57 protein-coding genes (2 of these 57 running past the window's edge) are annotated in these 56,726 nt (G+C 75.2%); 36 read left to right on the plus strand and 21 right to left on the minus strand.

Annotated features, from left to right (window positions below; all coding sequences use genetic code 11):
• Positions 1-6 carry the 5' end (the start) of an inositol monophosphatase family protein gene (locus ACWIX3_RS20940; protein ID WP_448609275.1) on the minus strand. The gene continues 813 nt to the left of window position 1, outside the view, so 6 of the gene's 819 nt are visible here — the first part of the coding sequence; it begins with the start codon at positions 4-6; its stop codon lies off the left edge, out of view.
• 58 nt (positions 7-64) lie between these two features.
• Here ACWIX3_RS20940 and ppgK point away from each other — a divergent pair, with 58 nt between their 5' ends.
• The 6 genes from ppgK to ACWIX3_RS20970 all read left to right on the plus strand — a co-directional run bounded on the left by ppgK (position 65) and on the right by ACWIX3_RS20970 (position 7,556).
• Entirely contained in the window at positions 65-808 is a 744-nt protein-coding gene (gene ppgK / locus ACWIX3_RS20945) for a polyphosphate--glucose phosphotransferase (RefSeq protein WP_448609276.1), read from the plus strand.
• A gap of 305 nt (positions 809-1,113) precedes the next feature.
• The gene (locus ACWIX3_RS20950; protein ID WP_448609277.1) at positions 1,114-2,388 is read left to right on the plus strand and encodes an RNA polymerase sigma factor; all 1,275 of its coding nucleotides are present in this window, start codon (positions 1,114-1,116) and stop codon (positions 2,386-2,388) included.
• A gap of 195 nt (positions 2,389-2,583) precedes the next feature.
• Positions 2,584-3,312, plus strand: coding sequence for a hypothetical protein (locus ACWIX3_RS20955; protein WP_448609278.1), 729 nt, complete (start codon positions 2,584-2,586; stop codon positions 3,310-3,312).
• A gap of 409 nt (positions 3,313-3,721) precedes the next feature.
• Positions 3,722-3,946: a DUF7455 domain-containing protein gene (locus ACWIX3_RS20960; protein ID WP_012949566.1), complete on the plus strand. Its 225-nt coding sequence runs from the start codon at positions 3,722-3,724 to the stop codon at positions 3,944-3,946.
• Between the two features lie 143 nt (positions 3,947-4,089).
• Positions 4,090-6,390, plus strand: a complete 2,301-nt coding sequence (locus ACWIX3_RS20965) for a VanW family protein (protein ID WP_448609279.1) — start codon at positions 4,090-4,092, stop codon at positions 6,388-6,390.
• A gap of 107 nt (positions 6,391-6,497) precedes the next feature.
• Entirely contained in the window at positions 6,498-7,556 is a 1,059-nt protein-coding gene (locus ACWIX3_RS20970; RefSeq protein ID WP_448609280.1) for a YihY/virulence factor BrkB family protein, read from the plus strand.
• Between the two features lie 48 nt (positions 7,557-7,604).
• Here ACWIX3_RS20970 and ACWIX3_RS20975 read toward each other — a convergent pair whose 3' ends face one another.
• The gene (locus ACWIX3_RS20975) at positions 7,605-7,832 is read right to left on the minus strand and encodes a DUF3039 domain-containing protein (RefSeq protein ID WP_448609281.1); all 228 of its coding nucleotides are present in this window, start codon (positions 7,830-7,832) and stop codon (positions 7,605-7,607) included.
• A gap of 78 nt (positions 7,833-7,910) precedes the next feature.
• Between ACWIX3_RS20975 and ACWIX3_RS20980 the strand changes: the two genes are divergently transcribed.
• Together ACWIX3_RS20980 and ACWIX3_RS20985 are read left to right on the plus strand one after the other, a co-directional pair.
• Positions 7,911-8,861 (plus strand): pseudouridine-5'-phosphate glycosidase, encoded by a 951-nt coding sequence (locus ACWIX3_RS20980; RefSeq protein WP_448609282.1) that lies wholly within the window; start codon positions 7,911-7,913, stop codon positions 8,859-8,861.
• Positions 8,862-8,863: 2 nt separating this feature from the next.
• Positions 8,864-9,733 (plus strand): carbohydrate kinase family protein, encoded by an 870-nt coding sequence (locus tag ACWIX3_RS20985; RefSeq protein WP_448609283.1) that lies wholly within the window; start codon positions 8,864-8,866, stop codon positions 9,731-9,733.
• Positions 9,734-9,772: 39 nt separating this feature from the next.
• On the opposite strand, the gene ACWIX3_RS20990 is transcribed toward ACWIX3_RS20985, so the two are convergent.
• Positions 9,773-10,114: a DUF3099 domain-containing protein gene (locus tag ACWIX3_RS20990; protein WP_448609284.1), complete on the minus strand. Its 342-nt coding sequence runs from the start codon at positions 10,112-10,114 to the stop codon at positions 9,773-9,775.
• Between the two features lie 158 nt (positions 10,115-10,272).
• Positions 10,273-10,857 (minus strand): HhH-GPD-type base excision DNA repair protein, encoded by a 585-nt coding sequence (locus ACWIX3_RS20995; protein ID WP_448609285.1) that lies wholly within the window; start codon positions 10,855-10,857, stop codon positions 10,273-10,275.
• 460 nt (positions 10,858-11,317) lie between these two features.
• Between ACWIX3_RS20995 and ACWIX3_RS21000 the strand changes: the two genes are divergently transcribed.
• Positions 11,318-11,962: a dihydrofolate reductase family protein gene (locus tag ACWIX3_RS21000; protein WP_448609286.1), complete on the plus strand. Its 645-nt coding sequence runs from the start codon at positions 11,318-11,320 to the stop codon at positions 11,960-11,962.
• Positions 11,963-12,255: 293 nt separating this feature from the next.
• Here ACWIX3_RS21000 and ACWIX3_RS21005 read toward each other — a convergent pair whose 3' ends face one another.
• Entirely contained in the window at positions 12,256-13,149 is an 894-nt protein-coding gene (locus ACWIX3_RS21005) for a helix-turn-helix transcriptional regulator (protein WP_448609287.1), read from the minus strand.
• 131 nt (positions 13,150-13,280) lie between these two features.
• On the opposite strand from ACWIX3_RS21005, the gene ACWIX3_RS21010 reads away from it, so the two are divergent.
• The 7 genes from ACWIX3_RS21010 to sigB all read left to right on the plus strand — a co-directional run bounded on the left by ACWIX3_RS21010 (position 13,281) and on the right by sigB (position 18,916).
• A complete protein-coding gene (locus tag ACWIX3_RS21010; protein ID WP_448609288.1) occupies positions 13,281-14,303 on the plus strand; it encodes a zinc-dependent alcohol dehydrogenase family protein in 1,023 nt (340 codons plus the stop codon).
• Positions 14,304-14,314: 11 nt separating this feature from the next.
• Positions 14,315-14,725, plus strand: a complete 411-nt coding sequence (locus ACWIX3_RS21015) for a (R)-mandelonitrile lyase (protein WP_448609289.1) — start codon at positions 14,315-14,317, stop codon at positions 14,723-14,725.
• A 43-nt stretch (positions 14,726-14,768) separates the two neighbouring features.
• On the plus strand, positions 14,769-15,809 hold the full coding sequence (locus ACWIX3_RS21020) for an NAD(P)-dependent alcohol dehydrogenase (RefSeq protein WP_448609290.1): 1,041 nt from the start codon (positions 14,769-14,771) through the stop codon (positions 15,807-15,809).
• A 148-nt stretch (positions 15,810-15,957) separates the two neighbouring features.
• A complete protein-coding gene (locus ACWIX3_RS21025) occupies positions 15,958-16,734 on the plus strand; it encodes an SDR family oxidoreductase (protein ID WP_448609291.1) in 777 nt (258 codons plus the stop codon).
• Positions 16,735-16,893: 159 nt separating this feature from the next.
• A complete protein-coding gene (locus tag ACWIX3_RS21030; protein WP_448609292.1) occupies positions 16,894-17,052 on the plus strand; it encodes a hypothetical protein in 159 nt (52 codons plus the stop codon).
• A 195-nt stretch (positions 17,053-17,247) separates the two neighbouring features.
• Positions 17,248-17,679 (plus strand): D-aminoacyl-tRNA deacylase, encoded by a 432-nt coding sequence (gene dtd, locus ACWIX3_RS21035; RefSeq protein WP_448609293.1) that lies wholly within the window; start codon positions 17,248-17,250, stop codon positions 17,677-17,679.
• 253 nt (positions 17,680-17,932) lie between these two features.
• Positions 17,933-18,916 (plus strand): RNA polymerase sigma factor SigB, encoded by a 984-nt coding sequence (gene sigB / locus ACWIX3_RS21040; protein ID WP_446767914.1) that lies wholly within the window; start codon positions 17,933-17,935, stop codon positions 18,914-18,916.
• Positions 18,917-19,296: 380 nt separating this feature from the next.
• Here the strand turns inward: sigB and ACWIX3_RS21045 are convergent, their stop codons facing one another.
• Both ACWIX3_RS21045 and ACWIX3_RS21050 read right to left on the minus strand, forming a co-directional pair.
• Complete coding sequence (locus tag ACWIX3_RS21045) at positions 19,297-22,017, minus strand: bifunctional acetate--CoA ligase family protein/GNAT family N-acetyltransferase (protein ID WP_448609294.1); 2,721 nt, start codon at positions 22,015-22,017, stop codon at positions 19,297-19,299.
• Positions 22,010-23,191 carry an acetoin utilization protein AcuC gene (locus ACWIX3_RS21050; RefSeq protein ID WP_448609295.1) on the minus strand — a complete coding sequence of 394 codons (1,182 nt, stop codon included), beginning with the start codon at positions 23,189-23,191 and terminating at the stop codon, positions 22,010-22,012. Before ACWIX3_RS21050 ends, ACWIX3_RS21045 begins: the two co-directional genes overlap by 8 nt.
• 141 nt (positions 23,192-23,332) lie before the next feature.
• Here ACWIX3_RS21050 and ACWIX3_RS21055 point away from each other — a divergent pair, with 141 nt between their 5' ends.
• Both ACWIX3_RS21055 and ACWIX3_RS21060 read left to right on the plus strand, forming a co-directional pair.
• Positions 23,333-24,040: a metal-dependent transcriptional regulator gene (locus tag ACWIX3_RS21055; protein ID WP_448609296.1), complete on the plus strand. Its 708-nt coding sequence runs from the start codon at positions 23,333-23,335 to the stop codon at positions 24,038-24,040.
• Positions 24,041-24,162: 122 nt separating this feature from the next.
• Positions 24,163-26,238, plus strand: a complete 2,076-nt coding sequence (locus ACWIX3_RS21060) for a S9 family peptidase (protein ID WP_448609297.1) — start codon at positions 24,163-24,165, stop codon at positions 26,236-26,238.
• Positions 26,239-26,322: 84 nt separating this feature from the next.
• Here ACWIX3_RS21060 and ACWIX3_RS21065 read toward each other — a convergent pair whose 3' ends face one another.
• The 3 genes from ACWIX3_RS21065 to ACWIX3_RS21075 form a co-directional block, all read right to left on the minus strand.
• Complete coding sequence (locus tag ACWIX3_RS21065) at positions 26,323-27,396, minus strand: DUF4192 domain-containing protein (RefSeq protein WP_448609298.1); 1,074 nt, start codon at positions 27,394-27,396, stop codon at positions 26,323-26,325.
• A gap of 172 nt (positions 27,397-27,568) precedes the next feature.
• Positions 27,569-28,321: a hypothetical protein gene (locus ACWIX3_RS21070; protein ID WP_448609299.1), complete on the minus strand. Its 753-nt coding sequence runs from the start codon at positions 28,319-28,321 to the stop codon at positions 27,569-27,571.
• Between the two features lie 200 nt (positions 28,322-28,521).
• Positions 28,522-28,815, minus strand: coding sequence for a Dabb family protein (locus tag ACWIX3_RS21075; RefSeq protein ID WP_012949601.1), 294 nt, complete (start codon positions 28,813-28,815; stop codon positions 28,522-28,524).
• An 88-nt stretch (positions 28,816-28,903) separates the two neighbouring features.
• Here ACWIX3_RS21075 and ACWIX3_RS21080 point away from each other — a divergent pair, with 88 nt between their 5' ends.
• From ACWIX3_RS21080 to ACWIX3_RS21100, 5 genes are all read left to right on the plus strand, one after another.
• Positions 28,904-30,154, plus strand: a complete 1,251-nt coding sequence (locus ACWIX3_RS21080; RefSeq protein WP_448609300.1) for a glycosyltransferase family 4 protein — start codon at positions 28,904-28,906, stop codon at positions 30,152-30,154.
• A gap of 88 nt (positions 30,155-30,242) precedes the next feature.
• Positions 30,243-30,995, plus strand: coding sequence for a class I SAM-dependent methyltransferase (locus ACWIX3_RS21085; RefSeq protein ID WP_448609301.1), 753 nt, complete (start codon positions 30,243-30,245; stop codon positions 30,993-30,995).
• Positions 30,996-31,017: 22 nt separating this feature from the next.
• Complete coding sequence (locus ACWIX3_RS21090) at positions 31,018-32,082, plus strand: prenyltransferase (RefSeq protein ID WP_448609302.1); 1,065 nt, start codon at positions 31,018-31,020, stop codon at positions 32,080-32,082.
• Positions 32,083-32,150: 68 nt separating this feature from the next.
• Positions 32,151-32,981: a glycosyltransferase family 2 protein gene (locus ACWIX3_RS21095; RefSeq protein ID WP_448609303.1), complete on the plus strand. Its 831-nt coding sequence runs from the start codon at positions 32,151-32,153 to the stop codon at positions 32,979-32,981.
• On the plus strand, positions 32,978-33,949 hold the full coding sequence (locus tag ACWIX3_RS21100; protein WP_448609304.1) for a glycosyltransferase family 2 protein: 972 nt from the start codon (positions 32,978-32,980) through the stop codon (positions 33,947-33,949). Before ACWIX3_RS21095 ends, ACWIX3_RS21100 begins: the two co-directional genes overlap by 4 nt.
• Before the next feature lie 60 nt (positions 33,950-34,009).
• Here ACWIX3_RS21100 and ACWIX3_RS21105 read toward each other — a convergent pair whose 3' ends face one another.
• The 4 genes from ACWIX3_RS21105 to ACWIX3_RS21120 all read right to left on the minus strand — a co-directional run bounded on the left by ACWIX3_RS21105 (position 34,010) and on the right by ACWIX3_RS21120 (position 36,739).
• Positions 34,010-34,336 (minus strand): TraR/DksA family transcriptional regulator, encoded by a 327-nt coding sequence (locus ACWIX3_RS21105; RefSeq protein ID WP_448609305.1) that lies wholly within the window; start codon positions 34,334-34,336, stop codon positions 34,010-34,012.
• Positions 34,333-34,962 (minus strand): class I SAM-dependent methyltransferase, encoded by a 630-nt coding sequence (locus ACWIX3_RS21110; RefSeq protein WP_448609306.1) that lies wholly within the window; start codon positions 34,960-34,962, stop codon positions 34,333-34,335. Before ACWIX3_RS21110 ends, ACWIX3_RS21105 begins: the two co-directional genes overlap by 4 nt.
• Before the next feature lie 14 nt (positions 34,963-34,976).
• Positions 34,977-36,167 (minus strand): YibE/F family protein, encoded by a 1,191-nt coding sequence (locus tag ACWIX3_RS21115; protein WP_448609307.1) that lies wholly within the window; start codon positions 36,165-36,167, stop codon positions 34,977-34,979.
• A 146-nt stretch (positions 36,168-36,313) separates the two neighbouring features.
• On the minus strand, positions 36,314-36,739 hold the full coding sequence (locus tag ACWIX3_RS21120; protein WP_448609308.1) for an STAS domain-containing protein: 426 nt from the start codon (positions 36,737-36,739) through the stop codon (positions 36,314-36,316).
• Between the two features lie 255 nt (positions 36,740-36,994).
• Between ACWIX3_RS21120 and ACWIX3_RS21125 the strand changes: the two genes are divergently transcribed.
• The 7 genes from ACWIX3_RS21125 to ACWIX3_RS21155 all read left to right on the plus strand — a co-directional run bounded on the left by ACWIX3_RS21125 (position 36,995) and on the right by ACWIX3_RS21155 (position 42,289).
• A complete protein-coding gene (locus tag ACWIX3_RS21125) occupies positions 36,995-37,492 on the plus strand; it encodes an Hsp20/alpha crystallin family protein (protein WP_448609309.1) in 498 nt (165 codons plus the stop codon).
• Between the two features lie 73 nt (positions 37,493-37,565).
• Positions 37,566-37,934, plus strand: a complete 369-nt coding sequence (locus ACWIX3_RS21130; RefSeq protein ID WP_448609310.1) for a helix-turn-helix domain-containing protein — start codon at positions 37,566-37,568, stop codon at positions 37,932-37,934.
• Between the two features lie 79 nt (positions 37,935-38,013).
• Positions 38,014-38,319 (plus strand): metal-sensitive transcriptional regulator, encoded by a 306-nt coding sequence (locus tag ACWIX3_RS21135; RefSeq protein ID WP_448609311.1) that lies wholly within the window; start codon positions 38,014-38,016, stop codon positions 38,317-38,319.
• A gap of 26 nt (positions 38,320-38,345) precedes the next feature.
• Positions 38,346-38,555, plus strand: coding sequence for a heavy-metal-associated domain-containing protein (locus ACWIX3_RS21140; protein WP_448609312.1), 210 nt, complete (start codon positions 38,346-38,348; stop codon positions 38,553-38,555).
• A 25-nt stretch (positions 38,556-38,580) separates the two neighbouring features.
• Positions 38,581-39,462 carry a hypothetical protein gene (locus ACWIX3_RS21145; RefSeq protein ID WP_448609313.1) on the plus strand — a complete coding sequence of 294 codons (882 nt, stop codon included), beginning with the start codon at positions 38,581-38,583 and terminating at the stop codon, positions 39,460-39,462.
• Between the two features lie 27 nt (positions 39,463-39,489).
• Complete coding sequence (locus tag ACWIX3_RS21150; protein ID WP_448609314.1) at positions 39,490-41,802, plus strand: heavy metal translocating P-type ATPase; 2,313 nt, start codon at positions 39,490-39,492, stop codon at positions 41,800-41,802.
• A gap of 100 nt (positions 41,803-41,902) precedes the next feature.
• A complete protein-coding gene (locus ACWIX3_RS21155) occupies positions 41,903-42,289 on the plus strand; it encodes a hypothetical protein (RefSeq protein ID WP_448609315.1) in 387 nt (128 codons plus the stop codon).
• A gap of 31 nt (positions 42,290-42,320) precedes the next feature.
• On the opposite strand, the gene ACWIX3_RS21160 is transcribed toward ACWIX3_RS21155, so the two are convergent.
• From ACWIX3_RS21160 to ACWIX3_RS21170, 3 genes are all read right to left on the minus strand, one after another.
• Positions 42,321-43,427, minus strand: a complete 1,107-nt coding sequence (locus tag ACWIX3_RS21160) for an epoxide hydrolase family protein (protein ID WP_448609316.1) — start codon at positions 43,425-43,427, stop codon at positions 42,321-42,323.
• A 209-nt stretch (positions 43,428-43,636) separates the two neighbouring features.
• Entirely contained in the window at positions 43,637-44,566 is a 930-nt protein-coding gene (locus ACWIX3_RS21165) for a M56 family metallopeptidase (RefSeq protein ID WP_448609317.1), read from the minus strand.
• 2 nt (positions 44,567-44,568) lie between these two features.
• A complete protein-coding gene (locus ACWIX3_RS21170; protein ID WP_448609318.1) occupies positions 44,569-44,934 on the minus strand; it encodes a BlaI/MecI/CopY family transcriptional regulator in 366 nt (121 codons plus the stop codon).
• Positions 44,935-45,048: 114 nt separating this feature from the next.
• Here ACWIX3_RS21170 and ACWIX3_RS21175 point away from each other — a divergent pair, with 114 nt between their 5' ends.
• The 3 genes from ACWIX3_RS21175 to cydC are packed head-to-tail and all read left to right on the plus strand — an operon-like array spanning position 45,049 to position 51,061.
• Entirely contained in the window at positions 45,049-46,605 is a 1,557-nt protein-coding gene (locus tag ACWIX3_RS21175; RefSeq protein ID WP_448609319.1) for a cytochrome ubiquinol oxidase subunit I, read from the plus strand.
• Between the two features lie 8 nt (positions 46,606-46,613).
• Positions 46,614-47,630 (plus strand): cytochrome d ubiquinol oxidase subunit II, encoded by a 1,017-nt coding sequence (gene cydB / locus ACWIX3_RS21180; protein ID WP_448609320.1) that lies wholly within the window; start codon positions 46,614-46,616, stop codon positions 47,628-47,630.
• Positions 47,627-51,061, plus strand: a complete 3,435-nt coding sequence (cydC, locus tag ACWIX3_RS21185) for a thiol reductant ABC exporter subunit CydC (protein ID WP_448609321.1) — start codon at positions 47,627-47,629, stop codon at positions 51,059-51,061. Before cydB ends, cydC begins: the two co-directional genes overlap by 4 nt.
• A gap of 62 nt (positions 51,062-51,123) precedes the next feature.
• Here the strand turns inward: cydC and ACWIX3_RS21190 are convergent, their stop codons facing one another.
• A complete protein-coding gene (locus ACWIX3_RS21190; RefSeq protein ID WP_448609322.1) occupies positions 51,124-51,438 on the minus strand; it encodes a hypothetical protein in 315 nt (104 codons plus the stop codon).
• A 146-nt stretch (positions 51,439-51,584) separates the two neighbouring features.
• Here ACWIX3_RS21190 and ACWIX3_RS21195 point away from each other — a divergent pair, with 146 nt between their 5' ends.
• Complete coding sequence (locus ACWIX3_RS21195; RefSeq protein ID WP_448609323.1) at positions 51,585-52,145, plus strand: dihydrofolate reductase family protein; 561 nt, start codon at positions 51,585-51,587, stop codon at positions 52,143-52,145.
• Between the two features lie 38 nt (positions 52,146-52,183).
• Here the strand turns inward: ACWIX3_RS21195 and rraA are convergent, their stop codons facing one another.
• Positions 52,184-52,675, minus strand: coding sequence for a ribonuclease E activity regulator RraA (gene rraA / locus ACWIX3_RS21200; RefSeq protein ID WP_448609324.1), 492 nt, complete (start codon positions 52,673-52,675; stop codon positions 52,184-52,186).
• 81 nt (positions 52,676-52,756) lie between these two features.
• Between rraA and ACWIX3_RS21205 the strand changes: the two genes are divergently transcribed.
• Positions 52,757-53,440 (plus strand): GntR family transcriptional regulator, encoded by a 684-nt coding sequence (locus ACWIX3_RS21205; protein WP_448609325.1) that lies wholly within the window; start codon positions 52,757-52,759, stop codon positions 53,438-53,440.
• A complete protein-coding gene (locus tag ACWIX3_RS21210; protein WP_448609326.1) occupies positions 53,437-54,615 on the plus strand; it encodes an MFS transporter in 1,179 nt (392 codons plus the stop codon). The genes ACWIX3_RS21205 and ACWIX3_RS21210 overlap by 4 nt, the downstream gene beginning before the upstream one ends.
• A gap of 3 nt (positions 54,616-54,618) precedes the next feature.
• Here the strand turns inward: ACWIX3_RS21210 and ACWIX3_RS21215 are convergent, their stop codons facing one another.
• Together ACWIX3_RS21215 and ACWIX3_RS21220 are read right to left on the minus strand one after the other, a co-directional pair.
• Entirely contained in the window at positions 54,619-55,698 is a 1,080-nt protein-coding gene (locus ACWIX3_RS21215; RefSeq protein WP_448609327.1) for an isocitrate/isopropylmalate dehydrogenase family protein, read from the minus strand.
• A gap of 5 nt (positions 55,699-55,703) precedes the next feature.
• Positions 55,704-56,726, minus strand: the 3' portion of a protein-coding gene (locus ACWIX3_RS21220; protein WP_448609328.1) for an NAD-dependent succinate-semialdehyde dehydrogenase. The gene runs 390 nt beyond the window's last position; the window shows 1,023 of its 1,413 coding nt (coding positions 391-1,413); the start codon falls outside the window, past its right edge — the gene reads right to left on this strand; its stop codon occupies positions 55,704-55,706.

Below are 56,726 nucleotides of genomic sequence, written 5' to 3' on the forward strand. Positions count from 1 at the left end.
GGCCATGCGTCGATCCTGCACGAGCCGGTCTGGCGCCCGCCGCCACGATCACTACCCTGACCGCGTGCTCGGGTTCGGCGTGGACATCGGTGGCAGCGGCATCAAGGGGTGCCTGGTCGATCTCGAGAAGGGTGAGCTCGCGGGCGAGCGGCTGCGCATCGAGACCCCGAAGCCCTCACTGCCCGACCCCGTGTACGACGTCGTGGGCCGGATCGTCGAGTCCTTCGGCTGGCAGGGCCGCATCGGCGTCACCTTCCCCGGGGTGCTGAAGAGGGGGGTGGTGCACACCGCGGCCAACGTCGACAAGAGCTGGCTGGGCACGCACCTGGCCGAGGGGCTGGCCTCCCGGATCCCCGGGACCGTGCAGACGCTCAACGACGCCGACGCCGCAGGGTTCGCCGAGATGCGTTACGGCGCCGGCCGCGACAAGCGGGGTGTCGTCCTGATGCTGACGTTCGGCACGGGCATCGGCAGCGCCCTGTTCACCGACGGCGTCCTGGTGCCCAACACCGAGTTCGGGCACATCCAGGTCGACGGGGAGGACGGCGAGCGGCGTGCCTCGGCATCGGCCCGTGAGCGCGAGGACCTCAGCTATCCGGAGTGGGCCAAGCGGGTGGACCGCTATCTCGACGTCCTGGAGGCCGCCGTCTGGCCGGACCTGATCATCGTCGGCGGCGGGGTGAGCAAGAAGGCGCACAAGTGGGTCCCGCTGCTGTCGACCCGCACTCCCGTCGTCCCTGCGGAGCTGCTCAACGACGCGGGCATCGTCGGCGCGGCCCTGGCCGCCGAGGAACGCATTGGGCAGTGACGACCGCGGGCGGCGCCGCCGTCCACCGCCGGGTCACCACGGAGGGTGATAACGCCCATGCGCCCTGGTGTCCTCCCCCAGGTGGGAGGGCACCTGCCTCGGCGAAACGGTGGACCCACCGCAACGCGTCGTTACAATGGAAGAGCCCCGCCCCCGTCGCTCCCAGCGGAGAGGCATCCCCCGCCTGCGCACCGGTCAAACCCGGGCGCCCGTCGGACCCCTCCCGCTCCGGACGCCGGCCGAGGCCGCTGCCCGGGGACCAGACGGCCCCTCGGGGAACGCACCCAGCACGGGAAGGAACCTGAGTGCCCGCCGACCAGCCAGCACCGGCCAAGGCCCCCGCTCGCAAGCGGACGGCCAAGAGCGCGGCGAAGCCCACCGCCGCCACGGGCGCCCGCAAGCCCACGATCGCTCCGTCGCCGGGTGGCGGCGAGGGGGCCGTGCTCACCGCCGTGGCCTCCGACGGCGCCACGGTCGCCGTGGTCGACGCCGGCGGCGAGGGCCTGAAGATCGACGAGACCGTCGTCGCGACCCCTGACGGCGTCGCCGAGACCGACGGCCCCGGTCCCGAGGAGGCCGCCGAGGGCGGCGACTTCGAGTGGGACGACGAGGAGGAGTCCGAGGCCCTCCGTCAGGCCCGCAAGGACGCCGAGCTCACCGCCTCGGCCGACTCCGTCCGCGCCTACCTCAAGCAGATCGGCAAGGTCGCGCTGCTCAACGCCGAGGAGGAGGTCGACCTCGCCAAGCGCATCGAGGCCGGCCTCTACGGCGCCGAGCGGCTGCGCCAGGCCGAGGAGGAGGGCCAGAAGCTCTCCCCGCAGATGCGCCGCGACCTCAACTGGATCGTCCGCGACGGCGAGCGCGCCAAGAACCACCTGCTGGAGGCCAACCTCCGCCTCGTGGTCTCCCTCGCCAAGCGCTACACCGGCCGCGGCATGGCGTTCCTGGACCTGATCCAGGAGGGCAACCTGGGCCTGATCCGCGCTGTCGAGAAGTTCGACTACACCAAGGGCTACAAGTTCTCGACCTACGCGACGTGGTGGATCCGCCAGGCGATCACCCGCGCCATGGCCGACCAGGCCCGCACCATCCGCATCCCGGTGCACATGGTGGAGGTCATCAACAAGCTCGGCCGCATCCAGCGCGAGCTGCTCCAGGACCTCGGGCGCGAGCCCACCCCCGAGGAGCTGGCCAAGGAGATGGACATCACCCCGGACAAGGTGCTGGAGATCCAGCAGTACGCCCGGGAGCCCATCAGCCTCGACCAGACCATCGGCGACGAGGGCGACAGCCAGCTCGGGGACTTCATCGAGGACTCCGAGGCGGTCGTCGCCGTCGACGCGGTGAGTTTCACCCTCATGCAGGACCAGCTGACCAGCGTCCTGCAGACGCTCTCCGAGCGGGAGGCCGGCGTCGTCCGGCTGCGGTTCGGCCTGACCGACGGCCAGCCGCGCACCCTCGACGAGATCGGCCAGGTCTACGGGGTGACCCGTGAGCGGATCCGGCAGATCGAGAGCAAGACCATGTCGAAGCTGCGCCACCCGAGCCGCTCCCAGGTGCTGCGCGACTACCTCGACTGACGGAGGGCCCCTCTGCGCCCAGGCCCGCTCGGCGGGACCCGGGAGCGCACCACGACGGCTCCGACCCGGCAGGGTCGGGGCCGTCGTCGCGTTCCGGGACGACGCCGGCCCGCTCCGTCGGGTCCCCCAGGTCCCACCGGCGTGTCGGCCGGCACCGGTGACCGGAGGAGGACGGGCTCGGAGATGCTCCCGTCCATGATCACGGGGACCACCACCGACCGGTCGGCCGCGGGCGCCGGCGACGGCGCCCGCAGCGGCTCCTGGCAGTCCGCCGTCCTGGTCTACGGGCCGGTGGTCCTCCTCCTCGCCGCGATCACCTGGGTCGTCCGGGACGGGGTGGTCCTCCGCATCGGGGGAGAGGACGTGCTGCTGCGGCTGGCCGACCTGGTCCAGGAGCCGGGCGCGGCCGGTGGGTTGCCGCCCTGGGCCGGGGTGCTGTCCACCCTCGGCGGTGTCCTCATGTGCTCCGCGGGGGCGGTCGCGGTGGTGGCCGGCGCTGCTGCCGGGACGGGGAGCCGGATCGCCGGCTTCCTGGTCGAGGTCGGGCTGCTCACCGCCGTCCTCGGCCTCGACGACCTGCTGCAGCTGCACGAGGCGGTCGTCCCCGGGCTCACCGGCCTGCCCGAGGAGGCGGTGTTCGGGGTGTACGGAGTGGCGGCCACGGTCGTCGTGGCCCGCCACCAGCGGGTCCTCGGTGGCCTGGCGACGGTCCTGCCGGTCGTGGCCGTCGGGCTGCTCGCCGTCTCCGTGGGCCTCGACGTGCTGGACCCGCCGCTGCGCTGGCGGGCGTGGACCGAGGACTCGGTGAAGCTACTGGGCATCGCCGGCTGGTCGACGTCGCTGATCACCTGGGCGCTCGTCGCCGGCCGGGGACGGCACCCGGCCGCGGTCCCGAGGAGCGGGGCCCGGAGGGTCCCCCGATGAGCGACGGATGGGGCTCAGCAGCGGACGGGGACGGCACCCGGCCGCGGTGCGGGCCGGAGGACCGCAGTGTTGCGGCGAGGTCACGATCTCACCCGGATGAGCCCCCTGGCCGGTGTACGCCGTCACGCCCCGGGTAGACGGCGTAGCGTGGAGGCCGTCAAGACAGCAGCGGACCCACCAGCCGGACGACGACCGGCGCACGCGAACGACGAGAACAGCACGACACGACATACCGGCACCACCCAGTGACGTCCCTGCTGACCCCGACCACCTGCACCACTGGCACCGGCCTCACCGTTCCTCGGCGAGTCCAGCGCCGGATCGGGAGGAACGGGAACAGAGGGGGACATCCTGGCGCTGTGCAGGAGGCCGATCCGCAGCCGCGGGTCCGTGCGGTAGAGAGCGAGTGATGACCCAGATGACCCAGACGCTGACGACGACCCCGCCCGCCGACGACCTCGTCGTTCCCTTCCACTGTGACCGCTGTGGCGCACTGGCCAAGGTGCGGGTGGTCCTCGCCAGCGGTAGCGACCTCGTCTTCTGCGGGCACCACGCCCGTGAGTACGAGGGCAAGCTCCGCGACATCGCCGTCGACATCATCGAGACTGACGGCGAACAGCGCCTCAGCCACTGACGGAGGCGCTATCGTCGCTGACAGCGATGAAGCCCTCACCCGACGCCGCCGCCGGCGTCCCGTCCCCACCTGACGGGGACAGGGCGCCGGCGGCTCCGTCGTTCCCGGGATCTCCCGGTCGACGACTACCCGGAGATCCCGCGATGCCCCCGCAGACCCCCGTGCAGCACGCCCAGCAGTCCCCCACCGGGCAGACCCCGGCGCAGCCGGTCCCCGCCGAGTCGGACCACACCGCCCCCATCGCCCCCGAGGGCCTGTCCGACGAGACCCGCCCGGTGCCGCGCGACCGCGGGCCGATCGGCCCCGAGGTGCCCGGTCCCCCGCCCACCGCCGGCACCCCGGCGGTCGAGGCGGAGGACACAGCGGAGGACACAGCGGGGGGCACAGCGGAAGGCGCAGCGGAAGGCGCAGCGGAGGACGCAGCGGAGGACGCAGCGCCGGCCGTCGAGGACCGCGAGACCCAGGACATCCGCTTCGCCCCCGGCGAGGCCCCCGCCCAGCTGCCGCCGCCCGCCGCCGGGGCCGACGCGCACACCGGCGTCCTGCCGCCGGTGGCGGACGGTCCGGAGGGCACCCCCGGCGACGACTCCGACGGCGACGACTCCGACGGCGACGACTCCGACGGACCGGACGACGGCGCGGGCGACGGCACGGGCGACGGCACGGGCGACGGCACGCAACAGCCCCGCCGTCCCTGGTGGCGCCGCCCGGCCGTCGTGACGCCCGTCGCGGCGGCCGGCGTCCTGGCCGCTGCCTACGGGATCGACCTGCTGGCCTCCAGCGGCGACGTCCCCCGCAACACCGTCGTGGCCGGCGTCGACCTCGGCGGCCTCTCCCCCGCCGCCGCCACCGAGCGCCTCCGGACCGAGCTCGCGCCCCGCGTGGTCGCCGACCACGTGGTGCTGGCCGACGACGTGGAGGGCACCCTCTCCCCCGCCACCGCCGGCATCACCCTCGACGTCGAGAGCACCGTCGAGCGGGCCGGCGAGCAGCCGCTCAACCCGTGGACCCGCCTGGTGAGCCTCGTGGACGAGCGGGAGGTCGCCCCCGTCATCACCGGTGAGGACACCGCGCTGGCCGCGCAGATCGACGTCATCGCGGAGCAGGTCGATCGCGCCCCGGTCGACGCGACCATCGCCATCGAGGGGACGACGCCCCGCGTCGCCGCGCCCGTGCCCGGGCGCACCCTCGACCGCGAGGAGGCCGCGGAGGCCGTCACGGCCGCGCTGGCCTCGGGCGGCGACCCGAGCACCCCGATCGAGCTGCCCGTCGACGTGACCGAGGTGTCCGTGGACGCCGCCACGGCGCAGCGCGTGCTCGACGAGACCGTCACCCCGGGCCTGGCCGCGCCCGTGACGGTGACCAGCCAGGACGGCGCCACCTCCGTCGAGGTGCCCGAGACCGCGATCGCCGCCTCGCTGACCTTCACGCCGCAGGAGGATGGCGAGCTGGGGGTCGCGATCGACCCGGCGGCCCTGCAGGAGGCGATGGGCGATGACCTCGGCGAGTTCGGCACGCCCGCCGAGGACGCCCGCTTCGAGCTGTCCGGGGGCAGTGTCCAGATCGTCCCCTCGGTCGACGGCACCGGCGTCGACCCGGCCGCCCTGGCCACGCAGCTGGTGCAGGTGCTGCCGCAGCCCGCGCCGCGCACCGTGACCGCGGAGCTGGGCCCGGTGGCGCCGGAGTTCAGCACCGCCGACGCCGAGGCGCTGGGCATCCGCGAGGAGATCAGCACCTTCACCACGAACTTCACCAGCGCGGCCAGCGGCACCAACATCCGGGTGGCCGCTGCCGAGATCGACGGTGCCCTCGTCCGGCCCGGCGAGACCTTCAGCCTCAACGGCCACACCGGCCCGCGCACCGCCGCGCAGGGCTACGTCGAGGCCGGCGTCATCCAGAACGGCGAGTTCGCGACGGCCATCGGCGGCGGCGTCAGCCAGGTCGCCACGACGATGTTCAACGCGGTCTTCTTCGCCGGCCTCGAGGACGTCCACCACAAGCCGCACAGCTTCTACATCAGCCGCTACCCCGCCGGCCGGGAGGCGACGGTCTACTACGACTCGATCGACCTGAAGTGGCGCAACGACGGCGACACCGGGGTCTACGTCGACACCCAGTGGACGCCCAACTCCCTCACGGTCACCTTCTACGGGACCAAGCGGTACGAGATCGAGTCGGTCAGCAGCAACCGCTACAACTTCCGCGATCCGGTCGTGCAGGAGAAGCCGGACGACGGCGACTGCAGCCCGCAGAAGGGCTCGACCGGCTTCGACATCACCGTCACCCGGGTGTTCAAGGACCCGAGCACCGATGCGGAGCTCAAGCGCGAGGACTTCCGCACCCGCTACGCCGCGGAGCCGGCGGTCCGCTGCCTGCCGGTGCCCGAACCCGCCGACCGGCCGTCGCCGGACGACGACGCCCCGGCTCCGGCCCCGGGCGACTGACCGGCTCGTTCCCCGCACCCGGCCCCGTCGCCCGTCCGGGGGACGGGTCGGGCGCTGCTCCGCCTGGCCAGGGGGTCGGGGCGCCGACCGGCGTGCACACTGGGGCGGTGCGCACCGTCCTGCCCGGGGGTCGACCGGCCGGCGCCGGACACCCCGAGGACGGTGCCGACGACGACGAGCGGCCCGCAGGCGCCACCGCCGTCCCCGGGAGGACGCCGCGCGGACGGCTGGATCACTGGCCCGCGGCGCTCCGGGTCCCGCTGCAGGTGCTCGGGCGCACGATCGCCAAGGCCTGGCAGGACCGCATCCTCGGGTTGTCCGCCGAGGCGGCGTTCTGGCAGATCCTCTCGGTGCCGCCGCTGCTGATCGGTCTGCTCGGCACGCTCGGGTACCTGGGCACCTTCATCGGCGAGGCCACGGTGGCCCAGGTGGAGGCGGAACTGGTCCGCGCGTCGACCGAAGTGCTGACGCCGGACGTCGTCGACAACCTGGTGCAGCCGACGCTGGACGACATCCTGCGCTCGGGGCGGCTGGACCTGGTGAGCGTCGGCTTCCTGCTGTCGCTGTGGGCCGGCTCGTCGGCGACGGCGACGTTCATGAACACCGTCGTGATCGCCTACGACCAGCGGGACGTGCGCGGGCCGATCCGCACCCGGCTGAAGGCGCTGTGGCTGTTCGTCGTCGGCCTGCTGCTGGCGGTGCTCACGCTGCCGCTGCTGGTGCTGGGCCGGGGAGTGCTGGTCTCGCTCCTGCCGGCGGACTGGCAGGGCACCGCGACGGTGCTGGTCAACGCCGTGTACTGGCCGGTGGTGCTGATCGGCCTGCTCCTGGCGCTGACGAGCTTCTACCACGTGGTGCTGCCGCGGCGGCTGCCCTGGCACCGGCACCTGCCGGGGACCGTGCTGGCCGTGGCCTTCTTCGTCGTCGCGGCGCTGGCCACCCGCGCGTACGTGGCCGACATCCTCACCACCACGCTGCCCTACGGGGCGCTGGCGACCCCGATCGCCGTGCTGCTGTTCTGCTTCTTCTTCGGGATGTCGGTGCTGCTGGGCGCCGAGCTCAACGCGACCGTCCAGGCCCGCTGGCCCGCGCCGCTGCGCCGGCACCAGCGCCGCAGCCAGGCCCGCCGGGCCGCCAAGCTGGAGCGCGCCAGGGAACTGCGATGACGTCATCGGCCTCCCGGCCGACACGAAGGTGGGGAGGCCGGGGGCCTCCTACTTGCGCAGCTGCTCGTAAATCTCCTTGCACGCGGGGCACACCGGGCTGCCCGGCTTCGGGCTCTTGGTCACCGGGAAGACCTCGCCGCACAGGGCCTCGACCAGCGTGCCCATGACCGCGCTCTCGGCGATCTTGTTCTTCCGCACGTAGTGGAAGACCTCGTCGGCGTTGCCGGTGTCGCCCTCGCGGACGTCGGGCTTCTCGAGGATGTCGGTGCTGCTCACGCGGTGCTCCCTGGGGTCGGGGACGGTCGCGGGAGCCGCCATCCGGGCGCGGCTCCCCCCGCCCACCATGATGGCAGGGTGCAGCCCGCCTCCCCCGGTACGCCCGCCGTCCCGATCTCTCCGGCACCCGTTCTCTCCCGAGAGGTCGCCGAGGCGCTCGCCGCCGGCCGGCCGGTCGTGGCGCTGGAGAGCACCCTGCTCGCCCACGGGCTGCCCCGGCCGGACAACCGCGCCGCGGCCGACGAGGTGGAGGCGGCCGTGCGCGCCGGCGGGGCGGTCCCGGCCACCGTCGCGGTCCTCGACGGCGCGCCGCACGTCGGCCTGACCGCCGACCAGCTCGACCGGGTCTGCGCCGACCCCGACCTGGCCAAGCTCGCCGTCCGGGACCTGCCCGTGGCGCTGGCGCTGGGACGCAGCGGGGCGACGACGGTCTCGAGCACCGCGCTGCTCGCCGCCGCCGTGGGGATCGGCGTCTTCGCCACCGGCGGCCTCGGCGGGGTGCACCGGGAGGCGGCCGACACCTTCGACGAGTCCGCGGACCTCACCACGCTGTCCCGGACGCCGGTGCTGGTCGTCTGCGCGGGGGTGAAGTCGATCCTCGACGTCCCGGCGACGCTCGAGCGGCTGGAGTCGCTGTCGGTGACCGTCGTCGGCTACCGGACGACGACCTTCCCCGGCTTCTACGTCGCCGACTCCGGCGCGACGGTGGACTGGGCGGTGTCCTCGCCCGAGGAGGCCGCCGCGGTCCTCTGCGCCCGGCGGAGCCTGGCCGCGGGCGGCGTCGTGGTCGCCAACCCGCTGCCGGACGACGAGCAGCTCGACCCCGCCCTGCACGACCGCGTGATCGCCGACGCGCTGGCCGCAGCGGCGCAGGGAGGGGTGCGCGGCAAGGCGGTGACGCCGTTCGTGCTCGACCACCTGCACCGGGCCAGCGATGGCGCCACGCTCGCGGTCAACGTGCGGCTGGTGCTGCGCAACGCGGAGCTCGCCGGCCGGATCGCGGCCGCCCTGCCCGCTCTCCCCTGCTGACCGTGCCGGACGTCGTGGTCGTCGGGGACCTCGCCACCGACGTCGTCGTGCTTCTGGACGGCGGCCCCGCGCCCGGCTCGGACCGGCCCGCGTCGATCCGCAGCCACGGCGGGGGTGCCGGGGCGAACGTCGCGGTGCACCTGGCCCGGCTGGGTACGCCGGTCACCTTCGCCGGCTGCGTGGGGGACGACGCCGCGGGCACCGGCCTGGTCGCGGAGCTGGCCGCCGCGGGGGTGACGCCGGCCGTGCACGTCGTCCCGGGTGCGGCCACCGGGACGATCGTCAGCCTGGTCGAGCCCGGCGGGCAGCGCAGCATGCTGGCCGACCGCGGCGCCAACCTCGCGCTCACGCCCGACGACGTCCCGCCGCCGGGCCGGCACCTGCACCTGTCCGGCTACACCCTCTTCGCCCCCGGCCCGCGCGCGGCAGGACTGGCGGCGCTGGCTGCCGCCGGCGCGGCAGGGGGCACGGTGTCGGTGGACCCCGCCTCGACCGGGCCGTTGGCCGCCTACGGGGTCGAGCGCTGGCTGGCCGACACCGCGGCCGCCACGCTCGTGCTGCCCAACGCGGACGAGGCACGGCTGCTCACCGGCTGCGCCGACCCGGCCGGGGCGGCGCGGGCGCTGGCGGCCCGCCACCCGGTCGCCGTCGTGACGCTGGGCCCCGACGGCGCGCTGTGGGCCTCCGGCGAGCGGCTGGTGCACCGCCCGGCGCACCCGGCGACGGTGGTCGACACGACAGGCGCCGGCGACGCGTTCACCGCCGGGCTGCTGTCGGTGTGGCTGGCCGCCCCGGACGGCGACCCGGGGACGGCACTGGAGGCCGGCCTGGCACGGGCCGCGGCCGTGGTCGCCCGGCCCGGTGCCCGCTGAGGTCCCCCAGCAAGGGCCGGTGAGGGCAGGGGTCCTCCTTCAGTGCTCGATCACCCGGCCGGGACGCGCGGGGTTCTCCAGGATGCGGTCGGGCCGCGGCGGGGCGTAGCGGTTCACGTCGAGCTTCTTCTTCGGCGGACGGTCGTTGGCCATCATGACCGCGATCCACGGGAGCACGGTGCCGAGCGCGGCGAAGATGATCGCCAGCCACAGCGTCTGGTAGAAGACCGCCGCCAGCACCAGGCTGACCGCACGGACCGCCATGGTGATCACGTAGCGCCGTTTCCGGGCGGCGTGCTGCTCGGCCAGGCTCGGTGCTGCCTCGGTGATGAGCACCGGCTCCGGCCGGCGGGGTCGAGCGGGCTGCTGGCTCGAGGCCACGGGCTTCCTCCTCTCCGCCGCCCCCCGGGACGACGGATCCCCCTCTGTGGGCTGCGGCGCCCGGCGTCCCGACGGCGTCCGGGTCCCCGCGCAGCCCGGGGTCTGCCGCCCATCGTGCCACCGGATCGCGGGCCATGCAGGCACCCCGGCGTTGCATCTCAGGAGGTCACGGCCGCCTTCGCCGCCCGCTTGGCCTCCTGCTTGAACGCCCGCACCTCGGCCAGCGACCCGGGCCCGGTGATGTCCGCGACCGACCGCCGGGAACCCTCCTGGCCGTAGTCGCCGGCGGCCTCGCGCCAGCCCGGCGGGGTGACGCCGTACTGCTTGCCGAGGAGCGCGACGAAGATCTTGGCCTTCTGCGGCCCGAAGCCCGGCAGCTGCCCGATGCGCTTGAGCAGGGTGGTCCCGTCGAGGACGTCGGCCCACAGCCGCTCGGCCCGGCCGTCGTAGCGCTCGACCAGCAGCCGGCACACCGCCTGGGTGCGGGCGGCCATCGAGCCCGGATAGCGGTGCACCGCCGGCGGCCCCTGGAACCACGCGGTCACCTGCTCGGCGTCCGCGTCGGCGAGGTCGGCCGCCGAGAGGGTGTCGACGCCCATGCGGTCGGCCAGCAGCCGGGGCCCCGAGAAGGCGCGCTCCATGGGGAACTGCTGGTCCAGCAGCATCCCAAGCAGCAGTGCCAGCGGGTCGCGGCTCAGCAGCTCGTCGGCGGCGGTGTCCTGGGTCAGGCGCAGGGTCGGCACGCTCGCGATCCTGCCGCACCCGCCGGGAGGATGACGTCTGGCCGCTGTGGCGGCTACCGCCAGCCCTGATGGAGCCGCTCGGCTGTGAGAGGTCCGATGCACCGGTGCTGAGCAGTCGGCTCGACCGCGCGGGGGCAGGGTGGGTCCGACCGGGCTGCCGCGGAACGACTCCGGCCCCGCCGACACGGTGGCTGCGATGGCCGCGGACCGGGGCGCACCGCCCGGCCGCGGACGACGGCCACCTCTGCCACGCGGTCCGGCCGAGGTGCAGGCCGGACGGCTGGGCAGTTCCAGCGGCCGACACGGCGTCTTTCCCGCCGCGCAGGCCGCATCCTGAGCTCTCAGCTCGGGCATCGCCGGCCGCAGCCCGGTACCCCCTGCGTACCGCATTCCCGCGCGGCGATGAGTTCCCCCCTTACCGGCGGTCCACCTGTCATCGACCGCGCGAGGAGGAAGCCACGTGGACCAGCTGCTCAGAGTCCAGAACTTCACCGTCTCGAGCGACGGATTCGGAGCGGGTGAGCACCAGAGCCTGGAGAGACCGTTCGGCCACGCCGACCCCGGGGACCTGTTCGCCTGGGCCGGCGCCACGGCGAGCTGGCCCAACCGCACCGATCCCGGCGGCAGCCGCGGGCTCGACGACTACTTCACCCGGGACTTCGCCCGCAACATCGGCGCCGAGATCATGGGCCGCAACAAGTTCGGTCCCCAGCGTGGCCCCTGGGAGGACCACGAGTGGCAGGGCTGGTGGGGTGCCGAGCCGCCGTTCCACACCCCTGTGTTCGTGATGACCCACCATCCGCGCCCGTCGTTCACGCTCTCCGACACCACGTTCCACTTCGTCGGCGCCGACCCGGCCACGGTCCTCGACCAGGCGCGGGAGGCGGCCCAGGGCCGGGACGTCCGACTCGGCGGCGGGGCCACCGTCATCCGGCAGTTCCTCGACGCCGACCTCGTCGACACCATGCACGTAGCGGTCTCACCGGTGGAGCTCGGCTCCGGCGTACGGCTCTGGACCTCACCCGACGAGCTGCTCGACCGCTTCCACCTCGACGTCGTGCCCAGCCCGAGCGGCGTGACGCACCACCTGTTCTGGCGCAAGTGACACAAGAGCCCACGACGGGACGCCGGATGCGGTGGGTGCGGGCGTAGTCGCTCCTGCGTTCAGCTGCTTCGTTGACGCATGCGCTGGTCCAGCAGCATCCCCGGAAGCAGGGCCAGCGGCCCGCGGCCGAGCAGGTCGTCGGCCGCGGGGTCCTGGGTGAGTCGGAGCTCCGGCACCCGGGCAGTGCGCCGCACGATCGCTCAGCGACGACCGCCTCCCGGCGCTGACGGGATGGAGCGGGCAGATCACCGGTCTGGCGCACGATGTGCCCGGTTCCGTCGGCTGGGCGGTACTCAGATGACCCGATCGGCTGCTGGGCCGAGAGGTGGCTGCTCGGCGCTCCCGGTGGCTGCCCAGCTGGCCAGGAGCTTGAGGGCGTCCTCGGACGGGGTCCCGGGCTCGGCGGTGTAGACGGTCATGGAGAGCTTCCCCTGGTCGGCGGTGGCCAGGTCGAAGGTGTGGTAGACGAGCTCCAGCAGACCGACCGCGGGGTGGCGGAACTGCTTGGCCCCGGCGTGGTGGATGCGCACGTTGTGTGCCGCCCAGCGCGTGCGGAACTCCTCGCTCACCGTCGACAGCTCTCCGACGAGCTCGCGCAGGTCCTTGTCGTGCGGGTCGCGGCCGGCCTCGGCGCGCAGCAGTGCGACGGTGACGTTGGCCGCGCCGTCCCAGTCGGTGTGGTAGTCCCGCGCCCGCGGGTCGAGGAACTGGAACCGGGCGATGTTCGCCGGCCGGCGCGGGGTGTCGAACACCGGCGAGTACAGGGCGCGGGCGAGGGTGTTGGCGGCGATGATGTCCATCCGGCCGTTGACCACGAACGCCGCCGAGTCGCTCATCGAGTCGAGCATCCACTGCACCCGCAGGGGCACCTGGACCTTCCCGCGCCGCTGCACGGCTCGGCTGGGCCGGGCGGCGCGGGCGAGGTCGAACAGGTAACGCCGCTCGGCCTCGTCGAGCTGCAGCGCCCGGGCCACGGCCTCCAGGACGTCCTCGGAGACGCCGGCGATGTGGCCCTTCTCCAGCCGGGTGTACCAGTCGGTGCTCACCCCGGCCAGGACGGCGACCTCTTCCCGGCGCAGGCCGGTCACCCGCCGCCGACCGCCACCGGGCAGCAACCCGGCCTGCTCGGGGGTGATCCGGGCCCGCCGGGTGGTGAGGAAGTCGCGGATGTCGGAACGGTTGTCCACCGGATCGACGGTACGGCGATGCGCCGGTGCAGAGAGGTCGTGGTTCTACCCCCCACAAACCCGACCCCCCGCGCGCGCCGCGGGCAGGGTTCCCTGGAGTGGTCAGCCCAGCCACCCAGAAGGGACACCCCATGCGAGGAGTCGTTCTCCACGCCCCCGGCGACGTCCGGGTCGAGGACCGCCCGGCGCCGAGGATCGAGAAGCCGACCGACGCGGTCATCCGGCTGGCCGCCGCCTGCGTGTGCGGCTCGGACCTGTGGCCCTACCGGGGCATCGAGCAGGTCGACGGGCCCGCGCCCATGGGGCACGAGTACGTCGGGATCGTCGAAGAGGTGGGCAGCGAGGTCCGCACGATCCGGCCCGGCCAGTTCGTCGTCGGCTCGTTCTTCGCCTCCGACAACACCTGCGAGATCTGCCTGGCCGGCTACCAGTCCCGCTGCGTGCACGCCGAGCTGGTGGGCGCCATCGGCACCCAGGCGGAGTACGCCCGCATCCCGCTGGCCGACGGCACCCTGGTCGCCACCCCGGACATCCCCTCCGACGACCTGGTGCCGAGCCTGCTGGCCGCCTCCGACGTGCTGGGCACCGGCTGGTTCGCCGCCGTCGCCGCCGAGGCCGGTCCGGGCAGGACCGTCGCCGTCGTCGGGGACGGCGCGGTCGGCCTGCTCGGCGTGCTGGCCGCCCAGCAGCTCGGCGCCGAGCGGATCATCGCCTTCAGCCGGCACGAGTCCCGCCAGCAGCTCGCCCGGGAGTTCGGCGCCACCGACATCGTCACCACCCGGGGCGACGAGGGGGTGGCCGAGGTCAAGACGCTCACGAACGGGCTCGGTGCGCACTCGGTGATCGAGGCCGTGGGCACCCAGGAGTCAATGATGCAGGCGATCCGGGCGACCCGCCCCGGCGGGCACGTCGGCTACGTCGGCGTCTCCCACGACGTGCAGCTGCCCGGTGAGGAGCTCTTCTTCTCGGGCGTCCACCTGCACGGCGGGCCCGCCCCGGTGCGCCGGTTCCTGCCCGAGCTGATCGACCTGATCTGGAGCCGGGCCATCGACCCGGGCAAGGTCTTCGACCTCGAGCTCCCGCTGGAGCAGGCCGCGGAGGGCTACCGGGCCATGGACGAGCGCCGCTCGATCAAGACGCTGCTGCGTCCCTGAGGACGACCGCCGTGCAGATCACCCGCAGCTCGGTCGACACCGTCAAGGGTCCGGCCGAGTGGTTCACCGGCGACGTCTACATCGACGCCGTCGCCGCCGCGCCGACACCGTCCCGGCTCAGCGCCAACCTGGTGCACTTCATGCCCGGCGCGCGCACCCACTGGCACCGCCACCCGCTGAGCCAGACCGTGTTCGTCACCGAGGGCGTCGGCCTGTGCCAGCGGCGGGGCGGCCCGATCGAGGTCGTCCGGCCCGGCGACCGCGTGCTGTTCGAGGCCGACGAGGAGCACTGGCACGGCGCCGCGCCGAACCGGCTCATGGTCCACCTGGCCATCAACGAGGCCGACGCCGACCACGCCGTCGTGCACTGGTCGACCCCCGTCACCGACGAGGAGTACGGCGCCGCGCCGACCGTCGACTGACGCCCGTCCCACCTGATCACCGCAACCCACGAGGAGCACCACCGTGCAGGTCAACGCCTACGCCGCCCCCGCAGCCGCCGAGCCGCTCGTCCCGATCGTCATCGAGCGCCGGGACGTAGGCCCGGACGACGTGCTGATCGAGGTCACGCACGCCGGCATCTGCCACTCCGACATCCACACCGTCCGCGGCGAGTGGGGCCCGCAGCCGTACCCGCTGGTGCCCGGGCACGAGATCGTCGGCGTCGTCGCCGAGGTCGGGTCCGCCGTCACCCGGCACCGGGTCGGTGACCGGGTCGGGGTCGGCTGCATGGTCAACTCCTGCCGCGAGTGCGCCAACTGCCGCAACGGGAACGAGCAGTACTGCCGGGGCGGCATGGTCGCCACCTACGCCGGGGTCGACCGGGACGGCACCACCACCCAGGGCGGCTACTCGACCCATGTCGTGGTCGACGCCGACTTCGCCCTCCGGGTGCCCGAGGGCATCGACTCGGCGGCCGCCGCGCCGCTGCTGTGCGCCGGCATCACCACGTACTCCCCGCTGCGCCGCTGGGGCGCCGGGCCCGGCAAGCAGGTCGCGGTCGTCGGCCTCGGCGGGCTGGGGCACATGGCGGTCAAGCTCGCGCACGCGATGGGCGCCGAGGTCACCGTGCTGTCCCAGTCGCTGAAGAAGCAGGAGGACGGCCTGCGGCTCGGCGCCGACCACTACGCCGCCACCAGCGACCCGGACACGTTCGCGCAGCTGGCCGGCCGGTTCGACCTGATCGTCAACACCGTCAGCGCCTCGATCGACGTGGACGCGTACCTGTCGCTGCTGGGCGTGGACGGGGCGCTGGTCAACGTCGGGGCACCGGCCGAGCCGCTGAGCCTCAACGTCATGTCGCTGATCGGCGGCCGGCGCACCTACGCCGGCTCCATGATCGGCGGCCTGGCGGAGACCCAGGAGATGCTCGACTTCTGCGCCGAGCACGGCATCGGCGCCGAGGTCGAGGTCATCGCCGCCGACCAGGTCAACGAGGCCTACGAGCGGGTGCTCGCCTCCGACGTCCGCTACCGGTTCGTCATCGACACCGGCACTCTGCGCTGACGCCCGGCCCCGCCCGGCCACGTCCCTCCGGCCGGGCGGGGCCGCTGCGCGACGTCGGCCGAGGGAGCGGTCCCCGGCACCGACGACCGGCGACGTGCCGTCGCCGCCCGCCACGGACAGCTCACCGACGAACGAGGAGAAGCCCAGGATGACGCACGCAGTTGGTTCCCGGTTCACCGGCAAGGTCGCCTTCGTCACCGGTGCCGGCAGCGGCATCGGCCGGGCGACCGCGCTGGCCTTCGCCGCCGAGGACGCCGCCGTCGCCGTCGCCGGCATCCCGGCGGACGACGTCCGCGAGACCGCCCGGTTGATCGAGGAGCAGGGCGGTCGTGCCCTCGCACTGACCTGTGACGTCACGAGCGACAGCGACGTGCAGGCCGCGCTGGCCGACACCGTCGAGACGTTCGGCCGGCTGGACATCGCGTTCAACAACGCCGGGGTGGAGCAGTCGCACACCCCGCTCGCGGACCTGACCACCGAGGAATGGCACCGGATCATCGACGTCGACCTCACCGGGGTCTTCTCGTGCATGAGGCACGAGATCCCGCTGATGCAGGTCGCCGGCGGCGGCGCCATCGTGAACACTTCCTCCGGCGCCGGCGTCATCGGCATCGCCGAACAGGCCGGCTACGCCGCCGCCAAGTGGGGCGTGATCGGCCTGACCAAGTCCGCCGCCCTGGAGTACGCCGACGCCGGCATCCGCATCAACGCCATCTGCCCCGGCATCATCGACACGGCCATGATCGGCCGGGTCTCCAGCGGCATCCCCGACGGCCGCGCGGCCATGATCAGCCAGGAGCCGATCGGCCGGATGGGCCGACCGGAGGAGATCGCCTCGGCCGTGCTGTGGCTGTGCTCGGACCTCGGCGGCTTCACCGTCGGCCACGCCCTGGTCGTCGACGGCGGCCAGACCGCAGGTCGCTGACGGCGCTGCACCTGCTCCCCGCCCCGGTGACCAGGTCATCGCGAGCGGGCAGGCCTGCCACCGCCGCCATCGTCCGGGACACGGAGCTGACCGAGTCCACCGGCGGCCCGGTCGGCCCGGCATGTCGCCCGTGTCGAGCGGGCCTCCCCGATCCCGCCGATGGGGCGCGAGGGCATCCACGTCGGGCAGCTGATCATCCCCGGCGCGATCACCCCCGGACACCCCGGCACCGACCCCGCTGTGCTCGCCGACACGCTCTGGTCGACGCACACCCGGCGGAGCGGGTTCCGCACCTTCGCCGACGACCTCGACGCCTGAGCGCGACCGGATCGTCGCTCAGCGGCCCGAGCCCGCGTCTGCCGTGGGGGTGGAGGCAGGCGGTCCGTGGGGCCGGCGATGTGCACCTCGGGACCGCCGGGGTGCTCGCCACCGCGGCGCTGCACGCCGGCCGCGACGTCCTCCGGCCCAGAGGGTCGGCACGCCCGCCGATCCGGCCGGCCGGAGGATGGCCGGGTGCGCGCGGTGGTGAGCAGGGTCGCGACGGCGGCGGTGACGGTGGACGGCGCGGTCGTCGGGGAGATCGGCCGCGGACTGCTGGCGCTGGTCGGGGTGGGTCGCGAGGACGACGCGGAGCGGGCCCGGGCGCTGGCGCGCAAGGTGCACGAGCTGCGGGTGTTCCCCACCGGGGACGGCGCCCGGTCGGTGGGCGACCTCGGCCTGCCGGTGCTCGTCGTGAGCCAGTTCACGCTCTACGCCGACACGCGGAAGGGCCGCCGTCCCTCCTGGGCCGACGCCGCTCCCGGCGAGGTGGCCGAGCCGCTGGTCGAGGAGGTGGTCGCCGAGCTGCGCCGTCGCGGCAGCGCGGTGGCGTCGGGGGTGTTCGGGGCCAGCATGCTCGTGTCGTCGGTCAACGAGGGGCCGATGACCTTGCTGCTGGAGGTCTGACCGGCGTCCGGGCGGGGTATGGGGACGTGACACGACACACGCCCTGTGCGTTTGCTGTGAAACGGGCATCCGTGGAACACCGGACCCCATCGGGGCCGTTGGACAGGGCGTACCACAGGGACACACAGAGCGGGGGCTCACCGGCTGACCAGAGCCGGCCGAGCGGCCCCACCCCCCGACGCCCCGGGGTGCACCGTCGCCATCGACGACCGACGGTGTGCATCCGATCCGAAGGCAAGGACGAAGACAGATCGTGACGCTGCTGCAGTCTTCCACCACCGACACCCTCGAGGTCCGCTCGCCCCGCCGCGAGCCGGACACCAGCGGCCTGGTGTCGACCGACCTGGTCCGGGTGTACCTCAACACCATCGGCAAGACCGCGCTGCTGACCGCCGAGCAGGAGGTCGAGCTCTCCAAGCGGATCGAGGCCGGGCTCTACGCCGAGCGCCTGCTGGCCGAGCGGCAGCTGACCCCTGCCCTGCAGCGGGACTACAAGGCGCTGGCCGCCGACGGCAAGGCCGCCAAGCGGCACCTGCTGGAGGCCAACCTGCGCCTGGTCGTCTCGGTGGCCAAGCGCTACACCGGCCACGGCATGACGTTCCTGGACCTGATCCAGGAGGGCAACGTCGGCCTCATCCGGGCGGTCGAGAAGTTCGACTACACCAAGGGCTTCAAGTTCTCGACGTACGCGACGTGGTGGATCCGGCAGGCCATCACCCGCGCGATGGCCGACTCCGGCCGCACCATCCGGCTGCCCGTGCACCTCGCCGAGCAGGTCAACAAGGTGGTGCGCACCCGGCGCCGGATCCACCAGGAGCTCGAGCGCGAGCCCACCGCCGAGGAGCTGGGCCTCGAACTCGACATGACCCCGGAGCGGATCACCGAGCTGCTGGAGTACTCCCGCGACCTCGTGTCGCTGGACCAGACCGTCGGTGCCGACGAGGAGTCCCGCCTCGGTGACTTCATCGAGGACGCCGACGCCGCGGTCGCCGAGGACGCCGTGGCCTTCCAGATGATGAAGGGCGACGTGCGCAACGTGCTCTCCACGCTGGAGGAGCGAGAGCGCGACGTGGTCGTGCTGCGCTTCGGCCTCGACGGCGGCCAGCCCCGGACGTTGGAGCAGATCGGCAAGCAGTTCGGTCTCTCCCGCGAGCGGGTCCGCCAGATCGAGCGCGAGACGATGGCCAAGCTGCGCGACCCGCAGCGCGCCGACGCCCTGCGCGACTACCTCGCCTGATCGAGGGCCCCTCTGCCCCCACCCTGCGCGAGCCCGGGGCGGGACCCGGGACGGGGCCGCACCGAGAGCCGGTCACCACGTGGTGACCGGCTCTCGGCGTCTCCGCCCGACGGACCGTGCGCCGCACCGTGACCGGGGCGCACGACGGCGGGACCCCGGAACGGCACCGCCCGCCCGCGGGAGACGCAGTGGCCTCCGAGTCTCCGGACACGCTCCTCGGCACCTACTGGGCCTGCGGCGACCTCGACCAGCTGCGCGCGACCGCATCCGCGCCGGCGCGCGCGAGGTGCTCGCCCCGTTCGCCGGCCCCGACGGCCGGATCGCCGCCCCGCTGCGCGGCCACCTCCTCGCGGCCCGCGCCGGGGAGGGGTGACCCCGGCTCAGACCCCGGGGGTGCGCATGCGGCGGGGGCCGGGTTCGACGCGCGCGGTCGGCGGACCGACCTGGGCGGTGGCTCCGGCCACGACCAGTGACCGCCCGCCGTGCCAGGGGTTGGGCGGGCCGACGATCACCGGCTCCAGCGCCAGCTGCAGCACCTCGGGCAGGTCGTCGGCGAGCCGGGCGACCCGCAGCAGCAGGTTCTCCAGCGCCGAGACGTCGACCGGTTCAGAGCCGCGGTACCCGTTCAGCAGCGGCCACGCCCGCGGTGCACGCACCAGCTCCGCGGCGTCCAGGTCGGTCAGCGGCAGCGTCCGGTAGGCGCGGTCGCCCAGCAGGTCGGTGGCCACCCCTCCGAGGCCGAAACTGACGAGCGCGCCGAAGGACGGATCGTCGACGATCTCGACGACCGTGGCCACCCCGGGCGCGGCCATCTCCTGCACCACCACCGGGTCGCCGGACGGGATGGCGGCGAACGCCCCACGCACCGCGTCGGCGTCGGCCAGGTCCAGCCGCACCCCGCCGAGGTCGGACCGGTGCCGCAGCCACGGGGCGGTCGACTTGAGGACCACCGGGTAGCCGACCTCCTCGGCCGCTGCGACCGCCGCTTCGGCGTCGGTGACGGTGCGGGTGCCCAGCAGGGGGATGCCGTAGGCGGCGAGCAGCGCGATGAGCTCCTCGTCGGTGAGCGCCCGCCCAGCGGGTGCCGAGGCGAGCGCCGGCAGGACGACGTCCCGCCCGGCCCGCTCGTCGATCCCCTCGAGCTCGGGCACCTCGCCGACCGGACGGCGCCGCCAGGCGGCGTACTGCGCCACCTTGGCCAGGGCGATCACCGCGCGCTCCGGGGTGGAGAAGGAGGGGACCGAGCCGCGCGCCGGCGTCCCGTCCTCCCCGGGGACGGCCGTCTCGGCCGGGATGCCCTCCGCGGAGAGGAACGTCGCCACGATGGGCTTCTCCGCCCCGGCGGCGACCTCGCGCAGCGCGCGGCCGTAGGCGGCGGAGCCACGGCTCAGCGGCGGCAGGAACACCGCGACGACGGCGTCGACGCCCTCGTCGTCGACCGCCTCCTGCAGCGCGACCCGGAACTCCTCGGCGGTCCCGGCGGCACCGATGTCGGTGGGCGCCTCGTGGGCCAACTCCAGCCCGTACTCGAGGACGGCGTCGCTGACCAGCACGCCCATCGCGGTGGAGTTGCCGACGACCGCGACCCGGTCGCCGGCCGGCAGCGGCTGGTGGGCCAGCAACGTGCCGACGTCGAACAGCTGCGCCAGGGTCTCCACCCGGATGACCCCGGCGGAGGCGAACAGCGCGGCCACCGACTCCTCGGGCACCGCCACCGAGGTGCCGGCCAGCCCCTCGGTCATCCGCACGTGCCGGCCGCTCTTCATCGCGACCACCGGCTTGGTGCGGCCGACGCGGCGGGCCAGCCGGGCGAACTTGCGGGGGTTGCCGAAGCTCTCCAGGTGCAGCAGCACCACCTCGGTCCCGGGGTCGGTGACCCAGTACTGCAGCAGGTCGTTGCCGCTGACGTCGGCGCGGTTCCCGGCCGAGACGAAGCTGGACAGGCCGATGTTGCGGGTGCGCGCCTGTTCCAGCAGCGCTGAGCCGAGCGCGCCGGACTGCGCGAAGAAGCCGACCCGCCCGCGGCCGGGCACCCGCGGCGCCAGGCTGGCGTTGAGCCGCACCGCCGGGTCGGTGTTGACGATGCCCAGGCAGTTCGGCCCGACCACCCGCATGCCCGAGGCGCGTGCCGCGGCGACCAGCTGCCGCTCGCGCACCCGTCCCTCCGGGCCGGACTCACCGAAGCCGCCGGAGATGACCACCAGCCCGCGGACCCGCTTGCGCCGGCACGCCTCGACGACGCCGGCCACCTCGTCGGCGGGGACCGCGAGGACGGCGAGATCGACGTCGTCGGGGATGTCCTCGATGCCGGCGTAGGCCGGCACCCCCCGCACGTGCCGGGTGCCGGGGTTGACCGGGTAGACCGGCCCCTCGAAACCGAGGTCGAGCAGGTGCCGCAGGACGGCGTTGCCGATCTTGCCCTCGTCGTTGCTCGCTCCCACAACGGCGACCGACGACGGCGTGAGCAGCCGCGCGATCGACCGGGACTCGCTGCGCTGCTCCCGCTCGTAGGCCACCTGCAGGGCGGTCTCGGTGGGCGCGATCGGGAAGGTGAGGTGGACGACCCCCTCCTCGTAGGACCGGGTCGGGGTGTACCCGGCGTCGAGGAAGACCCGGACCATCCGGTTGTTCTGCGCCAGCACCTCGGCGACGAAGTTCTTGATACCCCGCTCCCGGGCCGCCGCGGCCAGGTGCTCGAGCAGCACCGAGCCCAGCCCGCGGCCCTGGTGCGCGTCCTCGATCAGGAAGGCCACCTCGGCGTCGTCGGTACCCGGGTAGCGGTCGTAGCGGCCGACACCGATCACCTGGTCGCCGAGCACCAGGACGAAGGCGACCCGGGTGTCGTGGTCGACGTGGGTGAAGCGGTGCAGGTCCTTGTCCGACAGCCGCTTCATCGGCCCGAAAAACCGGTAGTAGCGGGTCTGGTCGGAGCTGCGGTCCATCAGCCCGACCAGACCCTCGGTGTCCTCGGGACAGATCGGGCGCAGGTGCACCGTGCCGCCGTCGGCGGCGATGATGTCGGCCTCCCAGTGCGCGGGTGGCTGGGGCGGCGGGCTGTCGTCCGGGAGCGCCGACGGCGTCTGGGTGCTCTGCTCAGTCACGGGGGTCGTCCGGGTCGAGGCCGAAGTAGGGGAACGAGGCGGTGCGGGTGCGGGCGATGGCCCGGTCGACGCGGGACTCGGTGAACGGGTCCCAGTGCGCGAAGCCGGTGTAGCCGCCCTCGGTCATGTGCGTGGGCGGCCGGGCGCGCAGGCCGCGACGCACCACGTCCTCGCGCCAGGACTCGGGGATCTCGGTCGCCGGGTCGAGCCGGGCGTCGGCGGCCTCGGCGATGAGGTGCGTCCAGGCCCGCGGCACGCAGCGGACCAGGCCGTAGCCGCCGCCGCCGAGGGCGATCCAGCGGCCGTCGCAGATCTCGTGGGCCAGGTCGTGGACGGCGCGGTAGCTGGCCCGCTGCCCGTCGATGGTCAGGCTGAGGTCGGCCAACGGGTCCTCGTGGTGGGCGTCGCACCCGCACTGGGTCACCAGGATCTCCGGCCGGAACGCCCTCAGCACGCTGGGCACGACGGCGTGGAAGGCCCGCAGCCAGCCCGAGTCGTCGGTGCCGTTGGGCAGCGCCAGGTTGACCGCGCTGCCCAGCGCCCGGTCGGGGTCCCCGGTCTCCTCGGGGAACCCCGTACCGGGGAAGAGGGTCAGCGGCGTCTGGTGGATGCTCACGGTCAGCACCCGCGGGTCGTCGTAGAAGACGGCCTGGACGCCGTCGCCGTGGTGGACGTCGAGGTCGAGGTAGGCGATCCGCTCGTGCCCCTGGTCGAGCAGCCACCGGATGGCGACCGCGGCGTCGTTGAAGACGCAGAAGCCCGAGGCGCGGTCGCGCATCGCGTGGTGCAGCCCGCCGGAGATGTTGACCGCGTGCTGCGCCCGGCCGCTGTGCACCTGCTCGGCGGCGAGCACGCTGCCACCGGTGATCAGTGCCGCGGCGTCGTACATGCCCTCGAAGACCGGGTTGTCCGCCGTGCCCAGGCCGTGCCCGACACCGGGGTCGGTCGGGGCGCGCTTCACCGCGTCCAGGTAGGCCGGGTCGTGCACCCGGGTGAGCAGGTCGACGTCGGCCGGGGTGGGCCGCAGCACCTGCAGCCGGTCGGTGGCCAGGACGCCGAGGCCGTCGGCCAGCCGCATCGTGAGGTCCAGCCGGACCGGGTGCAGCGGGTGGTCCCCGCCCATCGTGTAGCCGAGCAGCGCGTCGTCCCAGACGACCGCGACCGAGTCACTCACGGGACACTCCTCGACGACGACGGCGATGTCCCCGGCGACGCTACCGCCGGCAGCGCAGCAGCGTCCCGACGCCGGTGCCGCCGCGTGCACGGGCAGGTGCGCCCTCCCCCCGTACCATCAGGGACGACACGGAGGAGAGCTGTGAACGACCTCATCGACACCACCGAGATGTACCTCCGGACGATCTTCGAGCTGGAGGAGGAGGGGATCGTCCCTCTCCGCGCCCGCATCGCCGAACGGCTCCACCAGAGCGGTCCGACGGTGAGCCAGACGGTCGCCCGGATGGAGCGCGACGGCCTGCTGACCGTCGAGGGCGACCGGCACCTGCAGCTGTCCGAGTCCGGGCGGCAGCTGGCGACCGCGGTGATGCGCAAGCACCGGCTCGCGGAGTGCCTGCTGGTCGACGTCATCGGGCTGGACTACGCCGACGTCCACGAGGAGGCGTGCCGCTGGGAGCACGTCATGAGCGAGGCCGTCGAGCGCAAGCTGCTCACCCTGCTCGGCAACCCGACGGTGTCCCCGTTCGGCAACCCGATCCCCGGCCTCGACGCCCTCGGCGGCGAGACCTCCGCGGTGCTCGACTCCCTGACGCTGCTGTCCACCACGGCCACCCCCGAGGGGCGCCGGGTGGAGATCAAGCGGATCAGCGAGCAGCTGCAGGAGGACAACGAGCTCCTGCGCCAGCTCGCCGCCCAGGGCCTGCGCCCCGGCATGACCGCCGTGGCCCAGCTGACCGCCGGCTCGGTCAGCCTCGACGGCAACGTGCTGCCGATGGGCGTGGCCCAGCACGTGTTCGTCAGCGCCCTCGACGAGGAGCTCACCCCGGCCGAGGCGGCTCCCCGCCTCTGAGGGAGGACCCCGTCCTCCTCACCGCGCGCAGGCTCGCGGCGAGCCTCTGGACGGGGCCGCCCCGGGACGGGGCCGGGGACCCTGCACGGGGGCTCCCTCACGCGGCTCCTACGGTGGGCCGGGTGAGCGAGCCCTCCGACGCACCTGCCACGCCCACCTCCCCCTTCGCCGACCTGGCCGCGTTCGTCGCCCTCCCCCGGGTCGCCGGGCTGGCCCTGTCCTCCGACGGCCGCCGGCTCGCCGTCGCGGTGCAGACCCTGGACCGCGAGAAGACGAAGTGGCAGTCCGCCCTGTGGGAGGTCGACCCGGAGGGACGGCGGCCGGCCCGCCGGCTCACCCGCAGCGCTCCCGGCGAGTCCTCGCCGGTGTGGGCGCCCGACGGCTCGCTGCTGTTCACCTCCGCCCGCCCCGACCCCACCGCCGGAGGCGGCGACGGGGCCGACGACCCGAAGCCCGCACTGTGGAGCCTGCCCGCCGACGGCGGCGAGGCCCGGCCGGTGCTGACCCATCCGGGCGGCATCGGGGCCGTCGCGATCGCCGCGGACACCGGCGAGGTGGTCGTGACCGCCGCTGCCATGCCGGGCGCGGGCGACGCCGAGGCCGACGCGGAGCGCCGCAAGCGGCGCAAGGAAGCAGGGGTCACCGCGATCCTGCACGTGGCCTACCCGGTGCGGTACTGGGACAGCGACCTGGGCCCCGCCACCCCGCACGTCTTCTGGGCCGGCGCGCTGCCCGCCGACCCCGACGCCGGCGCCGAACGCCTCCCGGTCGAACTGCGCGACCTGACCCCCGACGCCGTTCCGCCCGCCGGTGCCGGCGGCGACCTGGACCTCTCCCCCGACGGCCGGCTGCTGGTGCGCGTGGACACCGTGCCCGACGGTCCGGCCGGCCGGCGCGACCGGCTGCTGCTCGTCGAGACCGCGACCGGCGAGAGCCGGGCGCTGGTGGACGACCCGCTCGCCGACCTCTCGGCGCCGCGCTTCTCCCCCGACGGGAGCGCGGTCGTGTGCGTGCGGGAGTCGATGTCGACGCACGACGACCCGCCGGACTACACGCTGCTGCACGTCGACGTGCCCACCGGTGCGGCGCGGGAGCTCACCGCCGGCTTCGACCGCTGGCCCTCCGCCCCGCAGTTCGGCGCCGATGGGACGACGGTGTACTTCCTCGCCGACGACGGCGGGCGGCACGCGCTGTTCCGGGTGCCGGCCGACGGCGGCGAGCCGGTGCGCATGACCACCGACGGTGCCTACAGCGACCTGCAGGTGGCCCGTGACGGCAGCGCCCTCTACGCGCTGCGCTCGGCGTACGACGAGCCGCCCGCGCCGGTGCGGCTGGACCCGCAGGCGACCGGTCAGCACCCGGAGCCGCTGCCCAACCCCGGCACCCTCGACGGGCTGCCCGGCAGCCTGCACGAGGTGACGGCCACCGCCGCTGACGGGACGCCGGTGCACTGCTGGCTGGTGCTCCCCGAGGGCGCGTCGGCCGAGCACCCGGCGCCGCTGCTGCTGTGGATCCACGGTGGGCCGCTGATGAGCTGGAACTCGTGGTCCTGGCGCTGGTGCCCGTGGGTCATGGCCGCCCGGGGCTACGCCGTCCTGCTGCCCGACCCGGCGCTGTCGCAGGGGTACGGGCAGGACTTCGTCCGCCGCGGCTGGGGGTCGTGGGGCGAGGCGCCCTACACCGACCTCATGGCCGCTGTCGACGCCGTCGAGCAGCGGCCCGACGTCGACGAGTCGCGCACCGCGGCGATGGGCGGCTCCTTCGGGGGCTACATGGCCAACTGGGTGGCCACCCAGACCGACCGGTTCCAGGCGATCGTCACCCACGCCAGCCTGTGGGACATCGACTCGTTCGTCGGCACCACCGACGCGGCGTACTTCTGGGAGCGGGAGTGGGGCGACCCGCTGCGCGAACCGAAGCGCTACCAGCAGAACTCGCCGCACCGCTACGCCGACGCCATCCGCACGCCGATGCTGGTGATCCACGGCGACCGGGACTACCGGGTCCCGATCGGCGAGGCGCTGCGGCTCTGGTACGACCTGCAGAAGCGTGGTGTGCCCTCCCGGTTCCTCTACTTCCCGGACGAGAACCACTGGGTGCTCACCCCGGGAAACGCGCAGATCTGGTACGGGACGGTGCTCGCCTTCCTGGCCGAGCACGTGCACGGCGAGGAGTGGCAGCGCCCGGAGCTGCTGTGACGAGCGACCCCGTCCTCCCACCCCTCGCAAGCCCGGGACGGGGCCTGCGGCACCCGGCCCCGCTCGCGGCGACCGGGCCCTCGGTCAGCCGGCGGCCCAGACCTCATCGGGGTCCGCGGTCACCGAGGCGAGCATCGTCCGCAGCTCGGCCGGCGGCAGGCACGCGGCCAGCCCGTCGGCCAGCAGTCGTGCCAGCGTGTAGCCCGGGCGGCTGTCCAGCGCCCGCTGCAGCGCGACGTTCGCCATGGCGCCGTCGCCGCGCAGCCAGACGCTGACCGCCAGCAGCGTGGCCGGCGCCGCGTCGAGGGGGGCCGGAGCCCGGCGGGTGCACTCGGTCCACAGCTGCTCGGCCGCGGCGGCGTCGTCCCCCAGCGCGAGGGTGAGCGCCCGGTCGCGCACCCGGATGTCGGCCAGGGCCCACAGCACCCCGGCGACCTCGCGGTCGGGTAGCCGGCCGGCCCCGGACGGACGGCAGCGCCGCGCGGCCTGGAGCACGGCGTCCCAGGAGCGGCGGGCCTCGGCGTCCGGATCGACCCGCGCGGCGCGTGCCCGGCGACCCACCAGCCGCCAGGTGGCGGTCTCCATCGCGGCCCGGGCCGGCCCGTCGACCGGCGCGATGCGCGCCTCGAGCGCCGCGCGGTCGCGGGCGACGACCTGGCCGGTGGCGGCCGAGGCGGCCGCGAGCGCGGAGACGCCTCCCGGTAGCTGCGCCCCGGCCCCCGGGGCGCAGCAGGGCTCCGGGCAGTCGTAGGACCACCAGCGGCCGCCCCGGACGAGCAGGGTGTCGCGCACCGGGATGTCCAGCCCTGCCAGCGCGACGACGGCGTCGTGCACGACGTCGCGGTGCGGCAGGCCGGCGACCGCGTCACCGCCGGGCAGCGGCTCGCGCTCGTCGGGCGCCTCGGAGACGACCGCGACGACGACCCCGGCCGGATCGTCAGTGGCCACGCCGCAGACCAGGGCGGTCACCACGGCGGTCGAGGCGGCCCGGGCCGGCAGATCGGCGCGCACGGTGAGGCCGACCCGGTTGCCGGTCGGCCCACCCAGCGTGACCAGCACGACCGACTCGTGCGGGTGGAACCCGACGAGATGGGGCAGCGCGGCGGCGAGGTCGGCGGAGTCGGAGAGGGACACCGGAGGGCGGATGGGGTCGTCCATGCAGCCGACCCTGGCCGCCGTCCCCGCCCGCACGGGCCCCGCGCGGGGATCTGTGGACCGGCCGCGCGGCTGTGGACGCCCGGCCCCGTCCCCGGGCACCCGGCCTCTCCTGGCGTGCTCCGAGCTCGGGGAGAGGCTCCGTCCCCTGCGAGGGGTGGGGGACGGTCCTTCCTCAGCCCAGAGCGACCTGCGCGTCGTGGGCCCGCTCGAGCAGCGCGGTGAACGCCGCGCGGTCGGGCTCGGCACCCTCCCGATCGCCGGTGGTCAACACCACCACCCGGTCCCCGTCGCGCACCAGCCCGACCAGTCCTGAGGCCTCGCGCTGGACGCCGCCGGGCTCCGTGGCCGCGACACCCACCGACACCCCCACCGCGGCGTCGCCGACGTCGGGCACGTCGAACGTCGCCAGGTCGATCGTGGCGCTGCCGTGCTCCGGCGAGCTGACACTCACCTGCGGGCACTGCTCGACCAGCTCGGGCACCCGGCCGACGAGCTCGGCCGCCGGTCCGGCCACGGCCAGCAGCTCCGCGGTGTACGTCGTCCCCTGGACGGCGACCTGCGCGGCCACGTCCTCCGCGGCCGGCGGCTGCTGCAGCGGCAGGGCCTGCAGGGCCGCGGTGCACGACTCGGGGGTGATCTCGACGTCGGCCGGCGCACCCATCCCGGCCGGCGCGCCCTGGAACAGCTGCTGCCCGGACACCGGGAGGACCCGCGCCCCGGGGCCGAAGGCCTCGGCGGGCAGCAGCCCGGCAGCCAGGTCGGCAGGGGCGGAGGTCGCCGCGGCGGCCTCCGCGGAGGGCGACGGCGCGCCGGTGGCCGCGGCCTCCCGGACCTCGGCGTCCGACGAGCAGCCGGTCAGGACCGCACCGGCGACCAGGCCCGTGGCGAGCAGGGTGGTGCGGCGGGCGCGCCGGTCCGTTCTCATGCCCCCGACGGTAGCCCGTGCCGGGCGGTGCGGCTGGTACGCGACGGCCCTCCTGCAGGGTCCCGCCGGCGTGGTGAGGTGGTGGAACGGCCCGCCTGCAGGGGCCCGCCGCGAGCTCGCGAGTGGCGGGGGGCAGGAGCGGCCACCGTTCAGGGGCCCGCGCCGAGCGTGCGAGGCGTGGGGGGAAGGGTGGTCCTTCTTCAGACCTCGTACTGCACGGCGCTGCGCGCGGCGAGGATCGGCTTGACGTGGTCGGCGATGACCTGCAGGTGCACCGGGTGGTCGGCGTAGCGCCTCCAGGCCTCGACGTCGGGGAAGTCGGCGACCAGGGCGGTGTGGGCGTTGCCCTCGCGCAGCCCGGCGTCCGGGCCGACCGCGAAGGAGGTCATCCCGCCCACCTCCTCGGGCAGCCGGCGGAGGGCGGCCAGGGTCTGCTCCCGGCGCTCCTCGTCGGCGTCGTCGGACCAGGTGAACAGGACGACGTGGCGCAGCATGCGGCCACCCTGTCAGGCACCGGTGCGGTGCCGCAGCACGGGGCTCCGCGCAACGGTCGGTCATGACGGCTGGTTAGAGTCGCCGACCATGGGACGGCCGCTGCGCATCGCACTGCTGTCCTACCGCAGCAAGCCGCACAGCGGCGGCCAGGGCGTGTACGTCCGCGCCCTCTCCCGCGAGCTCACCGCCCTCGGCCACGGGGTCACGGTGTTCAGCGGTCAGCCCTACCCCGAGCTGGACGACGGCGTGCCCCTCACCCGGGTGCCGAGCCTGGACCTCTACCGGGAGCCCGACCCGTTCCGCACCCCGCGGCCCTCGGAGTTCCGCGACCGGATCGACCTCCTCGAGTACGCCGCGATGTGCACGGCGGGTTTCCCCGAGCCGCTGACCTTCAGCCTCCGGGCCGCCCGGCTGCTGCTCCCGCAGGCGAGCCGGTTCGACGTCGTCCACGACAACCAGTGCCTGGGCTCGGGCCTGCTGCAGCTGACCCGCGCCGGCGTGCCGACCGTGGCCACGGTGCACCACCCGGTCGCCATCGACCGCGACCTGGAGCTGGCCGCCGCCCCGTCGCTGCGCCGGCGACTGACGCTGCGCCGCTGGTACGGCTTCACCCGCATGCAGGCCCGGGTGGCTGCCCAGCTCGACGGCGTCACCACCGTCTCGGAGCACTCCCGCCGCGACATCGAGACCCGCCTGGGCGTCCCGGCCGAGGGCATCCGGGTCGTCCCGGTGGGCATCGACCCCGACGTCTTCACACCGCCGCCGGCCGACCGTCCCCGTGACGCCGACTCGATCGTCGTCACCACCAGTGCCGACGTCCCGCTCAAGGGGCTGGTCCACCTGCTCGAGGCGGTCGCGAAGCTGCGCACCGAGCGACCGGTGCGGCTGACCGTCGTCGGCACCGCGCGCCCCGGCGGGCCGGCCGAGGCCGCACTCGACCGGCTGGCGCTGCGCGACGCCGTCCGCTTCACCGGCCCGCTGCCCGAGGCCGACCTGGTCCGGCTGCTGCAGAGCGCCGCCGTCGTCGCCATCCCGTCGCTGTACGAGGGCTTCTCGCTGCCCGCGATCGAGGCCATGGCCTGCGGGACCGCTCTGGTCACCACCGACGCCGGGGCGCTGCCCGAGGTGGTGGGCAGCAGGGCGGGCGTTCGGGTGCGCGCCGGGGACGTCGGTGAGCTGACCGCGGCGCTGCAGCTGGTCCTCGACTCGCCGTCCTTCGCCGACCAGCTGGGCCGGGCCGGACGGCGCCGCGTCCTGGCGTCCTACACCTGGCGGTCGACCGCCGAGCGGACGGCGGAGTGGTACCGCGAGGTGCTGGACCGGAAGGGGCGCCTGTGACGACGACGGACGAGGGATCGTCGCAGGGAGCGCCGGCGACCGAGCAGCGGATCGAGTCCGGAGTCGAGCCGGGGACATCGTGCTGACCGTGGACTACGACCGGCTGGACCTGCGGCCGGGGATGACCGTCCTGGACCTGGGCTGCGGCGAGGGCCGGCACGCGTTCGAGGCCTACCGGCGTGGCGCGCGGGTGGTCGCCGTCGACTGGGGCGTGTCCGAGGTCGAGACGACGAAGCGCTGGCTGGGCGCGATCGCGGAGGCCGGCGAGGCCCCGGCGGGGGCCGCCTACGAGGTGGTGCGCGCCGACCTGCTGGCGCTGCCCTTCCCCGACGAGAGCGTCGACCGGGTGATCGCCTCGGAGGTGCTGGAGCACATCCCCGACGACGGAACCGCGATGGCGGAGATCGCCCGCGTGCTCAGGCCCGGCGGCACGGTCGCGGTGACGGTGCCGCGGTACGGGCCGGAGCGGATCTGCTGGGCGCTGTCGGACGCCTACCACGCCAACGAGGGCGGCCACATCCGCATCTACCGCGGCGACGTGCTGCGCGACCGGCTGGCGGCGGCCGGCCTGGCACCGGGGGCGCAGCACCACGCGCACGCGCTGCACGCGCCGTTCTGGTGGCTCAAGTGCGCCGTCGGGGTGGAGCGCGACTCCGCGGCCGTCCGCGCCTACCACCGGCTGCTGGTGTGGGACCTGACGGAGCGACCGTGGGTGACCCGCACCGCCGAGCGGCTGCTGGACCCGGTGATCGGCAAGAGCCTCGTGGTCTACGCCGCGAAGCCGGCGGTGGACGTCCCGGCTGTGGCGAGCGAGGCCGAGCTGGAGCGGACCGCTGTCTGAGCTGCTCCCCGAGCTGCCCGGTGTGCTGAGCGGGGAGCAGGTGCGCGCCACGGTGGCGGCCATCGCCGCCGAGCAGGAGGCCGACGGCACGCTGCCCTGGTTCCGCGGCGGTCAGCTCGACCCGTGGGACATGGTCGAGGCCGCGATGGCCCTCGACCTCGGCGGCGAGCACGGCCGGGCGCGGGCGGCCTACCGGTGGCTGGCCCGCCGGCAGCGGCTGGACGGCTCGTGGGCGGCCGAGTACCGGGACGGCGCGGAGTCCTCACCCGCCGCGGAGAGCAACCACGCCGGCTACCTGGCGGTCGGCGTCTGGCACAGCTGGCTGCTGACCCGTGACCAGGAGCTGGTCGCCACGCTGTGGCCGGCCGTGCGCCGCGGCCTGGACCTGGTCACCCGCATGCAGCTGCCCGGCGGCGCGGTCGGTTGGGCGCTGCGCCCCGACGGCACCGCCGACGACACCGCGCTGCTCACCGGCAACGCCAGCCTGTTCCAGGCGCTGCGCTGCGGCATCGCCCTGGCCGCCCTGGTCGGCGAGCCGCAGCCGGACTGGGAGCTGGCCGTCGCCGACCTCGGCGCCGCGCTGCGCACCCGGCCCGAGGCCTTCGCCGACCGGTCGCGCTACTCGATGGACTGGTACTACCCGGTGCTCGGTGGCGCGGTGACCGGTGCCGCGGCCGACGCCCGGCTGGCGGCCGACTGGGACCGCTTCGTCGTCCCCGGACTGGGCGCGCGCTGCGTCGCCGACCGGCCCTGGGTCACCGGCGCGGAGACCTGCGAGCTCGCGCTCGCGCTGGCCGCCGCCGGCCGGCCGGACGCCGCACTCGAGCAGGTGGCCGCCATGCAGCACCTGCGGGCCGACGACGGCTCGTACTGGACCGGCTACGTCTACCCCGACGACGCCCGCTGGCCGGTCGAGCGGACGACGTGGACGGCGGCGGCCGTCGTCCTCGCCGCCGACGCCCTCTCCGGCGCCACCCCGGCCTCCGGCCTGTTCACCGACCCGGGGGGACTGCCCGCGGCCGGGACGGACGGAGCACAGGAGATCGCCGGTTGGCTGCCCGGCGGCGCGGGCAGAGGGACGGCGTGACCAGCTCTCCCCGCCCCGGCGACCCTCCCCCCGGCGACCCTCCCCCCGGCGACCCTCCCCCCGGCGACGTGGCCGTCGTCGTCATGAGCCAGAACCGCCGCGAGGACCTCCTGCGCACGCTGCCCCGCCACGAGGCGCCGGTCGTGCTGGTCGACAACGCCTCGACCGACGGCACCGTCGAGGCGGTGCGCGCGGCCCTGCCCGAGGTGACCGTCGTCCCGCTGGAACGCAACGTCGGCAGCTACGCGCGCACCCTCGGCGTCGAGCGCGCCGGCACGGAGTTCGTGGCCTTCGCCGACGACGACTCGTGGTGGGCACCCGGCGACCTCGCCCGCGCGGTGCAGGTCATGCGGGCGCACCCGCGCCTGGCGGTGCTCAACGCGCGGATCCTGGTCGGCCCCGAGGAGCGGCTCGACTCCTTCTGCACCGAGCTGGCACGCAGCCCGCTGGGGACGCCGGAGGACCTGCCCGGCCCGGCGCTGCTGGGCTTCATCGCCTGCGGCGCGATGGTGCGCACCGGGGCGTTCCTCGCCGTCGGCGGATTCGACCCCGTCGTCCGCTTCCCCGGCGAGGAGGAGCGGCTGTCGCTGGACCTGGCCACGGCCGGCTGGGGCATCGCCTACGTCGACGGGGTCACCGTGCACCACCACCCGTCGACGAAGCGATCCGCTCCGGAGAGCCGGCGGACGGCGATCTGGCGCAGCCGGCTGCTCACCGCGGTGATGCGCCGCCCGTGGCCCGAGGTGGCCGGGCTGGTGCTGCAGGCGCTGCGCACCGGGGCGCCCGAGCGGCGCGGGCTGCTGCGCGCGCTGCCGGAGGTGCCCGCCGCGCTGCGCCGCCGCCGGGTGGTTCCGGAACCCGTCCGCGCCGACCTGCGCGTGCTGGCGGAGGCGGCGTGACGGCGACGGAGAAGGAGGACCCTCCTGCCCCCCACCACTCGCAGGCTCGCGGCGGGACCCTGCACGAAGGCCGACCGGACCCGCGGGTGTCGGTCGTCGTCATCACCCACCAGCGCCACGACGAGGTGCTGGTGGCGCTCTCCCGGCTGGTCGCGCTGCCCGAGCGGCCGCACGTCGTCGTCGTCGACAACGGCTCCACCGACGGGACGGCGGCGGCGGTGGCCGAGCGGTTCCCGCAGGTGGAGCTGGTCGCGAGCCCGGAGAACCTCGGCGCGATCGGCCGCAACGTCGGGGTGGCCCGGGTGGACACCCCCTACGTCGCCTTCTGCGACGACGACACCTGGTGGGACCCGGGCTCGCTGCGCACCGCGGCCGACGTCCTCGACGTCCATCCGCGCCTGGCGGTGGTGACCGCGCGGATCCTGGTCGAGCCCGGAGGCCGGGAGGACCCGATCGTGCCCGAGCTGCGCGACTCCCCCGTCCGCGGCGCCGACTGGCTGCCCGGGCCGGCGCTGGGCTCCTTCCTCGCCGGCGCCTCGGTGCTGCGCCGCGAGGCGTTCACCGAGGTCGGCGGCTTCTGCGAGCGGCTGTGGCTGGGCGGCGAGGAGGAGCTGATGGCCGGCGACCTGGCGGCCGCCGGGTGGGAGCTGTGCTACCTGCCCGCGCTGACCGTGCACCACCAGGCGTCGCGGGCGCGGGACTCCCACCGGCGGCGTCGCGACGGAATCCGCAACACCCTCTGGACGACGTGGCTGCGCCGTCCCGTGCGCCCGGCGCTGCGCCGCACCGTGCACCTGCTGCGCACCCTGCCGCGGGACCGGGTGACCGCCCAGGGCCTGTGGGCCGCCGTGCGCGGGATCCCGTGGGTGGTGCAGGAGCGGCGGGTACTGCCTGCGCACGCCGAGGCCCGCTTCGCCGCGCTCGAGCACGCCCAGCGGACCTCCACCGCCCGCCGCTACGTCTCCTGAGGGAGGACCCCCGTGCAGGGTCCCGCCGCGAGCTCGCGGCGGGACCCTGCACGGGGGGCCTCAGACCGCGCAGTCGATGCAGGTGCGCGCGGCGGGGCGGGCGGCCAGGCGCTCGGGCGCGATCGGCCGGCCGCAGTCCTCGCAGGCGCCGTAGCCGCCGGCCGCCCGCCGCGCGAGTGCGGCGTCGACGTCGGCCAGCCGGCGCTGCGCCGACTCCAGCAGCGCGGCGACCTGCTGCCGCTCGAAGGCGATGGTCGCGCCCTCGGGGTCGTGCTCGTCGTCGGCGTTGGACTGCCTCGACGCGTCGACGACCTGGTCGAACTCGCGCCTGAGCGCCGCGATCTGCGCCCGGGCCGCGTCCCGCTCCGCCTCGAGCGGATCGCTCACCGCAGCCTGCGCAGCAGCCGCAGCGACCCGGTGCCCGGGAGCTCGGTGAAGTCCCCCGACGCGAGCACCCGCCGGTAGACGCCGTAGGGCGCCTGGCCGCCGTCGGCCGGGTCGGGGAAGACGTCGTGGATGGCCAGCGTGCCGCCGACGGCCAGCTTGGCCACCCAGGCGTCCTGGTCGCGGCGGGCGGACTCCTCGGTGTGGCTCCCGTCGAGGAACAGCAGCGCGAGCGGGGTGGTCCACAGCGGGGCGAGGGTCTCGGAGCGGGCGACGACCGCGATGACGACGTCCTCGGCGCCGGCGTCGGCGATCGTCCGGCGGAACCGCGGCAGGGTGTCGAGCAGTCCGACGGCCGGGTCGACCAGCGTGGGGTCGTGGTACTCCCAGCCCGGCTGGTGCTCCTCCGAGCCGCGGTGGTGGTCGACGGTGACCACCGGGCGGCCGGTCTCGCGCGCCGCGGCGGCCAGGTAGAGCGCCGACTTGCCCATCCAGCTGCCGACCTCCAGCAGCGGCCCCGGGACGGCGACCGAGCGGGCCGCCTCGTACAGCGCCGTCCCCTCGTCGTCGGGCATGAAGCCGGGGGCGGCGCGGGCGGCGTCGAGCAGGTCCGGGGCGGGCGGGTTCACGGCCACAGCCTCGCTCACCGGGCGAACCGGGCGCGCAGGGCGGTCAGCCGCTGGTCGGTCGCCTCGCCCGCCCGGGTGCCGGCGGCCGTGGCGAAGAAGGCGCCGGCCGCCGTCGTCACCGGGACGGCGAGGACGAGCGCGATCGAGCCGACCAGCGTGCGGATGACCTCCTCCGCCAGGTTCGACGTGGTCAGGAGCACGTCCCACGGCTGGGCGTAGACCTCGAAGAGCATCAGCAGCGGCAGCGAGGCGCCGGCGTAGGCGAAGACGATCGTGTAGACGGTCGAGGCGATGTGGTCGCGGCCGACGGCCATCCCGCGGAGGTAGAGCTCCCGCCAGGTCATCTGCGGGTCGACCTCGTGCAGCTGCCAGATCGCCGAGGCCTGGGTGATCGTCACGTCGTTGAGCACGCCGAGCCCCGCGACGACGACGCCGGCGAGCACCAGGCCGGAGAAGTCCAGCGCCGGGTCGTACGTCTGCAGCTGCGTGGTCTCCTCGCTGGTCAGGCCGGTCAGCCGCGCCGTCGCCACCGCCACCGACCCGAGGACGGCGACCAGCGCCAGGCCGAAGAGGGTGCCCACCAGCGCCGTCGTCGTGCGCGCGGAGAAGCCGTGCGCCAGGTAGAGGACGACGAACATGATCGCCGCCGAGCCGACCAGGCTGACCAGCGTCGGGGAGGAGTCGCCGAGCAGGCCGGGCAGCAGGAACTGCAGCATCACGAAGAACGCGAACGCCAGCCCGAACAGAGCGGCCAGTCCGCGCAGCCGGGCCACGGCCACGGTGACGACGGCGAAGACGAGGGTCAGCGCGACCATCGGCAGGTCGCGGTCGTAGTCGTAGAACCCGTACCCCCCACCGCCCTCCGCGGCGGCGTCCCGGGTGAGGACCAGGACGTCGCCCTCGGAGATGCCCGCGGCGTAGATCTCGGCTGGCAGCTGCAGCTGCTGGAACTCACCGGCGCCGTCCCCGTCGAGCACCTCGACGACGACGGTGGCGCAGGTCAGCTGCTGCGCCGGCTGGCCCTCGCCCCCGGGCACCGAGCAGTCGAACGGCTCGACGGCGGAGACCCGGCCCTCGGGGTAGGTGGTGCCCGGCGGGAGGAACAGCTCGGCGGCCTGCTGGGCGCGGGTCGGTCCGTCACCGGGCCAGAGCACCACCAGCCCGACGACGGTGGCGAGTGCCACCGGCACGAGCAGCAGGAGCATCAGCCAGACCGCGCGTCGTCTCCGCGTGAGCACCTCAGGGGTCGGCGGCGGCGCGTCCGGGTCGGGACCGTGGCTGTGGGGATGGCTCGACGGCACCCGGTCAGGCTAGGAGTTGCACGGCGGCGCGCCCGCCGCGACACCGGCGCTCAGCCAGGGCCGCCCTCCCGGTCGACGCGGTCGTCCTCCACCGCCGGCTGCTCCTCGACGGGGAAGCGCAGCCACAGCCCCGACAGCTGGAGCGGCCGGGCGACCGCCGTGGGCGGGGCGACCAGCACGACGTCCACGCCGCGTGGCTGGCCGAGCTTCTGCAGCTGGACGAGGACGGCCATGCCGGCGGAGTTGAGGTACGTGGCGGCGCGGAGGTCCAGGCGCACCTGCCGCAGGTCCGGACGGCCGAGCATCAGGTCGGTCATCGTCCGCACCAGGGGCCGCCGGGCCCCTTCGGTCAACTCGCCGCCGACGGTCAGCGTCGCGACGTCGCCGTCGAGGTCGGTGCTCACCTCCGGCTCCACGTCGCCGCGCCGCTTCTGCTCCGGTTCCCCCTGCGCTCGGGGGGCGCTGGTGTCGTCCACGGCCGTCTCCTGCCCCGGGGAGGCTCGGCTCACGCGCGGACGGGCGCGGGGACCCCGACCCTCCTCGCCGGCCTCGGGGGTCGTCGCCGGGGCAGGCCGGCGTGGACCTCACCGGGGACCTGCCGAGCCCGCCCGGAACAAATCTGCCCAGTGGATGTTTACTGCGGTGCAAGGTTGAGGTATTCTCTAGCTGCCACTAGAGGTTCACCTCGGGCAGCGGACACACCAGCACGAACACAGGAGGTTGACACAGCGATGGCGATGCTGACCGCCTATGACCCGTTCGCCGCCACGAACGCCGCCTTCCGGGCGCTCGACCAGCTGACCGGCCGGGGCGGGGGGCTGACCGCCCGCCCGCTGTCGGGCATGCCGATGGACGCCTACCGCGTCGGCGACAACTTCGTCGCCCACTTCGACCTGCCCGGCGTCGACCCCGGCTCGATCGACCTGCAGGTCGAGGGCACCACGCTGACGGTCACCGCCGAGCGCTCGGTGCCGCAGCTGGAGAACGCCGAGTGGGCGATCGCCGAGCGGCCGTACGGCAGCTACACCCGGCAGCTCGTCCTCGGCCGCAGCCTGGACACCGACCGGCTCGAGGCGCACTACCACGACGGCGTGCTCACCGTGAGCATCCCGGTCGCCGAGAAGGCGCGGGCCCGCAAGATCTCGGTCACCCGGGCCGACACGCCGGCCGCCGTCGAGAGCCGCACCATCGAGGGCGAGTCGTCCCAGCGCAAGTCCGTCGAGAGCTGATCGGCGGCGACTCCCCGAGGGCCGGGTCCACACGGACCCGGCCCTCGCGCCATCCAGACACCGGAGGACCGCCATGACCGCACCCGGCTCCCGGGAGGGCGACCCGGTGGGAGGGCGGGTCGAGCGCATGGACGACCCGGACTTCCCTGCGCTGACCATGAGCCAGGCCGCCGCACTGCTCGGCGTCCAGGCGGCCTTCCTGCGCAGCCTCGACACCGCCGGCGTCCTCCAGCCGCACCGCTCCCCCGGCGGACACCGCCGCTACTCCCGCCACCAGCTGGCCCTGGCCGCACGGCTGCGCGGCCTGCTCGACGACGGCCACACCCTCGCCTCCGCCGAGGTGATCCTCGGACTGCAGGACGAGCTGGCCGACGCCCGCGCCGACACCGAGCGGCTGCAGGCCACGGTGGAGCAGCTCCGGGCGCAGGACGCGGACCGGTGACGGACGACGCACGGCATCACATGCCCTAGGGGGGTATGGTTGCTCCCGAGCGCCCACCGGACGCGTCGGGAGGACGGACGTGGAGAGCACCGGAGCAGCCGGCCAGCACGGCTACATCCACCGCAAGGACGACTACCTCAAGCGGCTGCGCCGCATCGAGGGCCAGGCCCGCGGGCTGCAGCGGATGGTCGAGGACGAGAAGTACTGCATCGACATCCTCACCCAGGTCTCGGCGATGACGAAGGCGCTGCAGTCGGTCGCCCTCGGTCTGGTCGAGGAGCACCTGTCGCACTGCGTCGTCCAGGCCGCCCAGGTCGGCGGCCGCGAGGCCGACGAGAAGGTCCGCGAGGCATCCGAGGCCATCGCCCGCCTCGTCCGGTCCTGACCACCGCACCCCCTCGGAGGAACCCCATGAGCACCGCCACCTACACCGTCGCCGGCATGACCTGCGGCCACTGCGTGAACGCCGTGACCGAGGAGGTCAGCGCCGTCCCCGGGGTCACCGCCGTCGACGTCGACCTGGCCAGCGGCGGCCTGACCGTCAGCAGCACCGAGCCCGTCGACGAGGCCGCCGTGCGGGCCGCCGTCGAGGAGGCCGGCTACGAGGTCGCTGCCGGCTGAGCCGGCACTCCCGAGAGGACCCGTCATGCAGATGCCGGCACGGCTCGCGGTCGTCGCCGTGGGCCTGGGTGCCGTCTTCGCCGCCGCCGTCGGCGTGGGCGCGGCGGTCGGCCCGGTGGGCGCTCCCGAGGCGCATCCCGCCGCGGCCGCGCCGGCACCGGAGCCCGCGGCCGCCGCCGGCACCGGCTACCTCCTCGACGTCCTCCAGGAGCGGCCCGCCGCCGGGACGACGACCGTGGACTTCCGCGTCCTCGGCCCCGACGGCGCCCCGGTGACCGAGTACACCGAGGACCACGGCGAGGACCTGCACCTGGTCGCCGTCCGCGCCGACCTGACCGGCTACCAGCACGTGCACCCCGACCTCGGCCCCGACGGCACGTGGCGGGCGCCGCTGAGCCTCACGCCGGGCAGCTGGCGGCTCGTCGCCGACACGACGCCGGCCGCCGCGGGCGAGGATCTCGCGTTGACCGCCGACCTGCAGGTGGCCGGCGAGTTCGACCCGCAGCCGCTGCCGGAGCCCTCCGCGGTGACCGAGGTGGACGGCTACACCGTCGTCCTGACCGGGGACCTGGCCGCGGGTGCCGGGTCGGAGCTGACCTTCAGCGTCAGCCGCGACGGCCGTCCGGTGACGGACCTGCAGCCCTACCTGGGTGCCTACGGGCACCTGGTCGCGCTGCGCGACGGCGACCTCGAGTACCTGCACGTGCACCCCGTCGAGGACGAGCACGTCGCCCCCGCCCCCGGCCCGCACGTGGGCTTCGCCGCGACCGCGCCGTCCGCCGGCACCTACCGGCTGTTCCTCGACTTCCGGCACGGCGACGCCGTGCACACCGCCGCGTTCACCGTCCGGGCGACCGACGGCGGCGCGGCACCCGACGCCCCCGCCGGGCACGGCCATGCCGACTGACGACCCGGCGGCTGAGGAGAACCCCGCATGAGCACCCCCGACGTCCGCACCGGCGAGGTCGAGCTGCTGATCGGCGGCATGACCTGCGCGTCGTGCGCCGCCCGCGTCGAGAAGAAGCTGAACCGGATGGACGGCGTCACGGCGACGGTCAACTACGCCACCGAGAAGGCGCGGGTGTCCTTCGACGGCGACGTCACGACCGACGACCTGATCGCCACGGTGGAGAAGACCGGCTACACCGCGACGCTTCCCCGGCCACGTCCAGAGTCCCACCCCGAGCACGCGAGGGGTGAGGAGGACGGGGTCCTCCAAGGGCTCCTCCCACTGCGGCAGCGGTTGCTGGTGTCGACCGTGCTCACCGTGCCGGTGGTCGCGATGGCCATGGTGCCGGCGCTGCAGTTCGACCACTGGCAGTGGCTGTCGCTGACGCTGGCCGCGCCGGTCGTCGTGTGGGGCGGGCTGCCGTTCCACCGCGCCGCGTGGACCAACCTGCGGCACGGCGCGGCGACCATGGACACGCTGGTCTCCCTCGGCACCGGAGCGGCGTTCCTCTGGTCGCTGTACGCGCTGTTCCTCGGCACGGCCGGCGAGCCCGGCATGACGCACCCGTTCGAGCTCACCATCGCCCGCACCGACGGCAGCGCCAACGTCTACCTCGAGGCCGCGGCGGGCGTGACCACGTTCCTGCTGGCCGGGCGGTACGTCGAGGCCCGCTCCAAGCGGCGGGCCGGGGCGGCGCTGCGCGCGCTGCTGGAGCTCGGCGCCAAGGAGGTCACGGTGCGGCGCGGCGGCACCGAGATCCGGGTGCCGGTCGACCGGCTGGCGGTCGGCGACCTGTTCGTCGTCCGGCCCGGGGAGAAGCTCGCCGCGGACGGCGTGGTGACCGAGGGGGCGTCGGCCGTCGACGCGTCGATGCTCACCGGCGAGTCGGTGCCCGTGGAGGTCGGCCCCGGCGACGCGGTCGTCGGCGCCACCGTCAACGCCGGCGGGCGGCTGGTCGTGCGCGCCACGCGCGTGGGCTCGGCGACGCAGCTGGCGCAGATGGCGCGGCTGGTCGAGGAGGCGCAGAACGGCAAGGCGGAGGTGCAGCGGCTGGCCGACCGGGTCTCCGGCGTCTTCGTACCGGTCGTGCTGGCGCTGGCCGTGGCGACGCTCGGCTTCTGGATCGGCGCGTCGGCCGGCCTGCCCGCCGCGTTCACCGCCGCGGTGGCGGTGCTGATCATCGCCTGTCCGTGCGCGCTGGGGCTGGCCACGCCGACCGCGCTGATGGTCGGCACCGGCCGCGGCGCGCAGCTGGGCATCCTCATCAAGGGCCCCGAGGTGCTGGAGTCCACCCGCGCCGTCGACACCGTGGTGCTGGACAAGACCGGCACGGTCACCACCGGCCGGATGACCCTGCACGACGTCGTCCCCGCGACCGGGGAGGACGCCGACCGGGTGCTCGCGCTGGCCGGTGCGGTCGAGTCCGGTTCGGAGCACCCGGTCGCCCGGGCGGTCGCCGAGACCGCGGCCGAGCGTACCGGGCCGCTGCGGCCGGTCACCGGCTTCGCCAACGAGGCCGGGCTCGGCGTGCGCGGCGTCGTCGACGGGGCGGCGGTGCTCGTGGGGCGGGCCGGACTGCTGGGCGACATCGACGTCCCGGCGGAGCTGACCCGGGCGCAGCACGCCGCGGAGGCGGCCGGCCGGACCGCCGTGCTCGTCGCGTGGGACGGCGTCGCCCGCGGGGTGCTCGCCGTCGCCGACGCGGTGAAGCCGAGCTCGGCCGAGGCGGTCCGCCAGCTGCGCGACCTGGGCCTGCACCCGGTGCTGCTGACCGGCGACAACGCGACGGTGGCCCACGCGGTCGCCGCCGAGGTCGGCATCGACGAGGTGGTCGCCGAGGTGCTGCCGCGGGAGAAGGTCGACGTGGTCAAGCGCCTGCAGGGCGAGGGCCGGGTCGTGGCGATGGTCGGCGACGGGGTCAACGACGCCGCCGCGCTGGCGCAGGCCGACCTGGGGCTGGCCATGGGCACCGGCACCGACGTGGCGATCCAGGCCTCCGACCTGACCCTGGTGCGCGGCGACCTGCGGGCGGCGGCCGACGCCATCCGGCTGGCCCGGCGCACCCTGGCGGTCATCAAGGGCAACCTGTTCTGGGCGTTCGCCTACAACGTCGCGGCGATCCCGCTGGCGATGGCGGGGCTGCTCAACCCGATGATCGCCGGGGCGGCGATGGCGTTCAGCTCCGTCTTCGTGGTGACCAACAGCCTGCGACTCCGCCGGTTCGCGCCGCTGCCGGGCAACGTGGAGGCGACCACCGCCGTCCCCTCGGGCCGCCGCGCCACCGTCCCGGCAGCCTGACCGGACCCGCTCCCTCTGCCGGGGAGGTCGTGCTGTGCCCACACTGGTGGGCACAGCACGACCTCCCGACCGGCCCACCCGGAGGAGTGGAGGCACGACCGTGACCGTGGACGACCGGCGCCGCCGGACCACCCGACTGCTCGCCGGGGCGGGTGCCGTCTGGGGACTCGCCCTGCTCGCCGCGCCGGGGCGGGTCGTCGACGCCCTGTGCCCGGAACTGCCCGGCTCCCGGCGCTGGACGGTGCCACTGCTCGGGGCCCGCCTGGTGGTCCAGCACGGCGCCGTCCTGGCCGTGCCGGAGGCGCGGGTCGTCCGCGTCGGGTCCGTGGTGGACCTGCTGCACGCGGCGAGCATGGTGCCGCTGGTGCGCTCGGCGGCCTACCGGAGGGCGGCGGTCATCAGCGGAGCGGTTGCGGCGGGGTACGCGTTCCTGGCACCGGCCCTCGCACCCCTGCCGGAGGGCCGGCGGGAGTCGGGACGCCGGTAGCACGAGGGGGTCCGGGCCGCCCGCCCCGCGCTCACCGCGCGACGGCGCGCACGAACCGGCGGAGCTCCCCGACCAGCAGGTCGGGGACCTCCATGGCTGCGAAGTGGCCACCGCGGTCGAACTCGGTCCACGAGACGAGGTCGACCGCCTGCTCCACCGCCGCGCGCGGGGGGCGGAAGATGTCGTGCGGCAGCACCGCCACGCCGGTCGGCACGTCCCGCGACCAGCCCGGCGTCGGCGCGTGCGCGCGCTCCCAGTACAGCTGTGCCGACGAGGGCCCGGTGCGGGTGAACCAGTAGACGGCGACGTTGGTCAGCAGCTGGTCGTCGTCGATCCCGCCGGCGGGGTCGGTCCACTCGGCGAACCGCTCGGCGATCCAGGCGAGCAGCCCGGCCGGCGAGTCGGTCAGCGCGGGCGCGAGGGACAGCGGGCGGGTGCCCTGCACCTTGGCGTAGCCCGACAGCTCGCGGGCGTAGTACGCCGCCTTCTCCTCGGCGGCCCGGTCGCCGTCCGCGGCCGGCCCGGCCGTCATGGTCACGTGCAGACCGGCGACGTGCGCCGCGTCGGCGGCGGCGAGATCGCGCCCGACGTGCGAGCCCCAGTCGCCGCCGTGGACGACGTAGCGGTCGTACCCGAGCCGGGCGACCAGCTCGGCGACCGCGCAGGCCATCCGGGCCGGCGTCCACCCGCCGTCCGGCGTCGGTCCGGAGAAGCCGTACCCGGGCAGCGACGGGACGACGAGGTGCACCGCGTCGGCCGGGTCGCCGCCGTGCGCGGCGGGGTCGCTCAGCGGCCCGAGCACGCGCAGGAACTCGACCACCGAGCCCGGCCAGCCGTGCAGCAGCACCAGCGGGACGGCGTCCGGCTCCGGGGACCGCACGTGCAGGGCGTGCACGCGGGTGCCGTCGACCGTCGTCGTGACCTGCGGCCAGGCGTTGAGGGCGGCCTCCTGTGCCCGCCAGTCCCAGCCCGACGCCCACCGCTCGGCCAGCGCGCGGACCCGGTCGACCGGGATGCCGCGGTTGCCGGGCAGGTCCTGCTCGACCGGCCAGCGCGTGCGTCGCAGCCGCTCGTCGAGGTCGTCGACCTCCTCCTGCGGGACATCGACGCGGAACGGGGTCACATCGGTCCCGGTCACGTCCGCCAGCCTGCCCCACCACCGTCGGCCCGGCAGGGGCCGGACCGGCGAAGCGGTCGGCCGGGAGCCCGGCCGAGCTGATCATGGGGTTGTCACCGGCGACTCGCGCGGACACGCCGCGCCGGCCGGCAACAGCCCCATGATCAACGCGGGAGGAGCGACGTCGGCGGCTGGGCCGTCGAGCGGGCGACGTCCCCTCCTCGCCCGGCCTACAGAGCCGGGAGCAGCAGCAGGGCGGTGGGGACGAGCAGCAGCAGGCCGGCCGACAGCAGCGCGAGCGCCCGCGCCCAGGCCGGCAACGGGGACGGCGGCTCGAGCAGCCGCACCACCCGCGCGCCGACCGCGCTGCCGGTCACCGCGAGCGCGCCCGACGGCACCCCCGCTCCCCCGGCGCCGCCGGCCGCGACGACGATCGCCCGGGCCAGCGTCCGCCGGGGCGCGGGGCCGGGCAGCGAGCCGAGCGCGACGTCGTCCGCGCGCATCTCCACCAGCGTGCGCACCGCCGCGTGCGCGCGGCCCGCGGCGGGCAGCACCGGCAGGGCGGCCTCCCACGCCACGAACGGCAGCAGGTACAGGTGGTGGTGCTCGCGCAGGTGCGCCCGCTCGTGCGCGACGACGGCGGCCAGCTGGGCGTCGTCGAGCTCGGCGACCATGCCGGAGGAGAGCACCAGCAACGGCTCGGCGCCGGGGATGCAGAACGCCACCGGGGCGGGGTGCTCGAGCAACCGCGCATCCGGCAACCCGGCCGGCTGGACGACGAGCTCGAGCAGCTCGCGGTGCCGGCGGCGGGTGCGCGCGGTGCGCAGCCCCGACAGCAGCAGGACGCCGACCAGCTCGGTGGCGAGCACGCCGGCCAGGGTCAGGGTGACCCAGTGGTCCCCGCGGACCGGAGCCTCGGCGGGGTCCCCGGTGGCCACCGCCCAGGCGGCCTCGGGCAGCGAGTGGCCCCACGGCGCGAGGCCGTGCACCAGCAGCGCGCCGATGATCGACAGGCCGCCGGCCAGCCCGATCGCCTGCCAGCAGACCAGGGCCACCAGCGGGTCGCGCCGCGGCCAGCGTGCGCGGGCCAGCAGCGCCGGCACCGGCCACGCCAGCAGCGCGGCGAGCACGGCGAGGGCGGCCGCGGTCGCGGGCAGCAACGTCAGCGGGGTGCGTCGTCCGGACCGGCGGCGGCCAGCAGCTCCCGCAGCAGCCGGGCCTCGTCGGGGTCGACGCCGCCGACGAAACGGGCCAGCACCGCCTGCCTGTCCCCGGCCTGGCCGAGCACCTCGTGCATCAGCTCGGCGGCGTGGTCCTCACGCGTGCCACGGGCGCGGAAGCGCCGTGGCCGGGCGTCGTCGTGGACGACGAAGCCCTTCTGCTCCAGCCGCGACAGCACGGTGTGCACGGTGGTCAGCGCCAGGCCGCGGTCGGCCAGGTCGTCGCGCAGCTCGGCCGCCGCCAGCGGCCCCTCGACCGACCAGAGCCGGTCCATGACCGCCCGCTCGAGATCTCCCAGCGATGCCACGGCTCCTCCTGTCCCCGGGATCACACCGGCATGTTCTACGTCCTGTAGAAGTTACTCTTCTACGAGGCGTAGAAAGAATGCGTCGATCGTACGACGCCCGGAAGGGGGCAGGCCGTGGACGTCCTGGACGTGGCGCGCTGGCAGTTCGGGATCACGACCGTCTACCACTTCCTGATGGTCCCCCTGACCATCGGCCTGGGAGTTCTGGTCGCCGTCATGCACACCCTCTGGGTGCGCACCGACAAGCCCGAGTGGCTGCGGATGACCCGCTTCTGGGGCCGCATCTACCTGATCAACTTCGTGCTGGGCGTGGCCACCGGTCTCGTGCAGGAGTTCCAGTTCGGCCTGGCATGGAGCGAGTACTCGCGTTTCGTCGGCGACGTCTTCGGCTCGCTGCTGGCCCTGGAGGCGCTGCTGGCCTTCTTCCTCGAGTCGACGTTCCTCGGCCTGTGGATCTTCGGCTGGGGCCGCATCCCGAAGAAGCTGCACCTCGCCGCGCTGTGGGCGGCGGTCATCGGCTCCATCGTCAGCGCGTACTTCATCATCGCGGCCAACTCCTGGATGCAGCACCCGGTCGGGGTCGAGGTCGACGACACCACCGGCCGCCCGGTGCAGGTCGACTTCCTCGCCGTCCTGACGAACAACACCGCGCTGGCCGCCTTCAGCCACGCGATCGTCGCCGCGCTCGTGGTCGCCGGCGCCCTGCTGGTCGGCATCGGCCTGTGGCACCTGCGCCGCCGGGTGCTGGCCGGGCAGCCGACCACGGACGTCGATCACGCCGTGTGGCGGCGCTCCGTGCGGCTGGGCGGCTGGGTGTCGCTGGCCGCCTTCGTCCTGGTCTCCCTCACCGGCGACTGGCAGGGCAAGCTCATGTACGAGCAGCAGCCGCTGAAGATGAGCTCGGCCGAGGCGCTGTGCGAGACCGAGGCGCCGGCGTCCTTCTCCGTGTTCGCCTGGGGCAAGCTCGGCTCCAACGAGTGCGACGACGTCCACTCGATCACCGTTCCCTACCTGCTGTCCTACCTGGCGCACGGCGACTTCTCGACCGCCGTCCCCGGTGTCAACGAGCTGCAGGAGGAGTACGCCGCGGTCTACGGCGCGACCTACCCCGACGACCCGTCGCGGTTCGGGGACGAGGCCGGCGAGGAGATCGACTACACGCCGCTGCTCGGGGTCACCTACTGGAGCTTCCGGCTCATGATCGGGATGGGCGCGGTCTCGGCGGGGGTCGCCGCCTACGCGCTGTGGGCCACGCGGCGGGGCCGGGTGCCGACCTCGAGGATCGGCGTGTACGGCTCGCTGCTCGCCGTCGCGGCGCCCTTCGTGGCCAACGCGACCGGGTGGGTCTTCACCGAGATGGGCCGCCAGCCCTTCGTCGTCTACCCGAACCCCGACGTCCCGGTCGGCGAGCAGACGTACTTCTTCACCGCGCAGGCCGTCTCCCCCGGCGTCTCCGCCGCCGAGGTGTGGACGTCGCTGTCGCTGCTGACCCTCGTGTACGGCGCCTTGGCCGTCGTCGAGCTGTGGCTGATCACGCGCTTCGTGCGACGCGGCGTGACCACCGGTGGCCACACCTCCGATGACGCAGCCCCCACCCCCGGCACCCCGCCGGAGGGGACGCCGGAGTCCCGCCGCGACACCGACGACGACGTCCTCTCCTTCGCGTACTAGGAGCACCCGTGGACCTGCACACCCTCTGGTTCGCCGCCGTCGCGCTGCTGTGGACCGGCTTCCTGCTGCTCGAGGGCTTCGACTTCGGCGTCGCCGCGTTGCTGCCGGTGCTCGGCCGCCGCACCGCCGACCGGCACCTCATGCTGCGCACGATCGGCCCGCTGTGGGACGGCAACGAGGTCTGGCTGATCACCGCCGTCGGCGCGGTGTTCGCCGCCTTCCCCGGCTGGTACGCCACCTGGCTGCCGGCGCTCTACCTGCCCTTCGTGCTGGTGCTGTTCGGCCTCATCATCCGGGCGGTGGCCTTCGAGTGGCGGCACTCGCACTCCGCCGACGCGTGGGACGCGACCTGGACGCGGGTCATCACCGCCGGCTCCCTGATCGCCGCCGCCGGCATCGGCGCCGCGCTGGGAGCCACCACCCTGGGGCTGCCGATCGACGCCGGGGGCAACCGGGTCGGCGGCGCGTTCTCCGGGCTGGGCTGGCCGGCGCTGCTGGGCGCGGTCGCCGTCCTGGCCTTCTCGGTGGTGCACGGCGCGGTGTTCCTGTCACTGAAGACCGACGGCCCGCTGCGGGTCGCCGCCCGCCGCTTCGCGCTGCGGTGGGCGCCGGTCGCCGCGCTGCCGCTGCTCGCGTGGGCCGGGCTGGTGCACCTGCGGTACGGCACGCCGGTCACCGGCGTGCTGTGGCTCGTCGCCGCGCTCGCCGTCCTGGTCGCGTGGGCGCGGCTGCGGATCGGCCGCGAGGGTCAGGCCTTCGCCGCGTGGGGCGCGATGCTCGCCGCGGCGGCCGCGACGCTGTTCGGCGCCGCGTACCCGGTCGTCGTCCCCTCGACGATCGACCCGGCCTTCGACGTGACGATCGCCGACGCCTCGGTCAGCGACTACACGCTCACCGTCATGACCTGGGCTGCCGGGATCGGCCTGCCCGTGGTCCTCGGCTACCAGGCCTGGACCTACTGGGTGTTCCGCGAGCGGCTGACCGCCGAGCCGCAGCACGGCGAGCACGCCGGGGCGCACGCGTGACCAGGGACGGCCATCTCCGCGCAGACGGCCGCTCGCAGCGGGGGCCGCTCGGGCCGCTGGCCGGCGTCCCGGGGGTCACGGGGTCGGTGGTCCGCGCCGCCGTCGCCGCACTGGGCCAGGTCGCCGGGCTGGTGCTGCTGGCGGCCGGGCTGGCGCACGCGGTCGCCCGGGCGGCCGGCCAGGACGACGGCGCGCTGACCGGCCCGCTGCTCCTCGCCGCTGCCGGCGGGCTGCTGCGGGCAGGAGCCGGCTGCGCGGGCGAGCTGATGGCCGCACGGGACGCCCGCCGCGCCGAGGAGCAGCTGCGCGCGGCGCTGACCGCCCGGCTCGCCGTCTCCCCCGCCGCGGTCGCCGCGGCCGGCGGCCCCGGTCCGGCGGCGGTGCTGGCCACCACCCGGCTGGCCGACCTCGGGCCCGCGCTCGCCACCCGCCTCCCCGCGCTGGCGCAGGCGGTGGTCGTGCCGCCGGTGCTGCTCGTCGTCCTCGCCTGGACCGACCTGCTCTCGGCCGGCCTGGTCGCGGTCACCCTGCCGCTGGTGCCGCTGTTCATGGTGCTGGTCGGGCTCACCACCCGCGACGGCACGACCGCCGCCGCCCGGGCGCTGGACCGCATCGCCGCCCACGTCGCCGAGCTGGTCCGCGGGCTGCCGGTGCTGGTGGGCCTCGGCCGCGCCGCCGAGCAGGCCGCCGCGCTCGCCGAGCTCGGTGAGGCCTCGCGCCGCCGCACCCTGTCGGTGCTGCGGCTGGCCTTCCTCTCCGCGCTGGTGCTCGAACTGCTCGCCACGCTGTCGGTCGCGCTCGTCGCGGTCACCGTCGGCCTGCGGCTGGTGCACGGCGACCTCGACCTGGCCGTCGGACTGACCGCGCTCCTGCTGGCCCCCGAGGCCTTCGCGCCCCTGCGCGCCCTCGGTGCCGCCCACCACGCCGGGGAGGACGCCGCGCTCGCCGCCGCGGAGGCCCGCGCGGTGCTCGCGGGGCCGGACCCGGGCGTGGGAGATGCCGACCCGGACGCCGGGGACACCGCCCCGACGGCGGACGACGGCGGCGACCCCCGCGGTGCCGACCTCGCCGTCACCGGGCTGACCGTGCGGTTCCCCGGCCGCGCGGTCGCGGCGCTGCCGGCGGTGGACCTCACCGTCCGGCCGGGCGAGCTGATCGCCGTCCGCGGCGCCAGCGGCTCGGGCAAGTCGACGCTGCTCGCCGTCCTCGCCGGGCTGGCCGACCCGGCCGCGGAGGTGCGCGGCACGGTGTCCGGCGTCCCGGCCGGCGCCGTCGCGTACGTGCCGCAGCACCCGCGCACCACGGGCGCCACCGTCGCCGACGAGGTGCGCCGGCACGCGGGCTCGGGGCTGGGCGGGGGTCATGGCAGCGTGGACGAGGGGGTCGGCGAGGCCTACGTCGTCGAGGCGCTGACCCGGGCCGGTGCCGTCGACCTGGCCGACCGCGACTGCACCACCCTCTCCCCGGGCGAGCTGCAGCGGGTGGCGCTGGCCCGCGCGCTGGTGCGGGTCCGCCGCGGCGCCCGGCTGCTGCTGCTCGACGAGCCGACGGCGCACCTGGACGACGCGGCCGCAGCCCGGGTGGCGGCGGTGCTGGCCGGGCTGCGCGGCACGGTGAGCGTCCTGCTGGTCACCCACGACGCCGCCCTGGCCGCTCTCGCCGACCGCACCGTCGACCTCGCCTCCAGGACCGCTCCCGTCCCGTCCCCGACCCCCCTCCCCTCGCCCGCCGGCCCGGCGATCGGGTCGGTCCCGGCGCCGCACGCGCACCCCACCGCCGGGCCGGCGCGCACGGGCACCCGCCTGACCTGGCCACGGCGGGCGCTGGTGCGCGCGGTCGCCGCCGGCACCGCCTCGGCCGGGGCGGGGGTGGCGCTCACCGCGGTGTCGGGCTGGCTGATCGTGCGGGCCGCCGAGATGCCGCCGGTGCTCACCCTGCTGGTGGCGATCGTCGGCGTCCGGGCGTTCGGGCTGGGCCGCGCCGGGCTGCGCTGGGTGGAGCGGATGACCGCGCACGACGCCGCGCTCCGGCTGGCCGCGGACCTGCGCGTGCGGGTCTGGCAGGCGCTGGCCGCCCAGGGCATCGCGGCCGACCGGACGCCGGGCTCGGCGCTGGCCCGCGTGGTCGGCGACGTCGGCCTGGTGCAGGACCTCTCGGTGCGCGTCGTCCCGCCGGCCGTGGTGGCCGGCACCGTGGCCACCGCGACCGTCGGCGCGCTGGCGCTGGTCTCCCCCGCCGCGGCCGGTGCCGCGGCGGCGGTGCTGCTGGCCACCGCCGCGCTGGTGCTGCTCGCGCACCGGCGGGTGGACGCCGGCGCCGCCCGCGCCGAGGCGGCGCTGCGGGTGGCCGCGCTGCGCGACACCACCACGGTGCTCGAGGGCGCGGCCGACCTGCGGGCGCACGGCCTGGCCGGGCGGACGGCGGCCGACCTCGCCGCGCTCGCCGCCGACCGCACCGCTGCCGACCGTGCCCGCACCCGCGCCGGCGCGCTGGGCAGCGGGGTCGTCGTCCTCGGCACCGGGCTGGCCGCGGTCGCCACGGCAGCGGCCGGCGCAGCGGCGGGGGTCTCCGGCCCGGCGATCGCCGCGCTCGCCCTCGCCCCGCTCGCCCTCGGCGAGCCGCTGGCCGGACTGGTGACCGCCCTGCAGCGGCGTGGCACGCTCGCCGACGCCCGCGACCGGCTCGACGCCGTGCTCACCGCGCCGGCGCCGGCCGACCCCGCCGCCCCGCTGCCCGCGCCCGCGCGGGTGCGTGCGCTGGCCACCGACGACCTGGTCGCCGGCTGGCCCGGCGGCCCGGACGTGCTCCGCGGCCTGACCACGCAGGCCGCGGCCGACGGCGGTTGGCTGGTCGTGCGCGGGCGCTCGGGCGCCGGCAAGTCGACGTTCCTCGCCGTCCTCCTCGCCGCCCTGCGGCCACGGGCGGGCGACTACACGCTGGGCGGTGTCGACACCGCACGGCTGACCGGGGGCGGCGTCCGCTCGCGGACGGCCTGGCTGCCCCAGGACGCGCACGTCTTCGCCTCGAGCATCCGCGCGAACCTGTCCCTGGCCGCGCCGCGCGGCGAGCTGGCCGGGCCGGACGGCGAGGCCCGGATGCGCGCCGCACTGCAGGCGACCGGGCTGGGCGGGCTGCTCGCCGGCCTGCCCGCCGGTCTGGACACCCCGGTCGGCGCGGGCGGCACCGCGCTGTCGGGCGGTGAGCGGCGCCGGCTGGCCGCGGCCCGGGCGCTGCTGGCCGACCGGGACGTCGTGCTGCTCGACGAGCCGACCGCACACCTCGACCCGCCGACCGCCGCGGCGCTGATGCGCGACCTGCGGGCGGCGCTCGCCGGCCGGGTCGTGGTCTGCGTGACCCACGACGACACCGTCGAGCAGCCCGGCGACACCGTCGTGCGGATCGGTGCGCCGGAGACCGCGTTGGCGAGGTGAGAGGACGGCTCCCCGCAGGGCACCGCCGCGAGTTCGCGAGCGGTGGGGAGCAGGGGGTCCTTTCAGGCGGCCGCGGCGTGCGGCCGGGCGGGAGCCTCCGGCCGCGCGCGGACGACCTCGAACCCCGGGAACGCCGGCAGCGCGGAGTCGACCACCAGGGGCACGCCCGGGGGCGGTCCCAGCAGGCGGCGCCCGACCACCCGAGCGTGCTCGTCGGGCGTCAGCTGGGCGAGCATGCGCTCGTACAGCTCGGGGCGGACGCGGAGCTCCCGGGGCGGGGCTGCGCCGGGGGTGACGGCGACCGCGATCAGGTCGCCGGCGATGTCCGGCCGGCCCCAGTGCGTGGGGTGGGTTCCTCTGACGATGGCCTCGGACATGGTGCCCTCCTGGGCGGTTCCCCCGCGCTCCGTGCAACGCCGCGGGGCGGTGGTGCATGCCCTGCATAGCCCTGAGATCCGACAGTTCTCCGCAGATACGTCGGTCGCACACCCGTCCCGTCGGTGCCGCCGGGCACCCTCCTGACATGGACGCGACCTTCACCGGTGCGGTGTTCCTCGGCATGAGCGTCGACGGGTTCATCGCCCGCCCTGACGGCGACCTCGCCTGGCTGACCGGCGGCGACGACGCCGGCGAGGCGCCGGACGACGGCGAGGGCGACGACTTCGGGTTCGCCGAGTTCGTCTCCGGCATCCACGCGCTGGTCATGGGCCGCGGCACCTACGAGGTGATCGCGCCCATGGACGAGTGGCCGTACCAAGGGCGGCCGGTGCACGTGATCAGCACGACGCTCGAGCCCGGTGCCGATCCCCGCATCACCGTGCACCGCTCGTTCGACGAGGCGGTCGCCGCGCTGACGGCCGCCGGATACCCCCGCGTCTACGTCGACGGGGGACGGACGGTGCACGACTTCCTCGCCGCCGGGCTGGTCGGGGAGCTCACCCTCTCCCGCGTGCCGGTGCTCATCGGCGAGGGCCGCACGCCGTTCGGGCCGCTGCCGGCCGACGTGCAGCTCGAGCACGTGCACACCCGGACCTTCCCCGGCGGGATGGTGCAGACCACCTACCGGGTGCGCCGGAACGCCTGATGCGACGGCCCGCCCGGGTGCTGCGCCGCCGGTGACGGTCAGGCCGGCGGTACCGGCAGGACGACGACGCCGTCCCGGTCGGCGGCGAGCCACGCCCCCTCGCGGAACACCACGCCGGCGAAGACGACCGGTAGCCCGACCTGACCCGAGTGCAGGCCCTTGACGCTGCGCCGGGGATGGGTGGCCAGCGCGCGCACCCCGATCGGCTGGGCGTCGAGCTCGTCGGCGTCGCGCACCGCGCCGTTGACCACCACGCCGGCCCAGCCGTTCTGCGCGGCGAGGACGGCGAGGTTCCCGCCGAACAGCGCGCAGCGCAGCGAGCCACCGCCGTCGACGACGAGCACCCGCCCCTCACCCGGCTGCTCGACCGCCGCGCGGACGAGGGCGTTGTCCTCGAAGACCTTGAGCGTCGTGATCGGCCCGTCGAACGCCGGCCGGCCGCCGAAGGGCCGGAACACCGGGTCGCACACCTGCGCCTCCGGGTGGGCGTCGGAGAGGTCCGTCGTGGCGTGGACTGGCGAGTCGGTCACCGGCGCAGGTTATAACCTGGAGGGGTCGGGGCGCAGCTCTGCGACGAATCTGCTGCTGGGTGCGATATGGAGGTTGTGACCGTGGTCGAGGACAGCCTCGCGACGAAGAGCGAGCTGGCCTATGCGCGGGTGCGGGAGATGGTCCTCGGCGGTGAGCTCGAGCCGGGCTCGGTGCTGAACCAGGCCACCCTGGCGCGGCAGATCGGGGTCAGCACCACCCCGCTGCGCGAGGCGCTGCGACGGCTGGCCCAGCAGGGCCTGGTGGAGCTGGGTGCGCACCGCGACGCCCGGGTCGCGCCGCTCGACGCGGCCGAGGCGCGGGACCTCGTCGAGCTGCGGCAGGACCTCGACCCGCTGGCCGCCGGCCTCGCCGCCCAGCGCCGCACCGCCGCCGACCTCGCCGAGATGGTCGACAGCCTGGCCCGGCTCGAGTCGCTGCCCACCGACCCGTCGCCGGCCCAGCTGGCCGGCCACCGGCGGTTCCACGCGGCGGTCTACCGCGCTTCGCACAACGCGTTGCTCGTGGAGACCCTCGACGGCCTGTGGGACAAGACCGACCGGTACCGGCGGCACGCGCTGCGCGCCGGGCGCAGCGAGGAGGAGGTCGCGCAGCGGGCCGAGGAGCACCGGCTGCTGGTCGAGGCGGTCTCCGACCGGGACGCCGCGACGGCCACCGACCTGATGCGCCGCCACGTGGAGACCAGCCTGGCCGCCCGGGCCGCCGGACGCCTGGCCGCCGGCGACCGCTCCGCGCGGTCCGCGTGAGCGCGCGGCTCCCGGGGGGACGACGGCTGTTCGGGCTGCTGCTCGCGCACTCGGCGCTCACCCAGGTCGTCACCTTCGTGCTGCGCCCGACGACGGCGTACCGGGCGATCGAGCTCGACGTGCCGACCGCCTGGCTCGGCGCGCTGACCGCCTCGTTCGCCGTCGTCCCGCTGGTGCTCGCCGTCCCGTCGGGACAGGCCACCGACCGGTTCGGCGAGCGGCGGGTGATGCTGGCCGGGGCGGTCCTGCTGCTGCTCTCGGCGGTGGTCCTCGCCAGCGGGCGCGGCGGGGCGGCCGGGCTGGTGGCCGGCAGCGTGGTGCTCGGCACCGGCCACCTGCTGTCGGTCGTGGGCCAGCAGGCGGCCGTGGCGAACACCGCCGGGCCCGGGCGCTTCGACACGGCGTTCGGCCACTACACGTTCGCGGCCTCGCTCGGGCAGGCGCTCGGTCCCGCGCTGATCACGTTGACCGGTGGCGAGGGCGCCCTGCCCGACACCCGGCCGATCTTCCTGGTGGCCGCGGGGACCGCCGTCCTGCTGCTGGCGTGCACCGCCGTCCTGCGGTTCCCGGTCCGCGAGCGCACGAGCGGCTCGGCCGAGGCCGGCGGCGTGGGTACGCTGCTGCGCCTGCCCGGTCTGGTGCGGGCGCTGACGGTCAGCTGCGTCGTGCTCGCCGCCGTCGACATCACGCTGGTGTACCTGCCCGCCCTCGGCGCCGACCGCGGGCTGGCCGCCGGCACCGTCGGCCTGCTGCTGACGATGCGCGCGGCCGCCTCGATGGCCTCCCGCTTCTTCCTCGGGCAGCTGGTGCGGCTGACCGGTCGGCGGCGGCTGATGCTGGGCAGCGTCGCGCTGTCGGCGGTGTCGATGGCGGCCGTCGCGGTGCCGATGCCGGTCGCCGGGACGGCGGCGCTCGTCGTCCTGCTCGGCCTGGGGCTGGGCGTGGGCCAGCCGCTGACCATGTCGTGGCTGGCCGAGATGGCGCCGGCCGGGCTGCGCGGCCGCGCGATGTCGCTGCGGCTCACCGGCAACCGGCTGGGCCAGGTGCTCATCCCCAGCGCCGTCGGGTTGCTCGCCGCCGGGATCGGCTCGGCCGGCGTGCTGTGGGCGACGGCCGGGGCGCTCGCCCTCGCCGGGGCCGCCGCCCGCCGGCTGCACGTCGACGGCGGCCCCTGACCCTCAGACCCCGGCGATGCGCCCCACCACGGCGTCGGTGAACTCCTCGGTCGAGGCCGTCCCCCCGAGGTCGCGGGTGCTGACGCCGCTCCGCACGGCAGCACGGACCCCCTCCTCGACGCGCACCGCAGCGTCGACGAGCTGGGGGTTCCCGTGCCGGGTGCCCAGCCAGTCGAGCAGCATCCCCGCCGAGAGGATCATCGCGATGGGGTTGGCCAGGCCCGTGCCGGCGATGTCCGGAGCCGACCCGTGGGCCGCCTGGGCCATGGCGCGGTCGTCGGAGGCGTTGACCGACGGCGCGATGCCCAGCGAGCCGGCCAGCTCACCGGCCATGTCGGACAGGATGTCGCCGAACATGTTCTCGGCGACCACGACGTCGAAGTCGGCGGCCCGGCGCAGGAGGTGCACCGTCATCGCGTCGATGTGGAAGTCGTCGACCGCCACGTCGGGGTAGACCTCGGCGACCTCGAGGCAGACGCGCTTGAACAGCCCGGAGCTCAGCTGCAGCACGTTGGCCTTGTGCACGATCGTGAGCCTCTTCCGCCGCCGCCGGGCCAGCTCGAACGCGGCCCGGGCGATGCGCTCGACGGCCGGACGGGTGAACACGCCCATCGCGATCGCGACATCGGGCGTCGGCATGTACTCGCCCGTGCCGGCGTGGGTGTTGCGGTCGGCGTAGAAGCCCTCGGTGTTCTCCCGCACGATGACGAGGTCGGTCCCGGGGGCGATCGCGCGTCCGCCCTCGAAGGCGCGGGCCGGGCGGGTGTTCGCGTACAGGTCGAAGTGCTTGCGCAGCGTGCCGCTCGGGTTCAGCTGCGACCGGAAGGGCTCCGGGTACGCGACGCTGTCGTGCGGGCCGAGCAGCCAGCCGTCGAGTCCGGCCAGCGCCTCCAGGGTGGTGGCCGGGATCGCGCTGCCGTGCTCCTCGATGGCCGAGGCGCCGAGCGGCAGCTCCTGCCACTCGACCGGCGCGGCGCCGGTGGCCGCGAGGGCGGCGTCGACCACCCGCACGGACGCGGGGACGATCTCCGGGCCGATGCCGTCGCCGAGCAGGACGCCGAGCCGGTAGGGGGTGTTCCTCATGGTGATCACTCCGATGCGGGGGCCGCCGCGGCGGGCTCGTCGAGCACCCACCACGTGCGGACGTTGACGAACTCACGGATGCCGGCGGCGGCCAGCTCGCGGCCGTACCCGCTGGCGCGGGTGCCGCCGAAGGGCATGCGGACGTCGGACGCGACGACGGCGTTGACGAAGGCCGCGCCCGAGCGGATGCGGCGGGCCACCGCGACACCCCGCTCGGGGTCGGTGGTCCAGACGCTGGCACCGAGCCCGAACCTGGTGTCGTTCGCGACGCGGACGGCCTCGTCCTCGCCGTCGGCGGCGATCACCGCGGCGACGGGGCCGAAGACCTCCTCGTCGTAGAGGGGCATGCCGGGCCGGACGTCGGCGAGGACGGTGGGCGCGTAGAAGAAGCCGGGGCCGTCCAGCCGCCGTCCCCCGGTCAGCAGCCGGGCCCCCTTGGCGACCGAGGCCTCGACCTGCCGGTGCACGCCGTCCAACAGGTCCGCGCGGGCCATCGGCCCGACGTCGGTGCCCGGCGACTCGGGACCGCCGACGGTCAGCGCCTCCACCTCGGCGACGAGCAGCCGGGTGAACTCCTCGGCGACGGAGGCGTCGACGACGAAGCGCTTCGGTGAGATGCAGCTCTGCCCGGCGTTGAGGAAGCGACCCCTGGCGGCCATGGCGGCGACGCGGGGCAGGTCGGCGTCCGAGAGGACCACGAACGGGTCCGAGCCGCCCAGCTCGAGCACCGCCTTCTTGATCGCGGTCCCGGAGGCCGAGCCGACCGCCCGGCCCGCGCGCTCGCTACCGGTGATCGTGACCGCGCCGATGCGGGGGTCCTCGATCAGGCGCCGGGTGATCCCGGGGACGTCCGGCTCGGCCACCACCAGCGCGGTGAAGAGCCCCTCCGGAGCACCGGCGTCGGTCAGGACCCGCTGCACCGCCAGCGCGCAGCCGGTGGTGTTCGGCGAGTGCTTGAGCAGCGCGGCGTTGCCCGCCATGAGCGCGGGGGCGGCGAACCGGAGGACCTGCCACAGCGGGAAGTTCCA

This window comes from Geodermatophilus sp. URMC 60, assembly GCF_053502585.1.

Coding starts and splice junctions, on each gene's coding strand:
- ACWIX3_RS21070 (WP_448609299.1), bottom strand. CDS start 28,321: ATGAGAACGGACCGGCGCGCCCGCCGCACCACCCTGCTCGCCACGGGC.
- ACWIX3_RS21030 (WP_448609292.1), top strand. CDS start 16,894: ATGGGGCGCGAGGGCATCCACGTCGGGCAGCTGATCATCCCCGGCGCG.
- ACWIX3_RS20960 (WP_012949566.1), top strand. CDS start 3,722: ATGACCCAGATGACCCAGACGCTGACGACGACCCCGCCCGCCGACGAC.
- ACWIX3_RS21190 (WP_448609322.1), bottom strand. CDS start 51,438: ATGTCCGAGGCCATCGTCAGAGGAACCCACCCCACGCACTGGGGCCGG.
- ACWIX3_RS21115 (WP_448609307.1), bottom strand. CDS start 36,167: ATGCTCCTGCTGCTCGTGCCGGTGGCACTCGCCACCGTCGTCGGGCTG.
- ACWIX3_RS21195 (WP_448609323.1), top strand. CDS start 51,585: ATGGACGCGACCTTCACCGGTGCGGTGTTCCTCGGCATGAGCGTCGAC.
- ACWIX3_RS21125 (WP_448609309.1), top strand. CDS start 36,995: ATGGCGATGCTGACCGCCTATGACCCGTTCGCCGCCACGAACGCCGCC.
- ACWIX3_RS20955 (WP_448609278.1), top strand. CDS start 2,584: ATGATCACGGGGACCACCACCGACCGGTCGGCCGCGGGCGCCGGCGAC.
- ACWIX3_RS21150 (WP_448609314.1), top strand. CDS start 39,490: ATGAGCACCCCCGACGTCCGCACCGGCGAGGTCGAGCTGCTGATCGGC.
- ACWIX3_RS21075 (WP_012949601.1), bottom strand. CDS start 28,815: ATGCTGCGCCACGTCGTCCTGTTCACCTGGTCCGACGACGCCGACGAG.
- ACWIX3_RS21145 (WP_448609313.1), top strand. CDS start 38,581: ATGCAGATGCCGGCACGGCTCGCGGTCGTCGCCGTGGGCCTGGGTGCC.
- ACWIX3_RS21065 (WP_448609298.1), bottom strand. CDS start 27,396: ATGGACGACCCCATCCGCCCTCCGGTGTCCCTCTCCGACTCCGCCGAC.
- ACWIX3_RS21140 (WP_448609312.1), top strand. CDS start 38,346: ATGAGCACCGCCACCTACACCGTCGCCGGCATGACCTGCGGCCACTGC.
- ACWIX3_RS21080 (WP_448609300.1), top strand. CDS start 28,904: ATGGGACGGCCGCTGCGCATCGCACTGCTGTCCTACCGCAGCAAGCCG.
- ACWIX3_RS21010 (WP_448609288.1), top strand. CDS start 13,281: ATGCGAGGAGTCGTTCTCCACGCCCCCGGCGACGTCCGGGTCGAGGAC.
- ACWIX3_RS21215 (WP_448609327.1), bottom strand. CDS start 55,698: ATGAGGAACACCCCCTACCGGCTCGGCGTCCTGCTCGGCGACGGCATC.
- ACWIX3_RS21130 (WP_448609310.1), top strand. CDS start 37,566: ATGACCGCACCCGGCTCCCGGGAGGGCGACCCGGTGGGAGGGCGGGTC.
- ACWIX3_RS21025 (WP_448609291.1), top strand. CDS start 15,958: ATGACGCACGCAGTTGGTTCCCGGTTCACCGGCAAGGTCGCCTTCGTC.
- ACWIX3_RS20965 (WP_448609279.1), top strand. CDS start 4,090: ATGCCCCCGCAGACCCCCGTGCAGCACGCCCAGCAGTCCCCCACCGGG.